Origin of the sequence: Nocardia pneumoniae NBRC 100136, assembly GCF_000308755.1 — a bacterium.
GTDB classification, from domain to species: domain Bacteria; phylum Actinomycetota; class Actinomycetes; order Mycobacteriales; family Mycobacteriaceae; genus Nocardia; species Nocardia pneumoniae.
On record NZ_BAGF01000040.1, the window covers coordinates 113,166 to 169,513 of the forward strand.

General features: G+C 67.9%; 56 protein-coding genes (2 of these 56 cut by a window edge). 30 read left to right on the plus strand and 26 right to left on the minus strand.

Annotated features, from left to right (window positions below; genetic code table 11):
* A protein-coding gene (locus tag ON34_RS11365; protein ID WP_040778074.1) for a DUF4190 domain-containing protein crosses the window boundary here: on the plus strand, positions 1 to 434 show its 3' portion. The gene continues 325 nt to the left of window position 1, outside the view; the window shows 434 of its 759 coding nt (coding positions 326–759); its start codon lies off the left edge, out of view; the stop codon is at positions 432 to 434.
* A gap of 9 nt (positions 435 to 443) precedes the next feature.
* Here the strand turns inward: ON34_RS11365 and ligD are convergent, their stop codons facing one another.
* The 5 genes from ligD to ON34_RS11390 all read right to left on the minus strand — a co-directional run bounded on the left by ligD (position 444) and on the right by ON34_RS11390 (position 4,486).
* On the minus strand, positions 444 to 1,445 hold the full coding sequence (ligD, locus tag ON34_RS11370; RefSeq protein ID WP_040778077.1) for a non-homologous end-joining DNA ligase: 1,002 nt from the start codon (positions 1,443 to 1,445) through the stop codon (positions 444 to 446).
* Positions 1,442 to 2,575: an ATP-dependent DNA ligase gene (locus ON34_RS11375; protein ID WP_218003868.1), complete on the minus strand. Its 1,134-nt coding sequence runs from the start codon at positions 2,573 to 2,575 to the stop codon at positions 1,442 to 1,444. Before ON34_RS11375 ends, ligD begins: the two co-directional genes overlap by 4 nt.
* A gap of 123 nt (positions 2,576 to 2,698) precedes the next feature.
* Complete coding sequence (locus tag ON34_RS11380) at positions 2,699 to 3,100, minus strand: cold-shock protein (RefSeq protein WP_051022382.1); 402 nt, start codon at positions 3,098 to 3,100, stop codon at positions 2,699 to 2,701.
* Between the two features lie 32 nt (positions 3,101 to 3,132).
* Entirely contained in the window at positions 3,133 to 4,233 is a 1,101-nt protein-coding gene (locus ON34_RS11385; protein ID WP_040778079.1) for an SPFH domain-containing protein, read from the minus strand.
* 19 nt (positions 4,234 to 4,252) lie between these two features.
* Entirely contained in the window at positions 4,253 to 4,486 is a 234-nt protein-coding gene (locus ON34_RS11390; protein WP_040778081.1) for an NfeD C-terminal domain-containing protein, read from the minus strand.
* Positions 4,487 to 4,607: 121 nt separating this feature from the next.
* On the opposite strand from ON34_RS11390, the gene ON34_RS33495 reads away from it, so the two are divergent.
* Positions 4,608 to 7,634: a tetratricopeptide repeat protein gene (locus ON34_RS33495; RefSeq protein WP_051022383.1), complete on the plus strand. Its 3,027-nt coding sequence runs from the start codon at positions 4,608 to 4,610 to the stop codon at positions 7,632 to 7,634.
* A gap of 5 nt (positions 7,635 to 7,639) precedes the next feature.
* On the opposite strand, the gene ON34_RS11400 is transcribed toward ON34_RS33495, so the two are convergent.
* From ON34_RS11400 to ON34_RS11420, 5 genes are read right to left on the minus strand one after another with little or no spacing between them, the layout of a single operon-like run.
* Complete coding sequence (locus ON34_RS11400; protein ID WP_051022384.1) at positions 7,640 to 8,269, minus strand: TetR/AcrR family transcriptional regulator; 630 nt, start codon at positions 8,267 to 8,269, stop codon at positions 7,640 to 7,642.
* Positions 8,270 to 8,302: 33 nt separating this feature from the next.
* Positions 8,303 to 9,628, minus strand: a complete 1,326-nt coding sequence (locus tag ON34_RS11405; RefSeq protein WP_040778083.1) for a pyridoxal-phosphate dependent enzyme — start codon at positions 9,626 to 9,628, stop codon at positions 8,303 to 8,305.
* Complete coding sequence (locus tag ON34_RS11410; RefSeq protein ID WP_051022385.1) at positions 9,628 to 11,142, minus strand: alanine racemase; 1,515 nt, start codon at positions 11,140 to 11,142, stop codon at positions 9,628 to 9,630. The genes ON34_RS11405 and ON34_RS11410 overlap by 1 nt, the downstream gene beginning before the upstream one ends.
* Positions 11,139 to 12,425, minus strand: a complete 1,287-nt coding sequence (locus ON34_RS11415; protein WP_040778086.1) for a heavy-metal-associated domain-containing protein — start codon at positions 12,423 to 12,425, stop codon at positions 11,139 to 11,141. The genes ON34_RS11410 and ON34_RS11415 overlap by 4 nt, the downstream gene beginning before the upstream one ends.
* The gene (locus ON34_RS11420) at positions 12,422 to 13,711 is read right to left on the minus strand and encodes an aminotransferase class V-fold PLP-dependent enzyme (protein ID WP_245547985.1); all 1,290 of its coding nucleotides are present in this window, start codon (positions 13,709 to 13,711) and stop codon (positions 12,422 to 12,424) included. Before ON34_RS11420 ends, ON34_RS11415 begins: the two co-directional genes overlap by 4 nt.
* 109 nt (positions 13,712 to 13,820) lie before the next feature.
* Here ON34_RS11420 and ON34_RS11425 point away from each other — a divergent pair, with 109 nt between their 5' ends.
* A complete protein-coding gene (locus ON34_RS11425) occupies positions 13,821 to 14,252 on the plus strand; it encodes a pyridoxamine 5'-phosphate oxidase family protein (protein ID WP_040778088.1) in 432 nt (143 codons plus the stop codon).
* Here ON34_RS11425 and ON34_RS11430 read toward each other — a convergent pair.
* From ON34_RS11430 to ON34_RS11445, 4 genes are all read right to left on the minus strand, one after another.
* On the minus strand, positions 14,249 to 14,683 hold the full coding sequence (locus ON34_RS11430) for a CBS domain-containing protein (protein ID WP_040778091.1): 435 nt from the start codon (positions 14,681 to 14,683) through the stop codon (positions 14,249 to 14,251). The two genes, ON34_RS11425 and ON34_RS11430, sit on opposite strands and share 4 nt — an antisense overlap.
* A gap of 102 nt (positions 14,684 to 14,785) precedes the next feature.
* Positions 14,786 to 16,048, minus strand: a complete 1,263-nt coding sequence (locus tag ON34_RS11435; RefSeq protein WP_051022386.1) for a PucR family transcriptional regulator — start codon at positions 16,046 to 16,048, stop codon at positions 14,786 to 14,788.
* Between the two features lie 237 nt (positions 16,049 to 16,285).
* Entirely contained in the window at positions 16,286 to 16,522 is a 237-nt protein-coding gene (locus ON34_RS11440; protein ID WP_040778094.1) for a hypothetical protein, read from the minus strand.
* Positions 16,523 to 16,744: 222 nt separating this feature from the next.
* Complete coding sequence (locus tag ON34_RS11445) at positions 16,745 to 17,542, minus strand: SAM-dependent methyltransferase (RefSeq protein ID WP_040778097.1); 798 nt, start codon at positions 17,540 to 17,542, stop codon at positions 16,745 to 16,747.
* A 319-nt stretch (positions 17,543 to 17,861) separates the two neighbouring features.
* Here ON34_RS11445 and ON34_RS11450 point away from each other — a divergent pair, with 319 nt between their 5' ends.
* Positions 17,862 to 18,083: a DUF397 domain-containing protein gene (locus tag ON34_RS11450; RefSeq protein WP_040778451.1), complete on the plus strand. Its 222-nt coding sequence runs from the start codon at positions 17,862 to 17,864 to the stop codon at positions 18,081 to 18,083.
* A 90-nt stretch (positions 18,084 to 18,173) separates the two neighbouring features.
* Positions 18,174 to 19,061: a Sco1979 family transcriptional regulator gene (locus tag ON34_RS11455; protein WP_085997056.1), complete on the plus strand. Its 888-nt coding sequence runs from the start codon at positions 18,174 to 18,176 to the stop codon at positions 19,059 to 19,061.
* 235 nt (positions 19,062 to 19,296) lie between these two features.
* On the opposite strand, the gene ON34_RS11460 is transcribed toward ON34_RS11455, so the two are convergent.
* From ON34_RS11460 to ON34_RS11475, 4 genes are all read right to left on the minus strand, one after another.
* Positions 19,297 to 19,524 (minus strand): hypothetical protein, encoded by a 228-nt coding sequence (locus ON34_RS11460; protein WP_040778100.1) that lies wholly within the window; start codon positions 19,522 to 19,524, stop codon positions 19,297 to 19,299.
* A gap of 295 nt (positions 19,525 to 19,819) precedes the next feature.
* Positions 19,820 to 20,122, minus strand: coding sequence for a putative quinol monooxygenase (locus ON34_RS11465; protein WP_040778103.1), 303 nt, complete (start codon positions 20,120 to 20,122; stop codon positions 19,820 to 19,822).
* Between the two features lie 48 nt (positions 20,123 to 20,170).
* Complete coding sequence (locus ON34_RS11470; RefSeq protein WP_040778105.1) at positions 20,171 to 20,845, minus strand: SDR family oxidoreductase; 675 nt, start codon at positions 20,843 to 20,845, stop codon at positions 20,171 to 20,173.
* A 33-nt stretch (positions 20,846 to 20,878) separates the two neighbouring features.
* On the minus strand, positions 20,879 to 21,406 hold the full coding sequence (locus ON34_RS11475; protein ID WP_040778107.1) for a DUF2599 domain-containing protein: 528 nt from the start codon (positions 21,404 to 21,406) through the stop codon (positions 20,879 to 20,881).
* A gap of 340 nt (positions 21,407 to 21,746) precedes the next feature.
* Here ON34_RS11475 and ON34_RS11480 point away from each other — a divergent pair, with 340 nt between their 5' ends.
* A complete protein-coding gene (locus ON34_RS11480; RefSeq protein WP_245547986.1) occupies positions 21,747 to 22,856 on the plus strand; it encodes a lipase family protein in 1,110 nt (369 codons plus the stop codon).
* A 10-nt stretch (positions 22,857 to 22,866) separates the two neighbouring features.
* Here the strand turns inward: ON34_RS11480 and ON34_RS11485 are convergent, their stop codons facing one another.
* Positions 22,867 to 23,094: a hypothetical protein gene (locus ON34_RS11485; RefSeq protein ID WP_040778110.1), complete on the minus strand. Its 228-nt coding sequence runs from the start codon at positions 23,092 to 23,094 to the stop codon at positions 22,867 to 22,869.
* Positions 23,095 to 23,441: 347 nt separating this feature from the next.
* On the opposite strand from ON34_RS11485, the gene ON34_RS11490 reads away from it, so the two are divergent.
* The 11 genes from ON34_RS11490 (at position 23,442) to ON34_RS11540 (ending at position 35,133) form a co-directional block, all read left to right on the plus strand.
* Complete coding sequence (locus ON34_RS11490) at positions 23,442 to 24,617, plus strand: lipase family protein (protein WP_040778455.1); 1,176 nt, start codon at positions 23,442 to 23,444, stop codon at positions 24,615 to 24,617.
* Between the two features lie 229 nt (positions 24,618 to 24,846).
* Entirely contained in the window at positions 24,847 to 26,250 is a 1,404-nt protein-coding gene (locus tag ON34_RS11495) for a lipase family protein (protein WP_040778112.1), read from the plus strand.
* Positions 26,251 to 26,330: 80 nt separating this feature from the next.
* Complete coding sequence (locus ON34_RS11500) at positions 26,331 to 27,395, plus strand: fused (3R)-hydroxyacyl-ACP dehydratase subunits HadA/HadB (RefSeq protein WP_040778114.1); 1,065 nt, start codon at positions 26,331 to 26,333, stop codon at positions 27,393 to 27,395.
* Positions 27,396 to 27,708: 313 nt separating this feature from the next.
* Positions 27,709 to 28,653, plus strand: coding sequence for a Sco1979 family transcriptional regulator (locus ON34_RS11505; RefSeq protein WP_040778457.1), 945 nt, complete (start codon positions 27,709 to 27,711; stop codon positions 28,651 to 28,653).
* 87 nt (positions 28,654 to 28,740) lie between these two features.
* On the plus strand, positions 28,741 to 29,688 hold the full coding sequence (locus tag ON34_RS11510) for a Sco1979 family transcriptional regulator (protein WP_051022387.1): 948 nt from the start codon (positions 28,741 to 28,743) through the stop codon (positions 29,686 to 29,688).
* Positions 29,689 to 29,797: 109 nt separating this feature from the next.
* Positions 29,798 to 30,457 (plus strand): TetR/AcrR family transcriptional regulator, encoded by a 660-nt coding sequence (locus ON34_RS11515; protein WP_051022388.1) that lies wholly within the window; start codon positions 29,798 to 29,800, stop codon positions 30,455 to 30,457.
* Positions 30,439 to 31,020, plus strand: coding sequence for an Rv1733c family protein (locus tag ON34_RS11520; protein ID WP_157172261.1), 582 nt, complete (start codon positions 30,439 to 30,441; stop codon positions 31,018 to 31,020). The genes ON34_RS11515 and ON34_RS11520 overlap by 19 nt, the downstream gene beginning before the upstream one ends.
* 570 nt (positions 31,021 to 31,590) lie before the next feature.
* The gene (locus tag ON34_RS11525) at positions 31,591 to 32,505 is read left to right on the plus strand and encodes an RsbRD N-terminal domain-containing protein (protein ID WP_245547987.1); all 915 of its coding nucleotides are present in this window, start codon (positions 31,591 to 31,593) and stop codon (positions 32,503 to 32,505) included.
* Positions 32,506 to 32,563: 58 nt separating this feature from the next.
* Positions 32,564 to 32,998 carry an acyl-ACP desaturase gene (locus ON34_RS11530; protein ID WP_051022389.1) on the plus strand — a complete coding sequence of 145 codons (435 nt, stop codon included), beginning with the start codon at positions 32,564 to 32,566 and terminating at the stop codon, positions 32,996 to 32,998.
* 2 nt (positions 32,999 to 33,000) lie between these two features.
* Positions 33,001 to 34,038, plus strand: a complete 1,038-nt coding sequence (locus ON34_RS11535) for an alpha/beta hydrolase (RefSeq protein WP_245547988.1) — start codon at positions 33,001 to 33,003, stop codon at positions 34,036 to 34,038.
* Positions 34,039 to 34,080: 42 nt separating this feature from the next.
* On the plus strand, positions 34,081 to 35,133 hold the full coding sequence (locus ON34_RS11540) for an LLM class flavin-dependent oxidoreductase (RefSeq protein WP_051022390.1): 1,053 nt from the start codon (positions 34,081 to 34,083) through the stop codon (positions 35,131 to 35,133).
* On the opposite strand, the gene ON34_RS11545 is transcribed toward ON34_RS11540, so the two are convergent.
* Positions 35,134 to 36,189: a fused (3R)-hydroxyacyl-ACP dehydratase subunits HadA/HadB gene (locus ON34_RS11545; protein WP_040778121.1), complete on the minus strand. Its 1,056-nt coding sequence runs from the start codon at positions 36,187 to 36,189 to the stop codon at positions 35,134 to 35,136.
* 505 nt (positions 36,190 to 36,694) lie between these two features.
* On the opposite strand from ON34_RS11545, the gene ON34_RS11550 reads away from it, so the two are divergent.
* The 5 genes from ON34_RS11550 to ON34_RS11570 all read left to right on the plus strand — a co-directional run bounded on the left by ON34_RS11550 (position 36,695) and on the right by ON34_RS11570 (position 40,831).
* The gene (locus tag ON34_RS11550) at positions 36,695 to 37,900 is read left to right on the plus strand and encodes an esterase/lipase family protein (protein ID WP_040778124.1); all 1,206 of its coding nucleotides are present in this window, start codon (positions 36,695 to 36,697) and stop codon (positions 37,898 to 37,900) included.
* Positions 37,901 to 38,267: 367 nt separating this feature from the next.
* Positions 38,268 to 39,029, plus strand: a complete 762-nt coding sequence (locus ON34_RS11555) for an SDR family NAD(P)-dependent oxidoreductase (RefSeq protein ID WP_040778127.1) — start codon at positions 38,268 to 38,270, stop codon at positions 39,027 to 39,029.
* A gap of 102 nt (positions 39,030 to 39,131) precedes the next feature.
* The gene (locus tag ON34_RS11560; protein ID WP_157172262.1) at positions 39,132 to 39,479 is read left to right on the plus strand and encodes a DUF4345 family protein; all 348 of its coding nucleotides are present in this window, start codon (positions 39,132 to 39,134) and stop codon (positions 39,477 to 39,479) included.
* 59 nt (positions 39,480 to 39,538) lie between these two features.
* Complete coding sequence (locus ON34_RS11565; protein WP_040778132.1) at positions 39,539 to 40,441, plus strand: AraC family transcriptional regulator; 903 nt, start codon at positions 39,539 to 39,541, stop codon at positions 40,439 to 40,441.
* Between the two features lie 9 nt (positions 40,442 to 40,450).
* Complete coding sequence (locus ON34_RS11570; protein WP_040778135.1) at positions 40,451 to 40,831, plus strand: PPOX class F420-dependent oxidoreductase; 381 nt, start codon at positions 40,451 to 40,453, stop codon at positions 40,829 to 40,831.
* On the opposite strand, the gene ON34_RS11575 is transcribed toward ON34_RS11570, so the two are convergent.
* Positions 40,818 to 41,105, minus strand: coding sequence for a hypothetical protein (locus tag ON34_RS11575; protein ID WP_040778138.1), 288 nt, complete (start codon positions 41,103 to 41,105; stop codon positions 40,818 to 40,820). The two genes, ON34_RS11570 and ON34_RS11575, sit on opposite strands and share 14 nt — an antisense overlap.
* A 106-nt stretch (positions 41,106 to 41,211) precedes the next feature.
* Between ON34_RS11575 and ON34_RS11580 the strand changes: the two genes are divergently transcribed.
* Both ON34_RS11580 and ON34_RS11585 read left to right on the plus strand, forming a co-directional pair.
* Positions 41,212 to 41,598 carry an effector-associated constant component EACC1 gene (locus tag ON34_RS11580; RefSeq protein WP_051022391.1) on the plus strand — a complete coding sequence of 129 codons (387 nt, stop codon included), beginning with the start codon at positions 41,212 to 41,214 and terminating at the stop codon, positions 41,596 to 41,598.
* A complete protein-coding gene (locus tag ON34_RS11585; protein WP_040778141.1) occupies positions 41,595 to 46,094 on the plus strand; it encodes a caspase, EACC1-associated type in 4,500 nt (1,499 codons plus the stop codon). Before ON34_RS11580 ends, ON34_RS11585 begins: the two co-directional genes overlap by 4 nt.
* 334 nt (positions 46,095 to 46,428) lie before the next feature.
* Here ON34_RS11585 and ON34_RS11590 read toward each other — a convergent pair whose 3' ends face one another.
* The 4 genes from ON34_RS11590 to ON34_RS11605 all read right to left on the minus strand — a co-directional run bounded on the left by ON34_RS11590 (position 46,429) and on the right by ON34_RS11605 (position 51,317).
* Complete coding sequence (locus ON34_RS11590) at positions 46,429 to 46,902, minus strand: hypothetical protein (RefSeq protein WP_157172264.1); 474 nt, start codon at positions 46,900 to 46,902, stop codon at positions 46,429 to 46,431.
* 98 nt (positions 46,903 to 47,000) lie between these two features.
* A complete protein-coding gene (locus ON34_RS11595) occupies positions 47,001 to 47,768 on the minus strand; it encodes a 2-phosphosulfolactate phosphatase (RefSeq protein ID WP_040778147.1) in 768 nt (255 codons plus the stop codon).
* Between the two features lie 166 nt (positions 47,769 to 47,934).
* Entirely contained in the window at positions 47,935 to 48,792 is an 858-nt protein-coding gene (locus ON34_RS38065; protein WP_306303640.1) for a phosphotransferase, read from the minus strand.
* A gap of 236 nt (positions 48,793 to 49,028) precedes the next feature.
* Entirely contained in the window at positions 49,029 to 51,317 is a 2,289-nt protein-coding gene (locus ON34_RS11605) for a GAF domain-containing protein (protein WP_245547990.1), read from the minus strand.
* Positions 51,318 to 51,516: 199 nt separating this feature from the next.
* Between ON34_RS11605 and ON34_RS11610 the strand changes: the two genes are divergently transcribed.
* Positions 51,517 to 51,891, plus strand: a complete 375-nt coding sequence (locus ON34_RS11610) for a response regulator (RefSeq protein WP_040778150.1) — start codon at positions 51,517 to 51,519, stop codon at positions 51,889 to 51,891.
* Here ON34_RS11610 and ON34_RS11615 read toward each other — a convergent pair whose 3' ends face one another.
* Complete coding sequence (locus ON34_RS11615; RefSeq protein ID WP_040778154.1) at positions 51,892 to 52,548, minus strand: response regulator; 657 nt, start codon at positions 52,546 to 52,548, stop codon at positions 51,892 to 51,894.
* Positions 52,549 to 52,788: 240 nt separating this feature from the next.
* On the opposite strand from ON34_RS11615, the gene ON34_RS11620 reads away from it, so the two are divergent.
* The 5 genes in view from ON34_RS11620 to ON34_RS11640 are tightly spaced (at most 57 nt apart) and all read left to right on the plus strand, a layout consistent with a single transcriptional unit that may run on beyond the window.
* Positions 52,789 to 53,523 (plus strand): SDR family oxidoreductase, encoded by a 735-nt coding sequence (locus tag ON34_RS11620; protein WP_040778157.1) that lies wholly within the window; start codon positions 52,789 to 52,791, stop codon positions 53,521 to 53,523.
* A 57-nt stretch (positions 53,524 to 53,580) separates the two neighbouring features.
* Positions 53,581 to 54,483 carry an SDR family oxidoreductase gene (locus tag ON34_RS11625; RefSeq protein ID WP_040778160.1) on the plus strand — a complete coding sequence of 301 codons (903 nt, stop codon included), beginning with the start codon at positions 53,581 to 53,583 and terminating at the stop codon, positions 54,481 to 54,483.
* A gap of 30 nt (positions 54,484 to 54,513) precedes the next feature.
* Positions 54,514 to 55,335, plus strand: a complete 822-nt coding sequence (locus tag ON34_RS11630) for an alpha/beta fold hydrolase (protein WP_040778163.1) — start codon at positions 54,514 to 54,516, stop codon at positions 55,333 to 55,335.
* A gap of 17 nt (positions 55,336 to 55,352) precedes the next feature.
* The gene (locus ON34_RS11635) at positions 55,353 to 56,117 is read left to right on the plus strand and encodes an SDR family oxidoreductase (RefSeq protein ID WP_040778166.1); all 765 of its coding nucleotides are present in this window, start codon (positions 55,353 to 55,355) and stop codon (positions 56,115 to 56,117) included.
* Positions 56,118 to 56,148: 31 nt separating this feature from the next.
* Positions 56,149 to 56,348: the beginning of a DUF4331 family protein gene (locus tag ON34_RS11640; protein ID WP_040778169.1), read on the plus strand. 835 nt of this gene lie beyond the right edge of the window; 200 of the gene's 1,035 nt are visible here — the first part of the coding sequence; the start codon lies at positions 56,149 to 56,151; the stop codon falls past the right edge of the window.

Below are 56,348 nucleotides of genomic sequence, written 5' to 3' on the forward strand. Positions count from 1 at the left end.
TGGCCGGATTCGTGCTGCTGTCGAGTAACTGGCTACCGGATGTGATGAACCGCACGTCCGCCGTCGGGCCGACGCCCGTCGCCTCGACGCCCACGGCCGTCGAGCGTCCCGTGGCGACGACCACACCCGCCGCGCCGAGCCCGGCCCTCACCACGCCGCCGAGCACCGCCCAGGGACCCGTTACGAAGGGCTCCGTGTGCACCGAGGCCCAACTCGGCCAGATCGGCACCGGCGCCGACGGCAGCACGCTGATCTGCCTCACCACCGCGGGCGGCTATCACTGGTCCGGCCCGCACGTCGTGGCGACCGCTGTCCAACAGGCCGGATCCAAGTGCGACGCGTCGGGGGCGAAGACCGGCCGCACCGCGGACGGCCGCGCCTTGGTGTGCGAGGTCAGCGGCCGCAGCGGCACCTGGGTGCTGTGGACCGAATAGCGGCCGCGGCTATTCGGCTTTCTTCGCGCGGCTCGGCTGCACGCGAGGCGGCTCGTTGGGCATCTTCGGATACTGCGGTGGCCACGGAGCGTCCATGAGCCCCGCCTTCATGTCCCGCTCGGACATCTCCAGCAGCGGGGCGATCGACTGCGGCGTCCGGTCGGCCCACGGGTCGCCGAACTCGGCGTAGCGGGCGGGCACCGTGGCGATGGTCAGCTCGTCGGGGACCACCGAATCCAGATCGGACCAGCTGATCGGCGTCGACACCTGCGCACCCACCTTGGGCCGGACGCACCACGCGCCGAAAACCGTCTTGTGCGGCGCGTTCTGATTGAAATCGATGAACACCCGGTTCCCGCGCTCCTCTTTCCACCACTGCGCGGTGATCTCCTCCGGATATCTGCGCTCCAATTCACGCGCCAGCGCGACCGCGGCGGCCCGCACCTGATAACCGTCCCACTTCGGTTCCAAGGCGACGTAAATGTGTAATCCGCGCGAACCGGAGGTCTTGATCCGCGATTCGATGCCGACTTCGGCGAACAAGTCCCTGGTCCGGACCGCGGCCTGTTTGAGATCGGCGAACGCGATGCCGGGGGAGGGATCGAGGTCGATGCGCAACTCGTCGGCGATCTCCAGATTATCGGCGCGGTTGGGCCAGACATGGAATCCGAGACAGCCCTGATTCACCGCCCACAGAATATGGGCGAGATCGTGCGCGACAAGCGCGTCGCTGGTGGTGCCGTTGGGTGTGGAGACTTCCACGGTGCGCAGCCACTCCGGCGCGGATTTCGGCACCCGCTTCTGGAACCAGGATTTGCCCGATGCCCCGTCGGGATAACGCTCCAGCAACAACGGCCGTCCGCCGACCACGTTCAGGAACGGTTCGGCGACCGCCTGGTAGTACCGCACCAGATCGAGTTTCGTTTCGCCGCGCTTGGTGAAATACACCTTGCCCGGGTTGCTGATCGTGACGGTCCTGCCGTCGACCTCGATATCGACCGACTCACTCATGACCGCGCCTCACCGGCGCTCGGCCGCGCCACGAGCGAATGCTCCGCCCGCGCCGCGCCGTCGCCGAACAAGGCGCTCAATTCCGCCGGCGCGACCTCGTCCAGCTGCGCGTAGGTGCATGATTCGGGGGTGCGGTCGGCGCGGAAACGCACCAGCCTGCCGCCGTGGCGCAGCCGACCGGATTGGACGTGTTCGTAGCGGACCTCGGCGACCAGTTCCGGTCGCAGCGCTTCCCAGGACAGATCCTTGCCGCCGGTCCAGCGACTGATCCCACCGGGCATCTTGCCCTCGGCCGCGGCCTGGGCCGCGGCGTCGGCCCAGTCCCGCCACGGGTGGTTTTCCAGCGCGTTCTCCCGCAGCGGCGCCAGCTCCTCGACCAGCTCTTTGCGCCGCGCCGCGGTGAAGCTGCTGGCCACGCCGACGTGATGCAGGCGGCCCTCGTCGTCGAACAGGCCGAGCAGCAGCGAGCCGACCCCGGCGCCGTCTTTGTGCCAGCGGAAGCCCGCCACCACGCAATCGGCGGTGCGCTCGTGCTTGACCTTCAGCATCACCCGCTTGTCCTGCAGGTAGGCCAGCTCGTCGGACTTGACCATGACGCCGTCGAACCCGGCGCCCTCGAACCGGGTGAACCAGTCCTCGGCGACATCGGGGTCGTGGGTGATCGGAGTGAGGTGCACGCGGGCGAGCGCGGTGTCCAGGATCGTCTCCAGCAGCCGCCTGCGTTCGGCGAACGGCTCCCCGGTGAGGTCCTTGTCGCCGAGGGCGAGCAGGTCGAACGCGACGAAACTGGCGGGCGTCTCCGCGGCGAGCTTGGCGACTCTGGACGCGGCCGGGTGCAGCCGGTTCTGCAAGGTGTCGAAGTCCAGGCCGTGCTCGGTGACCACCACGATCTCGCCGTCGACCACGCACCGATCCGGCAGCGCCTGTCGCAGCAGCTCGGCCACCTCGGGAAAATACCTGGTCAGCGGGCGGTCGTTGCGGGAGCCGAGTTCCACCTCGGCGCCGTCGCGGAACACGATGCAGCGGAAGCCGTCCCACTTGGGCTCGTAGCTCAGGCCCGGCTCGCGCGGCACCGCGGCCGCGGATTTGGCCAGCATCGGCCGGACGGGTGGCATCACCGGTAGGTCCACGCGATCCTCCTCGGGTTCGGTCCTCACCCATACCGACGTCGCGCCCGCGACAAACTCATCGGTATGTGGCCGCCTCGGCTCGATCGTAGGTGGCCGCACCGACACCGGCGTGGACGTCGCCGTTCAGTTCTCCAGCCACCCGTGCTGGTCGGCGAACGCGGTGAGCCGGTCGCGGATGGTCAGGATCTCGCCCGCGGTGAGGGCGGGGCTTGCGTCCAGCAGCAACTCGGTGATCAGCCGTTTGTGTTCGGCGACGCTGAGCTGTCCCGAACCCGGTCGGTCTTTTCCCTTGTGCCGGGCAGGTGGGGCGGACGATCCGCCGACGACGCTGAGATTGACCGCCTTCGGCCCGCGGTCGCCTTCGGTCACCTCGAATTCGAACACCCGGCCCTGACGCAACTCGTCCTCGTCCAGACCGATGTCGTTGACATGGACGAACACGTCCGGTCCACCGTCTTCCGGCCGAATGAAACCGAATCCCCGAGAGCTGTCGAACGACACCAATTTCCCGATGGACACCAACACCCGCTCCTCGTCGCCGTCGCTACTCGGTCACTTTAGCCCGCGTTTTCGCCGTCGTCGGAGGAAAGCGCCTTTTGCAACGAATGGAAAACGGTCAGTCCCTGACCGACCATTCCGTTCACGAGTTCGCCGACCCCATCGGGTCCGTTGAGCACGGTGAGATTCGCGTTCGCCAACCCGTTCGACGCCTGCTTGACGATTTCCGGAAGTTGTTCGATCAACAACTGGTCCAGCGCGATCCGGTTGTTCGACGCGGCCGCCGCGGCTTGGATCCGGGTGCGGTCGGCCTCCGCCTCGGCCAGGATGCGCACCCGTTCGGCTTCGGCCTGCGCCGGTTTCACGACCTCGGCCTGCAACTGTTGTTCCCGCAGCTCCGCCTCTTTGCGCGCCTGCTCGGCCTGAGCGGTGAGCACCTCTTGCAGTGCCATCGCCTCGGCGAGCGGCCCGGCCTGCGCCGCCTCGGCGTTCGCCTTGTCGATATCGCGCTGATACTGCGCGCGCAGGATCGCCGTCTCGCGCTGATATTCCGCCTGCCTGCGCTGGGATTCCTGTTCGGCCTGCGCCGCCGCCTGCGCGGCCTGCGACTGCGCGATCTGCGCGTCCCGCTGCACCGCGGCATTGTGCGGCGCGGCCAGCGCGGCGATATAGCCGAGGTTGCCGTCGTCGATCGACTGGATCTGGAAGGAATCGACCCACAGGCCGATATTGCTCATTTCCACTTTCGAGGCGACGAGCACTTCGTCGGCCAGCTTCTGCCGCTCCCGGATGATCTCCTCGACCGTCATCGACCCCACGATCGAGCGCAGATGCCCGGAGAAGATCCGTCCGGTCAGCACCGACATCTCCCGCTCCTGCTCGGAGAGGAACCGCTGCGCGGCGTTGACGATGGACTGGGTGTCGTTGGCGACCTTGAACGCGATCACCGCGCGGACGTCGAGCTGGATCGCCTGCTTGGTGACGCAGCGCTCCTTGATCTCGGATTCGAACATCGCCAGCGACAGATACCGCACCTTGCGGAACAGCGGAACCACCCAGGCGCCGCGTCCGATGATCACTTTGAACGGCGCGTTGTCCCGGCTCTTGGCGCCGCTGACCAGCATCGCCTCGTCCGGGTCCGGTACGTGGTAGCCCAGCACGTCTGTCTCCCTTACTGTTTCAGGTTCCTTCCGCCGGATCCGGGCCGAGCGGAATCCACGGGACGACGTCGACGACGCGTCCCGGATGGACCGCGATGACCAGCACGGCCGAACCGGCCGAGATCGGCTCGGTGGCTTGTGCGATGTACAGCTCGGTTCCCCCTCGAATCGCGACCAGGACCTCGCCCAGCGTCCCGGCGCCCCGGATCGGCGATGTGAGCGTACCCGTCAAACCCACCACCGGGTCGGTCATCCCACGATCTCCTTTTTCTGTCGCTCGCACCGTCACCCTACGTCTCGCGCAGCGCCTTTCGATATCGCGTTGGCACGATGCCAGCTCGGATCAGCCGCGGTCGCGCAGGTATGTTTTTCGCATGGGAGGGCGTCTCGCGCTGGTGGTGGGTTCGGAATGTGCGGCACTGGGGGAACTGGGGTTCACCGAGGAACTGGCCACCGGGCTGTACACGAGCCTGACCGGGGCGGGCGGTTGGCGGTCGGCGACCGAGCTCGACGGGCCGGTCCTGAATCCCACTGCGGCCCAACTGTTCGCGGCGGTGGACGCCGCGTTCGCGGCGGCGTCGGAGCGCCAGGCCACACTGCTGCTCGGTTTCATCGGGCACGGGGTGTCGACCAACGCGGAGGACTTCTACCTGCTCGGGCATGATTCGCCGTCGGCGCCCAACTCGCACAACGCGTTTCACCTGACCCAGGAGATCAGGGAGCGGCTCGATCGCGCGGCGCTCGACGGGCTGGTCATGCTCGTCGACGCGTGCGAGGCCGGGCAGGGCGTGCAGGGCGCGGCGCGCCGGTGGACCGATCTGCTGGCGCAGGCGGGCGGGCGGATGGAGTTGCTGGTCGCCTCGGGCGACGGCCCCGCGTTCTCCGGATGCTTCACCAGGACCATGCTGGCCACCTTCGACACCGGGCTGCCGCTGCGCGGGGAGAACCTGCTGCCCTCGGACCTCGTGGACCCGGTCGCGGTGCACTGTACCCAGCAACAGCCGCAACATCTTTCGTTCAATTCCGGCGCGGTGTCGACAGAGCAGGGCGTCGACCCGGGGTTGTGGCTGGTACCGAACACCGCGCGACACCGGGACGCGGTGAGCGGCCGCTCCGCCGCCGGCTTCGTCGACCAGCTGACCAGGAGGCTGCTGCTGACCCCCGACGTGCGCGAGCGCCTCGCCGCGATCGTCGACGCGGGCAGTTATCGGCTGCGGGCGGTACTGGGGCCAGCGGGGGTGGGCAAATCGACGCTGCTGGCCCTGCTGATCCGCCCCAGCCTGGTCGACGGGCTCGCCGTGACCCCCGAATACATCACCGCCGCGGTGTTCCTGACGGTGAACAGCTCGGTGGAGTCGGTCGCCGCGGAGCTGGCCGCGCAGCTCGGCGCGCGCGTGCCCGGCTTCGCGGAGGCGTCCCGGGCGGCGCGCAGCCATCGGACCAGGGACGAGTCCGACATCTTCGACACCATGGTCCGCCATCCGCTGACGCGACTATCCACCGCGGGCCGCCGCGTCACGCTGGTGTTCGACGGGCTCAACCAGCCACAGGAGGGGACCAGGCGACTGCTCGTCGCCGCGATCGCCGATCTGACCCGGCGCGAGGATCTGCGGCATGTCCGCGTGATCGTCGGCATCCGGCCCGGCACCGGCGTCGAGTACGACCCGGCGCTGGCGCACATGTACCGGATCGAGGTCGCCGAACCGGGCGCCGACGACATCGCCGCGGTGGTGGAGACGGCGCGCGGGACGGCGCCGATCGGCCCGGTCGATTGGATCGGCTGGATCCAGCGACTGCTGGCCGAGACGCCGACGGACAAGCGCGGTTCGCGCGTCGTGTCGGGCGGTTGGTTGCTGGCGCGGCTGCTGCTCGAGGTGGCCGGGCGGTTGACCGACGGCGCCGTCGCCGCCGGGATCGGCCTGGATCGGGTCGTCGCGCTGCGGTTGGAGACGGCGATGCGGCCGCTGGCGTCCGAAACCGCCCAGGCCACCGGCGCTCTGCTCGGCGTGCTGGTGGCGGCGGGGGTGGGCCCGGTGTTGCCGCTGGAACTGCTGGACGCGGCACTGGCGTCGTTGGGTGTCGACCTCAACACCGCCCGCATCCGCGACATCGCCGTGAATCTCGGAGCACTGATCATCCGCAGTCATCCCGGTACCGTCCGCGAGTCGCTCGGCGTGAGCCACGGCGCGTTCCTGCCCGCCTTGGACCAGGAATGCCGCAGGCTGGGCGTATCGCTCACGGACGCGCACCGCGCCCTCGTCGCGGCGATCCAGTCCACCCCCAGCGACCGCGCCGCCGACTACGCGCGCGGCGCGGCGGTGCGCCACTGCCTGGCCTACGGCGATTCCGCCTTGGCCATCGACTTCCTGGTGAAGCTGGAAACCGGGCGATCGGCCGACGATCGCGACCTGTGGGCCGCGTGGCTGCCCGACTTCGTCGAGGCGCTCGGCCCCGACCATCCCGACACCTTCATCACCCGCCACCGGAGTGCCTACCACCGGGCCGAGAGCGGCGATCTGGTCGGCGCCATCACCGATTTCGAGCTGCTGCTCGCCGACCGGCTGCGCGTGTTCGGCCCCGACGACCTGAACACGCTGAACACCCGGGACCGGCTGGCCAGCTACCGCGCCCACTGCGGCGACCACTCCGGCGCGGGCGCGGAGTTCGAGCGGCTGCTCGCCGACCAGCTGCGCCTGCTCGGGCCCGACGATCCCGAAACCCTGCGCACCAGAACCAATCTCGCGTCCAATCGGGGTGACATCGGCGATTTCGCCGGAGCGATCACCCTCTTCGAGCAGCTGCGCGCCGACCGCGCCCGGGTCCAGGGACCGGACCATCCTGACACCCTGCGTACCCGCAACAGCCTGGCGTACTGGCGTGCCGACAGCGGCGATCTCGCCGGGGCCCGCACGGAATTCGAACAGCTGGTGGCCGACTATCTGCGCGTCCTCGGTGCCGATCACCCCGAGACGCTCGGCGCCCGCAACAACCTCGCGGCGTTCCGTGCCCGCAGCGGCGACCTGGCCGGGGCGCGGGCCGAATTCACCCGCCTGCTCGCCGACCGCCTGCGCGTGCTGGGGCACGAGCACCCCGACACCCTGCTGACCCGCGGGCGGCTGGCCACCTATCGCGCCGACAGCGGGGACCTCGCTGGCGCGATCGCCGACCTGGAGAAACTTCTCGCCGACCGGCTGCGTGTGCTCGGACCCGAACATCCGGACACCCTGGATACCCGCAACGATCTCGCCGCCTGTCGCGCCCGCGACGGCGATCTCGCGCGGGCCATCGCCGAACTCGAGGTGCTGCTGGTCGCGGAACTGCGCGCCCTGGGGCCCAATCACACCTCGACCGTCCGCACCAAGGACACCCTGGCCTACTGGCGTGGCCGGTCCGGCGATTAGAACCGTCAGGAGCGGTACAGCGAGCGGTACGCGGTGAGCGTCGCGACGCAGTGCTCGATGATCTGCTCCCGGGAAGCGCGCAACGACCCGTTGAGCCACGCGGAGAACATGCCCGCGTTGCCGCTGGCCATCGTCACCGCCGCCAGCCTGCGCTGGACCGGGTCATCGATGTGGGCGAACAGATGGTCCTGCATGATCCGGGTGAACACCGGCATCACCGCAAAGGTGGTCTGGCCGAGGCCGGTGCTCGAATAGGGCTCGACCAGGAACAGCCGTGACTTGCGCGGATCGGCCAGCACCTTGTCCACCAGGATTTCCGACAGCACGCGATCACGGGACGGGTCGTCGGTGGCGGCGAAGGCCGTCATCGGCTCCAGGAATTCGTCGGCGACCTGGCGGTAGAGCACGTCGAGCAACTCGTCGCGGCTGGCGAAGCTCTCGTAGAAATAGCGGTCGGTGAGGCCCGCCTTGCGGCACACCGCGCGCATGGTGACGCCGCTCGCGCCCGACTCGCCGATCAGATCGAGCGCGGCCTCCAGCAGCGCCGCCCGGCGCGCCTCTCTGCGCTCGGTGAGCGTCGTTCCACCCCAGATCCGTGGGCCGGCGTCTCCGTCTGATTCCTGACCTGTCTGCACGGCCCAACGATAGTGCCCTGGCGGCGTACCTGGTCAGCCGCGCTCCAGGGGCAGTCCCGCGTCGCGCCATGCGACGACGCCGCCCGCCAGGCTGGCGGCGTCGTATCCGGCCTGCCGGGCCCGCGCGGCGAACCGCAGGGACAGTTCGCCGACGGGACAGACGAAGACCACCGTACGCGACCGCGGAAACGGGATGCCGTGAGCGAACATGTCATCGAGCTGGTCGTCCCTTATGTTGAGCGCGCCGGGCACATGGCCGATGCGGTAGGCCATCGCGCCGCGGGTGTCCACGATGGTCGGGCGGCCGGTCCGGTCCAGCTCGGCGAGCTGCTCCGGCGTCAGGACGGGTGTCGCGGCCAGCTCCCGCGCGGTCGGCTCCGCTTCGCGTTCGGTGCGGCCGAACAGCTCCGGCCTGCGCTTCTTGATATACGACAGATATGGTTCGAGCCGGTCGCAGACGATGAACACCGCGACGATCGGGTCATTCCGGTCTACCGACGAAAGATCCACCGCGGCAAGCGTGTCCAGCGCGGCGGCGTAGCTCGCGCCGCTGGTCGGCCCGGCCAGCACGCCGTACCCGGTCGCCAGCCGCAGGGTCGCGTCCACGGCGTCGCCCGCCGCCACGGTGACGATCGAGTCGTAGAACTCGGGCTGGAACAGCCCGACATCCCACATCTCGCTCTCCGATCGGATTCCGGGAATGAAGTCCGATCGCTCGGAGACCACGGCGACGGTTCGCAATTCGGGATTGTGCTTGCGCAGGTAGGTGGCGGTGCCGCGGGTGGATCCGGTGGTGCCGAGCCCGCCGATCAGATAGTCGATCCTGGTGATGCCGTCGGCCGCGAGGTCTTCGTGGATCTCCCGTCCGGTGCCGTGATAGTGCGCCTCGACGTTCTTCTCGTTGGTGTACTGCGACAGGTGGTGGTACGCGCCGGGCCGCTGCGCCATGGTGGACTCGATCACCGAGTAGACGTCGTTCGGCGTGGTCGGGTCCGGACATTCGGACAGTCCGGGCAGTTCGACGATCTCGGTGCCGAACAGCTCGAGGAGTTCGCGGACCTCGGCCACCTTGATCCGGTTGGTCACCGCGCGCAGGCCGATGCCGTACACCGCCCCGAGAACGCGCAGCGCTTTGGCCGTGTTGCCGCTGGAGGCCTCGATGAGCGTCTGTCCGCTCGCGCGGATCTCGTCCAGGTCGTCGCGGATCATCGCCCAGGCCACTCGATCCTTGACCGAGCCGAACGGGTTGTGCGACTCCAGCTTCGCGTAGAGCTCGACGTTCGCCAGCCCGTGCACCGCGGGATCGAGCCGGAGCAAGGGCGTGTTGCCGATGAGTTCGGTGATGTGGTCGTAGCGCATCAGGAAGCCTCGACGGATCGGACCGGCCTGGCGGGGCGGTGTTCGGCGGATGACGCGGCACGGTTGGGCCGCGGTGGTGCGACGCGCACGTCGGGTTCGTAGTCCGCGTCGGGGACGACCTGGAAGTCGTCGGCGCTCCGGGTGACGGCGAGCTTGACGGGCAGCAGATGCATCGAGGCCGTGGCCGCGGACAGATCCATGTGGTAGGCGGCCGTATTCGGGAACACCACAGCATCGCCGGGCCGGGGCTCGGCCCGCAGCCACACCTTGTGATTGGTGATCAGATCTCGTTCCAAGCACAGCCGTCCGGCGAAGTACACGCCGACCGGTCCGGGGCGGAGATCCGCGGTCCGGGCGGCATCGGTGGGCAGGAGAATCGGATCGACCATCACCTCTTGGTCGGCGGGCGTGACCGAATCACGACTGAGATCGACGTGCACCAAGACGCTGCCGTCGGCGGCCTCCTTGACGAACTCGACCGTGGCCACCGTGATGCCCGCGTGGTCGACCAGCGCCTTGCCCGGCTCCAGCCACACCTCCAGCAGGTTCTCGCCCGCCACCTGCGCCACCGTGCGCCCTGCGTGCCGCTCCAACGGCGCGGCCAGCAGGTCTTCGAGCATGCGCGCCGCGGGGACGGTGTTGGCGTACTTGTGGAACACCGGGATCCCGTGCACGGCGCCGCCCGCGACGTGATAGCCGAAGGTATTGCTGCCCCAGCTCATCGGCTCGCCGCGCCCGAGCAGCGATTCGCGCAGCGCCAGCACGTAGGCGTCGAACCGCTCGGCGTCGGCGGTGAACACCTGCCGGAATCCGCCGCCGATGTCCAGCACCGACGGCGCCAGCCCGCGATCGTAGGCCTGCTCGATCGCCCGCAGGCAGGCGTCGATCGCACGAACCCGCTCACCGAGATCGCCGGAGTCGAGGTGGAACGCGAAGCCGAGGAACGTAAGACGTCCGCGATGCGCTTGGAGGAGATCGAACGCCTGCCCCAGGTGCGCGAGCGGCACGCCGAACCGGCTCACCTGTCCGGCATCGAATCCGGAGAGACGAAGCAGCACCGGCACTTTCGCGGATGCTGCGGCGAGCTCGGCGATCCGGCGCAGTTCCCACAGGTTGTCCACATTGACGGTCACCCCGCGGCCGACGACATCCCGCAGGAAGGATTCGCCCTTCGGACCGGTGACCTCGATGCGCGCCGGATCGAACCCGGCGTCGAGTGCGGCGGCGAGTTCGAACGGTGAGGCGACGTCGATGGCGATGCCCGCGCACTCGGCGGTGCGGACGAACGCACGCGACTGATTCACCTTGTGCGCGTAGCAGATTCGATTCCGGGGTAATCCTCGCTCCAGCACGGCGCGCAGGTCGGCCAGATTGTCGGAGTAGACCTGCGGGAACACGAGGTGCGCCGGAGAACCGAACCGCGCCAGCGTCTCGGTCACGGCGCCTGGCGCGTCGAGGAAGGCGCGTACCAGCGGATGCAGCTTCGCCGGTAGCGCCGGAGGCCATGCCGTCATACCGCGGCTTCCGAGGGTTCGGCGGCCGCCGCCCGCGCCGCGGCGTCCGGCCGCTGCGCGACGGGGTTGTAGCCGCCGTCCCGGATCGCCTCGAAGGCCCTGGCCCGGTTGCGCGGACTGCGGAACTCCGCGACCACCCGCTTGCTGTCCAGATCGATGTCGAGCACGCGGATGTCCATCGACTCCAGCACTCCGCCGATGGTGCGGACGCAATGCTTGCAGGTCATGTCGGGTACGTAGAACACCTGGTCCTCGGCGGTGGCGGCGCGGTCGGCGGTCGCCTCGTCGAGTTCGGCGCTCACCTCGACGACCTCGCAGCGATCGACGATCTCGGTGAACACGGTGACGAACCGGTCGACCAGCTCGGGGAGAATGCTGTAGTGCCCGCTGTCGAGCTGATGCGGCATGGCCGCCAGGCAGGCGGGGTGGCTCCCGGCGGGCAGCAGCGCGTACTGCCGGGAGATCAGATCGAGATCGTCGTGGTACTTGGCGATCGCCTCCGCGACCGTGAGGCCCTCGGCGGTGGTGGCGCGGTGCATGACGGCGTGCGCGTCGGCGATGGTGGCCTCTTTCATCGCGCGCAGCGTCGCCACCGTCTCCGCCGAATAGCGGACGGTGCCGTCGGTCTGCGCGACGAGGCTGACCGGAATCATGCCGCGCCGATAGGTCGACGCCTGCAATTCCCAGAACCAGCGGGTGGCGACCGCGGAGAACAGTCCCGAATCCCTTATCCCTCTCGCGAATTCGGCGGCGTCGCGGTACCGGGTCTGCCCGGCCAGCAGCGCGTGCTGGGCCAGCGTGCGCCCGGCGGCTTCGATGCCGACCCGGAAGATGTCGCGCGGATCGTGATCGGTGGTCGTGCCAGTCAGCACCGCATGTTCTCGCGGCCCGAGCGTCGAGACGCGTTCGGCGAAAGCGGGATTCGCGTCCAGCGCGTGCCACAGCGCCAGCACGGTCTCGCGCGTCGCGATGGGCACCGAGGGGCCGAGACCGTCGGCGCGGAAATGGCCCGTATTCGGGATGCCGTCGCTGTCGGTCCAGGCGATTCGGTGCGTGGCGCTGGTCACCTGGTCGGCGCGGCACGGCCGCATGAATCGTTCCAGATACAGCCGCTGCGAATACGTGAGATGGCTCCCGGCCTCCGGACGTAACGCGACGCAGGTCAATTCGAAACGACGCGGCGTGGGAGGCGCAGGCGCGGTGGTGAACAACCCCGGCTGCGCCAACTCGGCCAGCACCCGGGACGCGGCCCGCCGGTCGTAGCTCGGGGTGTCGATGTTCACGTGACCTCCTCGGCGACGGACTGCACGCACGCGACGAACCGGTCGATCTCGTCGGGCGTGTTGTAGACGTGCGTGCTGACCCGCACCGAGCCCGCGCCGTCGTCCACGGCGGGGACGCAGTGCGCGCCGGTGCGCACCAGGAAACCCAGCTCGCTCAACACGAATCCCAGATCGGACGCCGAGATCCCGTCCAGCGTGAACGAGACGATCCCGTAGCCCACCGCGCATGCCGCATGCGCGGGGCCGGGCAGGAACTCCACGCCGCGGACCTGTCGCAAGCCATCGATCAGGCGCAGCGTCAGGGTGCGGTTGTGCACCGCGATGGCGCCGACACCGAACGATTCCAGCACTTCCAGCGCGCTGCCCAGCGCCAGGATGCCGGGGATATTGGGGGTGCCGCCCTCCAGCAGGCCGGGCATCGTCCCCGCGGCCAGCCCGGTCGCGTCCGGCCGCACCCCGGAGTTGCCGCCGGGCAGGAACGGCAGGAGACGGTCGTGCACGCGCCTGCGGCAGTAGAGGATTCCGGTGCCCGGCGCGCCGAACATCTTGTGCGCGGCGAAGATCGCGAAATCCGCGGCGATCGCGGTCACGTCGACCGGGAGATGCCCGCCGCTCTGCGAGCAGTCGAAGCACAGCAGGATGGCGGGGTCGATGCGCCCGCGCAGCTCCTCCAACGTGCTCAGCCCGCCGAAAACGTGGTGCAGATGGCTGGTCGTGATCAGCCGGGTCCGCGGTGTGATCTTGGCCAGGATGTCGTCGGTGTCCGCCTCACCGGCGCCGGTCACCCGGTAGGGGATCAACCGGATGCGGCGCCCGAACCGGGCGAGCAGCCCGCGCAGATGCAGCCACGGGTAGACGTTCGAGGCGTGATCGCTGGGGTTGTAGAGGATTTCGTCGCCGTCGGCGAGCGCGGCCAGGCCCCAGGACAGCGCCACGGCGTTCACCGCCGCGGTGGCGCCGCCGGTGAAGACCACCTCGTCCGGATGCTCGGCGCCGATGAAGGCGGCGGCCCGCTCCCGGACGCGAGCGATCCGCGCGGTGAGGCCGGTGGCCCACGGGTAGGTGCCGCGTCCCACGTTGGCGGTGCCGCCGCTGTGATAGCGCTGGATCGTCTCGATGACCGGCAGCGGTTTCTGCGTTGTCGCGGCGCTGTCGAGGTAGATCTCGGTAGCGTCGGCGAGCGCGGGGAACAGCGCCCGTACGGTGGCCGGGGCGAGCGCGGGCGGTGCCGACGGCCGGGGAGCCTCCGCCCGCGTGATCGGCGATCTCGAGGCCGGGGACCGCAACGTGACGCTCCCTTCATCGGCTGCTCGGACGCCACCTACGATACGCATTTTTGGTACGGACTACGAAGATTTCTCGTGGACAATGACTTTCAGGACTAGCCTGGACGACATGCCGCTGACCCTGGAAGAGCGTCAAGAGTTTCTCGCGCAGCCGCACATCGCGGCGTTCTCGGTGTCCACGGGCGCCGGTCGTGGCCCGCTGACCGTCCCGATCTGGTACCAGTACCGTCCCGGCGCGGAGGTGTGGGTGCTGACCGGCCCGGAGTCGCAGAAGATGCGCCACATCCGGGAAGCCGGCCGGTTCAGCCTGATGGTGCAGCAGCTGGAGCCGACCGTCCGGTATGTGAGCGTCGAGGGCCCGGTCACCCGGATCACCCCGATGACCGACGAGATGCACCGCGAGATGGCCGCGCGGTACCTGCCCGCCGAATCGGTCGACGGCTATCTGAAGGCGGCCGAGGCCTTCGGTGCGCAGGTCGCGGTCCATCTGCGGCCGGAGCACTGGCTCTCGGCCGATCTGGGTGACCTCAGCCAGTACTAGTACCGGCCCTGCAGGTACTCGACGAGGTGCTCGCGTTCGGTCGCCAGTTCGGAGATCGCGCTCTTCACCACGTCGCCGATGCTGACGATGCCGACCAGCCTGCCCTCGTGCACCACGGGCAGGTGCCGGATGCGGTGCTCGGTCATGATGCGGCGCAGGCCGTCGACCCGGTCGTCGAGGGCGCAGGTGCGCACGTCGGAGGTCATGATCTCCGAGACGGGCGTGTCCAGCAGGTCCGCACCGCGGGCGTGCAGACTGCGCACCACGTCGCGCTCGGAGACGATGCCCGCGATCGCGTTGCCGTCGGGTGAGACGACTACCGCGCCGATATTCCGCTCGGCCAGCGCGGCGAGCAGGGTGCGCACCGTCGTGTCGGGTGCGACCGTGGCTACGTCGCTGCCCTTCCTGCGCAGGATCTCCGAAATTCGCATATTTCACCATCCAGACGTCGCGGCACTACCAGGATCGCAAGTTCGCGGTTCGGTGACCAGCACGAATCCGTTACAGGCCACGATTCGGTCACGGCGCGGGCGTCACAGGCGCCGGGCGACGCTGCGGTCGAGGTCGCGCGCCAGCAGCGCGATCGCCGCCTGCGAGATGCCCGCCGAGGTCGCCAGATCGATAGAGGTCAGCTGGGTGATGCGCCGCAGCCGGTAGTCGACGGTGTTCGGGTGCACGTAGAGCTGGCGTGCGGTGAGCTGGCGGTTCATGTCGTTGCCGAGGTAGGCGCGCATGGTGTCGAACAGTTCGGGATGGGCGTCGAGCGGATCGAGGATGGTCGCGATCCGCCGGGTCGCCGGGCCGCCGCGGGTGAGCTGGTATTCGACGGCCAGGTCCGACATCTGGTAGAGACCGGGCGGTCTTTCGCCGACGCGGACCAGATTGAGCAGCTCGTGGGCCTGATCGGCGGACTCGGGTATCCGATCGGTCTCGCTGGCCACCACGGTCGCGGTGAGCGGGACATCGGCCGCGACGGTCAACAGGTCGAGCGTCGCGTCGGTGAGGGCGCTCTCGGCGTCGTCGCCGAGCGGGATGAGTAGGGTGCCGCCTTTGATGCTGAGCAGCGCGAGCGCACGGGAGGCGAACACGGTGGCCAGCTCCGACTGGAGCCTGCGTAGCTTGCGGCGCGCGGCGACGTTCCCGTCGACGCGCGGATCGCGCTCGTCCGGATGTTCCGGAATCGACAGCGCGACAACCTGATAGGACTCCGCGATCGGAATGCCGGTCTGCCGTGCCAATGCCGAGCTGCCGCGACCGCTGAGCAGCGCCGAGGCGAGCGTCTGCGCGGCCGTCTGGTGCTCCTTGGCGACCAAGTGCTGCTCCTCGACGTAGGCGTCCGACACAGCGGCGGTGATCGCCTCGAGCAGCTCGAGGATGAGGTCGGTGGCGACCAGCACCTCGCCCACGTCATCCGCCTCGGCCCGCGCGGTGACCAGACCGAGCGCGATCCGCAGCCCCTCGTGGTAGGCGCGCAGGATGGTGCTGAGCGGTACGCCCTCGCGGGCCCAGCGGGTCGCGGCCGCGCGCACCGCGCCGAGCTGTTCGTCGTCCGGCACGGCGCGCCGGTCGAGCATCTCGGCGGCCAGGCTCAGGCAGCTACGGGTGAGTTTGGTGACGTCTCCGCGCAATTGCTCGCCGGGTAGCGTCCGGCAGGGGGCCATGCGGTTCTCGAAATATCCGACCATGCGTGAGGCGACGCGGTCGGTGTTCTGGAGCGGCACCGAAGCCGGCTGTCCGCCGATCTCCAGCGCCGAGTCGGACGAACCAGCGGACAGGTCCAACGCGGAGTAGGTCATGACGAGTTCGCTCCAAATGCCACATCGGGCGTGCGAGAAAGGACGCCCGAGTCCGATCGGATCACTATACGAAACGGTCGTGTCCGCGGGGAGTGATCGGTGAGATCGATGGCCGGTCCAGTGCATTGCGTGATGGGCTGCCGGATGACTCGACATCTTTCGCGGCCGGTACGTCACGGTTCTGCGGGAGCAGTGCAGCGGTATGCCAAAGTGTTTGCATGCCAACCCTTTAGCGACTTACTCGTCGTCCAACCCGGCGGATAGGTAGGCGGCGGCGGCCAGCCACTGCCTGCATTGCGGGCCGTGTACCTCATGGGCGGTGAGGATGTCGCGGGCCTGCCGGTAGGTGAGGCCGCCCGGCTCCACCGCGCAGTCGGACATGGAGAAATCCGCTGCCGGGTACTGACGCAACGGCTCGGCACCGGCGCCATCGATGACGGCGACCGGATGGGGAGTTCGGAATGGCTGGATCATTCGACTGCCCCTTGCGTCCGACGTGCGATGGGAGGCTGGCGCGATGGCGACGCGGGATCGAACTCCCTGCGTACCTCCCGGATTTCATATCCGAGTCTATGCCTCCGTCACTTACAGATGCAAGTACATCTGCACGATCGGTCGGAGAAAAAACGGCGGCGGTCGGCCGGTCCGGAACCGGCGACCGCCGCTGTGCCGCTTGCGGTTTGGCGTTCAGGGGCCTTACGGCTTGCGGGCGACCGCGCCGTAGGCCGAGATGGGACGAATCTCGCCCACCTGGGTCTCGGACGGGCGCCACTGGGTGATGGACACGAAACCCGGCTCGACCAACTCCAGGCCGTCGAAGACAGCCTTGATCTGAGCCTGGGGGCGGGGAACGTAAGGAGTGCCTCCGGTGCCGGTGTAGTTCTCGCACAGCGTGACATACGCCTTGCTGTCGTCGGTGCCGTCCCACATCACCAGATAGCTGCCGGAGGGCACCGAGTCGAGCACCGTCCGGACGATCCGCAGGAGGTCGTCATAGGTCTTCGCGTGGCCGAGCACGCCCATGAACATCACGCCGATCGGCTCGTTGAAGTTCAGGACGTTCTTGGCATCGGCGATGATTCGCTCGGGGTCGTGGTAGTCGGCGTCGATGTAGGTGGTCACGCCTTCGGGCGTCGTGCTGGTGAGCAGCGCCCGCGCGTGCGTGAGCACCAGAGGGTCGTTGTCCACGTAGACGATCCGCGACTCGGGCGCGACGCTCTGGGCGACCTCGTGGGTGTTCTGCATGGTGGGCAGGCCGGTCCCGATATCGAGGAACTGGCGGATGCCCTGCTCGCCCGCGAGATAGCGCACCGCGCGGATGAGGAACTGGCGAGACTGCACCGCCATGGTGGTGATGTCGGGGTCGACCTCGATGCCCGCGTCGCCGGCGATGCGATCGATCTCGTAGTAGTCCTTTCCGCCCATCCAGTAGTTCCAGATCCGCGCGGAGTGCGGGATGTCGGTCCGGATGAGGGGGGTGTGGTCTTCGGGCATGAGGGACTCCTGGCGAAACGGGTCTGCGGCACTGCCGTGCGGGTGGGCGCTGCGGGTGTCGCGAATGACTGGTACATCCGATGTGCACTGTGACACTACAAGATTGGCGTGACCTCGTCCGGTGGGATCGGCCAGCTGATCACGGTGTTCTCGGGCGACGCGATCGTGTTTCACAATCTGGTCCGGATGGCCCGATTTCGCAGGGGCACAAGGGGCGAACTTCGTGCTATCGTCCCGTGTTGGTGCAAATGCAAGAACGTTTGAACGTGCATCTGCACGAACCGATTCGCCGAACTGCGGTAACGGAGGAGTGGGCAAGATGTCGGATACATCCACCAACAAGGTCGTCGGAACTTGGCGTAAGAGTTCCTTCAGCAATCCGAGCGGCAATTGCGTCGAGCTGGCCGAAGCGTCCAATGGCCAGGTCGCGGTCCGCAACTCGCGGGATCCGGAAGGCGGTGTGCTGTTCTATACGCGTCCGGAGATCGATGCGTTCGTTCGCGGCGCGAAGGCCGGAGAGTTCGACTATTTGACTAGCTGAGCGGTAGCATTAGCGGTCGGTGCGGTGTGTCTTGGCGACCGGTGGTTGTGACACACTGTGGGCAACCCCGGAGTATCGGAGACGAACTCGATGATCGCTGAACCCGATGACGATGGCCACGTGCAATCCATTGTCGCAGAACGTGGTCCGACCGTGCTACGCATCGCGTTGGGTGGCCAATTGCGCAAGCTCCGGGAGAAGAAGGGCATCACCCGCGAGGCAGCGGGTGATGCGATCCGGGGTTCGCACGCCAAGATCAGTCGTCTCGAGTTGGGCCGTACCGGTTTCAAGGAACGCGATATCCGCGACCTGCTGACCCTCTACGGCGTCCACGATCCCGAGGAGCGGGAATCGTTCCTCGAATTGGCCAGGCAGGCCAACGAGCCCGGGTGGTGGCATCGCTACAACGATCTGCTGCCCCAGTGGTTCGGCACCTATCTCGGTCTGGAGCAGGCCGCGAGCAAGATTCGCACGTACGAGGCGCATCTTGTGCCCGGCCTGCTGCAAACCCCCGAATACGCCAGGGCGGTCGTGGCGCTCGGATATGACGACGCCGACACGGATCGGCGGGTCGCGGTGCGGCAACGCAGGCAGGAGATCCTGTTCCGGCCGGACCCGCCGGTGGTCTGGGCGGTGATCGACGAGGCCGCTCTGCACCGGCCGGTCGGTGGCGCGCAGGTGCACCGGGAGCAGATGCGGCATCTGATCACGCTGGCCGACCTGCCGAACGTGACGATCCAGGTGCTGCCGTATTCCGCGGGCGAGCACGCCGCGGCGGGCAGCTCGTTCAGCATTCTGCGCTTCGCGGAAGCGGAACTCCCCGACATCGTGTATCTCGAACACCTGACGAGTGCGCTGTATCTGGAACGGCGCCAAGATCTGGCGCTCTACCTGTCGGTCATGGACCGGCTGAGCGTCCAGGCCGAACGCCCGGACAAATCGATCGAGATCATCGAGAAGTACGCCGCCGGTCGCTGAGCACGCGCGGCGGCAGGTCGAACGGCCGAACTGCCTGAGAAGTCCACCCCGGCATCGGGGTGGACTTCGTCATGTCCGCACTTCGTCACCAGAGGTCGCACTGACGGCAGCCATGGGTGAAGCCCGGCGCCACCGGCAGCTGGCTGTCCGCGCGGGGCGTCGGGCGTGCTCGACGCAAGTGCTCGTGACACAGGGATATTCGGCACCACCGGGCATCGGACGGCGGCACCGTCGTCTACTGCTTGATGAAGCTGGAGGCGATTCGCCAGAACGTCGCGGGCTGTAATGCGTCGAGATCCCAATCGTCGGCCATGGCGTGCGCGGTGGTGACGATTCGCTCGATATCGAAGTCGTGCCGTGTTGCCGCACCGGTGGATTCGACGGCATCGATGACATACGCCACGGCGGTTTCCCGGGAGAACGTGGTGGTCGCGTGGCCGCTGCGGGCCGAGGATGTGCTCATATTTCTGTCACTCGCTGGCTTGTCGGCCAGTGCGGCGTCGGCTGATCCGAGCCTGCCGCCGGTAAGTGGTTGTTTCATTCGAATGCCCCTGCTGTTCGGCGGCGGCGAACCCGCGGCGACTTCGGCCTTCGGTTCGCCAACACGGCCTCCCCTTGTGGTCCCCTGTAAAGCGTTGCGGCACTGAGTTTATGTCGCTGTGCCTTTCAGATGCAAGCACATCTGCACGATCGATTGCACGTGCGCAGTGCGCATTTCGGCTGCTCGGGTTTGCGGACGCGGTGCTCGCGAGAATGATTCACTCGCGGCCGAACAGGACGTCCGTGCTGTAATCGATCTGTGTACCCGGCTCGACGAATTGATCGGCCGCCTCCCGCCAAGCGAGGAAATGCTCCGTGAAACGGTGTGCCTCGGCCGCCTCGTCATCGGTGTAGAGCTGGTAGAGGAAGAAGCGGTGGGGGTCCACCCGATCTGCGCAGATGTCGAAGCGCAGACAGCCGGGCTCGGTCCGCACGGAGGCGTCCGCGCTGCGGGATATGGCCGCCAGGAACTCGGCGCGGGAGCCGGGGCGGATCTTCATCGAGACGATACGACTGAACACGGTTGTTCTCCCATCGTGACCGTTTGGGTCGATCGGCAAGGGCTGCGGCTAGCTTCGTCCGGCTCGGTCGGCCAGTTGCGCAATCGCTTGGCTAATCGGAGTGTCGCCGGAAACGAGGTCGAGCGTCCTGCCGAAGGTGTGCGTGGCGGGCAGGAGCCCGGCCAGAACGGCCGCCACATCGGCGCGCGGGACGCTCGCGCGCCCGACCGGCGGCGGGGCGAGGGTCACCAGTCCGGTGCCCGGCGCATCGATCAGCACGCCGGGACGCAGGATGGTCCAATCCAGATCCCGTCCCCGCACATCGTCTTCGGCTCGGGTCTTGGCATCGACATAGGCCGCCCACACCTCGTCGGTGCCGGGCGCGGGTGGCCGACCGGCGCCCATCGTGGAGATCTGCAGGAAGCGGCGCACCCCGGTCCGCTCGGCCGTCTCGGCCAGCCGGACGGAACCGCCCAGATCCACGGTGTACTTGCGTTCCACGCTGCTGCCCGGACCGGCGCCGGCGGCGAAAATCGCTGCGTCACCGCCTTTTACGACGTCTGCCAGGTCGTCGCTGCCGACCTTCTCCAGGTCGCACACCACCGGATCGGCGCCTGCGGCGCGCACCTCGGCGGCGTGTTCGGGATTGCGGACGAGCGCGGCGACCTCGTGGCCGTCCGCGGTGAGCAAGGGGGCGAGCAGCAACGCGATCTTCCCATGTCCGCCTGCGATGACGACGCGCATGGATCGCTCCTTTCCGTGTAGGCGGCACCCGCGCTAGCGCTCGGGGCCGCCGGGATTGCAGCGTGCTTCGACGGTGGCCGGATACCCGACCGCCGGACGCCAGGGTTCCAAATTCCAGCTCGGCTTGGCCGGTTGCACCAGCCGCGCCCACGCCCAGTGGCAGAGGAACTGGTCGCGCATACCCGGCGCGTCGGCGTCCGCGGAGAGGGTCAGCACCTCCTGCCACGCCCGCTCGTCCGAGCCGGGGAAGGTGGTCTGCCGTCCGGCCTGGGTCGGAAAGACGAGCAGCCGGGGGCCGTCGATCGTTTCGGTCCAGGTGACGTGGTCCACCAGCGGCTGTCCCGCGTAGGGGTCGACGGTCGGCGCGGCGCCCAGCGGGGTCGGCGCCGGGGATGCCGGTGGGCTCGGGGTGGCGGTCGTCGCGTCGGCGGTCGTCGTCGTGGTCGTCGCGATCGTGGGCTCGTCGGCACCGCAAGCCGCCGTCACCGACAGCAGGCCGACCGACAACAGCGCGGCGACCCGGCGCCGGCGGAGGAGGCGATGCGGGTACCGCTGCGCCACGATCGAACCTCCTGTGTTCTCCTCGGCACCGTCGGGCGTGCTCCCTCGAGCTTAATGGGCGCGGCGGGACGAGGTCCGTCGCGTGCGGACCGGGCGGACCGAAGACCGGGATGGCCGCATGAAAGGCGTTCCTGATGCAGTCCGCGCCCCGCAGCGTGCGGGAGGTGCGAAACCCGAACCGACTGAACGGAGGGCGTAGCCGGGCCAAGTCCGTCCGTCGCCCGCGCCGAGCGGAGGCCGGTGGAGCCCGACGAGGTAGGTGAAGGTCGGGCCACCGATTGTGGTGGCTTGCCGGTGCGGCGCGGGCTGGAGATAGTCGGTCATGCGTTGTGGACGGATCATGGCGGGGGTGGCGGGCGTCGTGGTCTCGATGACGGTCGCGCTGGGCGGGCGCGCCGACGCGCGGGTGGGTGACGCGCCAGGGACCGTGACGGATCTGGTGGAACTGGCCGGGCGATTGCATGTGCGGGGAGCCGTGACGGCCGAGCGCTTCACCTATTGGTCGCGAGGTCCGCGCGGGCCGATGCAGAGTACGGGCGTGCTGTATCTGCCCGAAGGCAGCCCGCCGCACGACGGGTGGCCGATCGTCGCCTACGCGCACGGCACGTCGGGCATCGCCGATCAGTGCGCGTTCACGCTGCAACCGCGGGACTACTACCTGACGTCGGTGTACCCGGATCTGCTGCGCGCGGGGTACGCGGTCGTGGTCTCCGATTACGTCGGACTCGGCACGCCCGGCGTCCATCCCTACCTGGACGGACCGGCGCAGGCGCGGAGCATCATCGACGGCGTGCGCGCCGCGCGCGCGGTCGCCCCCTCCCTCGGCACGCGCTGGGCGGTGTTCGGTCAGTCCCAAGGCGGGCATGCGGCGCTGTTCACCGCCCAGCTCGCGCCCGGTGACGCGCCGGAGCTCGAGTTACGCGGCGCGGCCGCCACCGGGGCGCCGTCGAATCTGGATCTGGTGGTTCCGCTCGCCGGGCCGTGGCTGCCGCGGCTGCCGCTGCAGAAGACCACCGCCTACTTCGGCATGCTGCTGGCCGGGCTGAGCTCCAGCGCACCGGAACTCGATATCGACGGGTATCTGACGCCGGTGGGCCGTGACGTGCTGCGGATCGTGGAATCGGAGTGTGCGGTCGAGGCCGACGCGAAGGTGTCCGGAATCGGCATCGGGGCCATGCTGTCGCGGCCGCTGGAGGATCCGGCACTGCTCGCCGCACTGCGCGCGATGCTGCGGGTGCCGACGAGCGGTTACTCGGTGCCGCTGTTTCTCGGCCAGGGACTGACGGACCTGGAGGTGCCCGCGCCGCTGACGCTGGAACTGATCGCGCAATTGCATTCTGCTGGAACCGATCTGCGTGTGGGCTGGTACCCCGGCGATCATCTGGGTGCGGCCCGCGAAGCGTTTCCCGACGCGCTCGCATTCCTGCGCGCGGTGCTGGATCGGCGCTGAGTTCGCGTACTCAGCGCCAGAGCGAGCGGCAGGGTAGCCTGCGCAGGTCGGGTCGAACATCGCCGTCAACGGTGACGGTGAGCCCGGCGTGCACGGCGGCCGAGGTGAACTCCCACGCCTCGGTCCGGGTCGCCGCGTATTCGAGGACCAACGCGTCCTCGGGGGTGCGTCCGTCGAAGTAGACAGTGATCCGCCGGGTCGGCGTCTCCTGGGTGTCGTCGCACGAGGTGCCGTCCATGCCACCGTCTCCTTCCGGTACGGCGCGGCAGCCGCGCCGTACCGACTGACGGTAGAGGGCCGCCAATGCTGAGAACATGTACCAGGTTATCGGCTGGAAATGTCACAGATCGGGCACCCGGCGGTGGGGTACAGTCACGAGCCGGGGAGTGTCGCGGCTACCGGCTGTACGCCCCAAACTTGTGAACTGTCAACATGTTCGCGGTGCAAGGGTGCCTTACGCGGGTCATGTTGTCGAGGATGATCACAGCGTTGGACGATTCAGGAGGCACACGTTCGATGAGTCAGGACCCACGTTCGCTGGGTAGGGGAGTGGGGCGACGACGTCTCGCACGTGCGATCGGCGCGATGGCCGCGGGCCTGGCGCTGGTGGTGAGCATGGCCGGTGCGGCAACCAGCGCGCCGTTGTACCCGGATCCGGATCCGGATCCCTTCTACCAGACACCCGCGGACATCGCCGACCGCAAGCCGGGCGATGTCATCGCGACCAGGGTGATGCCACCGTTGGCGATCTTCCCGGAGACCACCGTGACCGTGGTGCGGTTCCGGTCGACCAGCTCGGAGGGGAAGCCGATCGCCGCGACCACCACGGTGCTCACCCCCAAGTCGCACCGTACCGACGGCCCGCTGCTGTCGTTCCAGCACATCATCAACGGGCTCGGCTCGGAGTGCTCGGTCTCGCGTGTCCTCTACACCGGTGACCCGAACCTGATCGTGCGGGAAGCGCCGGGCTGGAACGTGCTGCTCGCCAGGGGCTGGAGCGTCGCGCTGCCCGACCACCTCGGGCCGAACTTCGCTTACGGCGCGGCCAAACTCGGTGGCCAGATCACTCTCGACGGCATCCGCGCCGTGAAGCAGGTCGCCGAGCTCGGGGTGCAGCGCAGCCCCGTGTCCATGGTCGGATACTCCGGCGGCGGTATGGCGACCGCGTGGGCGGCGGCTCTGCAACCGAAATACGCGCCCGAGCTGGACATCGCCGGCGCGGCCATGGGCGGTGTGCCGATGAACCTGGTGAAGATGCTCGAGGGACTGGGGCTGAACGCGCATCCGGTGTTCGGGCTCGCGCTGGCCGCGGGCTTCGGGCTGGAACGGGAATATCCGCAGCGCTTCCCGCTCAGCGACCAGCTGAACGAGCGGGGCTTGGCCGCTCGCGCGCAGATCGCCAACAGCTGCACCAACGACATCCTGGCCGCGGGCGCGGGCCGCGGTGCGCTGGACTTCGCCAAGACGACATCGATGATGAACGACAACACCGCGCGCGCGGTCGTCGAGGAGAACAGCCTCGAGCTCTACGACGGTGTCCCCAAGACGCCGGTGTTCGAATGGCACTCGCCGATCGACGGTCTGATCCCGATCGACGCGGTGGTCAACACCGACAAGCGGTGGTGCGCCGCCGGTGTCAAGGTGCAATCCGAGCAGATCCCGGTGCCCGACCACCTGACGGCAGCGGTGCTCGGCATTCCGGCGGCACTGGGTTGGCTGGACGCCCGTTTCCGAGGGGAGCCCGCACCGAGCAACTGCTGATCGACCGAACGCGACGACCGAGCCGGACCCGTTGTCTCCACACGGGTCTGGCTCCGGTTGTTGCGATATGGATACGCGACAACACAACTCGAGGCATTCCCGCCTCGAGTTGCGGGTACTGACGTAGCCTGACGTCCTGGCTCCCGGTCCGACAGGGGAGATGCGGGGGTCGAAAGCCGTAACGCCCGGGTGCCAGAGGAATTAGTCGTCGCACCCAAAGGCGTGTGCCATGAGATATCTGCCTGCCGTTGCGGTCGCATTGCTCGTCGCCGGTTCGGTCCTGGCGGGCCCTGCCGCCGCGGAGCCTACGCCCGCGCCGCCGCTGCCCGACGTGTCCGGCGTGTACCCGCCGCCCGGTGGGCTGCTGCCCGAGTTGCAGCAGTTCATCGATCGGGTGATCCCACCACCGCCGATCGCGCCGCTGCCGGAGCCGAGTTCGCCTACGCAGCAGGCCACCACATTGACGCCGTCCCTGGCGGCGCTGCGCATGGCCACTATGCCCGCGCCCGTCGGTGACCCGATGTTCGATCTGCGTCCCGCGAACCTCGACGAGCTGATCGAAGGGCAGGTCATCGATGTCCGCGATGTCAGCGCGACGACCGCGCCGCTGATGCTGCTGCCGATCCAGCGGGCCTTGCTGGTGAAGTACCGCACGACCGATGCGCACGGCGCGCCGTCGTACGCCACGGCCACGCTGGTCGTCCCCGCGGCGGCCTGGCCGGGCCCGGGCCCGCGGCCGGTGGTGGTGAACAACTTGCCGATCGACGCACTCGGCCGTGTCTGCACCCCGGGATACACCCTCGCCCATGGGCTGCACCCGGACACCAGCGTCACCGACTTCGTGCCGCCCACGACGCACGTGGCGGCGCTGCGCGGATACGCCGTGCTGATCCCCGACCACGAGGGTCCGTCGATGGCCTACGCCGAGCCGATCGTGGCCGGTCACGCGGTGCTCGACGCGATCAGGGCGGTCCGTGGACTGCTGCCGGAGGAGTTCGGCGCCAGCAAGTTCGGCATGGCGGGCTATTCCGGCGGAGCCATCGCCACACACGGGGCGGTGAAGCTGATCGCCGGTTACGCACCGGAATTGGCGGAGGTGATCGTTGGCGCCGCGCTGGGCGGGGTGCCCGCCGACTACGAGATCCTGGCCCGCAGCATGAACGGGAATCTCGCCTCGGCGGTGTTCATGGGCGCGGTGTTCGGGATCGGCCGCGAGCGACCGGAAATCCTGGCCAGGATGAACAATCTCGCCCAGTGGGTGGCGACCTCGCCGGTGAAGGACATGTGCGGCAGCAGTTACGGACTGGCGGGCCTGCTGATGCTGCCGATCGATGTCGCGGCGAACTACCCGGACCCGCTGCACTCGGCGCTCGCCGCGGACGTCTATCGGGTGACCAGGATGGAAGGCGTGAAATCGGCGGCTCCGCTCTATATCTATAACGGGGAGCAGGAGTTCTGGATCCCGGCCGAGGGCGCACGCAACCTGTACTGGGAACAGTGCCGCCTCGGCGTGCCAGCTGTGTACCGTAGTGTTCTCGGTGAGCACATCATCGCGGGGGCGCTCGGTTACCCGGAGGCCATGGTCTGGTTGGACGATCGGCTGCGCGGGGTCGAGGCTCCCGACGAGTGCTGACCGTGTGACGGCACCGGGGGAGTTATCCGGTAACGCGGTGGACCGGACCGGGGGGTGAAGCAGATTTCGCGAGAGGGCACATGAACGACAGCACGACCACCGCGTCCGAGCAGGCAATGGCATTGGTGGGTCGGCATTACCGCTTGACCGACCACTACGAGGTGGGCCGAGAGAAGATCCGTGAGTTCGCGCGAGCGCTGCAGGACGGCCATCCGGCGCACTGGTATGAAGACGCCGCCGCGGAACTGGGCTTCGACGGGTTGATCGCGCCGCCGACCTTCTCCTCGATCATCCTGCTGCTGATGCAGCGCAAGATGTTCGAGACCGTGCTCACCGGCTACGACCTCGGCCAGGTCTTGCAGACCGAGCAGTCCATCCAGGTGCACCGCCCGATCATGGCAGGCGACCAGCTGCGATGCGACTCCTACATCGAGTCGTTCCGGCAATTCGGTGACAAGGACTTCATGGTCACCAAGAACGTGCTCACCAACCAGCACAAGGACGTGTTGCAGACCGCCTACAGCACCGCGGTGGCGCAGACCGGCGTGGATCTCGCCCCCGATCTGCGCGCCACGGTCGACGGTGTGATCATGACCGGGCAGTCCACGGCCGACCGGTCGGCCGCGGCGGCCACCCGGGCGATCGATGAGGACGCCGGTCTGGTCGAGTGCTTCGACGAACCGGCACAACCGGATTCGTCCGACCAGCCGCGGACACCGCGGTCGATCGTTCCTTTCGAGGAGTTGTCCGTCGGCATGACGCTCGCCCCCCGAACGACACGGCTCACCCGCGGGGATCTGGTGAATTATGCTGGTGTAACGGGTGATTCGAATCCGATCCATTTCAGCGACCCGGTGGCGCGCAGCGCGGGCCTGCCCGACGTGGTCTCGCACGGACTGCTCACGATGGGGCTCGGCGCCGGGTATCTCACGTCGTGGCTCGGTGATCCAGCCGCCGTGGCGAAGTATGCGGTTCGGTTCGCGTCGTTCGCACCGGTACCGGCGACCACGGCGAGTGCGATCGAATTCAGCGGCCGGGTCAAGGAATTGGATCCCGACAGCCGCAGCGCCACCATCGCGCTGACCGCCACGTCCGAGGGGCGCAAGCTGTTCGGGCGCGCGACGGCGACGGTGCTGTTGCGCTGACCGCTCCCAGCGGCAGCTCGTCCAGGCGGGCGGCAGGCGCCGGTTCCCCTTCGCTGTGATGTCCCGAAGACCACGGGTTGGGATGGGTGATGTGGGCCCCGGTGCCCCAGCCGATCGCTCGATCGAGCGACCGGTGTAGACCAGTGCGGAATCGATCAGGTACTACGTCGACTGCGGGTGTATTCGATTGCATCCCAGCATGCCTCAGTATTGCCGTCCGATGATCTTGCGGATGTGCTTGCACCTGCGAATACGCGCCGATTCGACCGGGTTGGTGCTGGAGTGTGGCGAACGCACATGGGAGACTCGAAACATGCGTGCTTCGGTAGTGCGGCCTCGAACTGAAAACATCACTCGCGCAACGGCTCCGGCCGTCGAAGGTGGACCGACCGTTCTGCGGATGATTCTGGGCGGCCGGATGCGACGGCTGCGCGAGGCTCGCGGCATTTCGCTCGAGGAGGCGGGCGAGGCGATTCGCGGTTCGCATTCCAAGATCAGTCGCCTCGAGCTGGGCCGGACCGGGTTCCGGGAACGCGACCTGGTCGATCTGCTGCACCTGTACGGGGTCACCGACGAGGAGGAGCGCGCCGAGTTCAAGCGACTCGCCGCGCAGGCCAACACCTCGGGGTGGTGGCAGAGCGACTCCGATTGGCTGCCGAAGTGGTTCGACACCTATCTCGGGCTGGAGCAGGGAGCGCAGCTGATTCGCTGCTACGAGCCGCGGGTGATACCCGAGCTGTTGCAGACTCCCGACTACGCGCGCGCCCTGCTCGTGCTAGCCCATCCCCATGAGGACGAGGAGGCGATCGAGCGGCGTGTGGCCTTGCGCATGCGCCGCCAGGAAATCCTGAGCAGACCCAACCCGCCGCAGCTGTGGCTGATCCTCGAGGAGGCGGCGCTGCGGCGCAGGATCGGCGGATCGCAGGTGTGGCTGGCCCAGCTCGACCATGTGCTACGGGCCGCGGACGCGCCGAACATCACCGTGCAAGTGCTTGCCGATCACGTCGGCGGCCCCGCGCTCGCCGACGGGGCCTTCACCATGTTGCGCTTCGCCGAGGCGGATCTGCCCGACATCGTCTACCTCCAGCAGCTCACGGGTGCGCTGTATCTGGACAAGCAGGCCGATCTCGCCGCCTATCGCGCGGTGGCGAACCTGCTTTCGGTCCACGCCGCGCCACCGGAATACACCAGAGAGCTCGTCGCGGCACTGCGCGAGCGCCAACCGGAGACCATGGATCAACCGTCGGGCGCCGCCTGACCGGATGCTCCGGCGCACCAGGAATATTCGCGGGTACAAGGCCTTTCGGCCATAGCTGAGGACCGGCGCCCGTGGCACACTCGGGAGATGCCTCCTTCGAAGGTGCGACAGGCTACGGATTTCGGCTCCGGTGACCATCCCGGGGCCGGCGGCGGGCCCACGGTCCTCCGGATGATGCTGGGTGGTCGTCTGCGCCGCCTACGCGAGGACCGCGGCCTGACTCGCGAAGCCGCGGGCGAAGCCATTCGCGGGTCGCATTCGAAGATCAGCAGGCTGGAACTCGGCCGCACCGGCTGCCGCGAGCGTGACCTGGTGGACCTGCTCGACCTCTATCGGGTGACCGACCCCGACGAGCGGGAGCGGTACCTGGAGCTGGCCAGGCAAGCCAACGCCTCGGGCTGGTGGGCGCGCGACAACGACTGGTTGCCGAAGTGGTTCGACACCTACCTGGGTTTGGAGCAGGCGGCGCGGTTGATCCGGGGCTACGAGCCGCGAGCGGTGCCCGAACTGCTGCAGACGCCGGCGTATGCCCGCGCGGTGCTCGGCCTGGCCCATGCGAGTGAGTCGGCGGCGTCGATCGAGCGTCGCGTCGCACTGCGTATGCGCCGCCAGGAGATCCTGTCCGGGCCGGAGCCCCCGCAGCTGTGGATGATCATCGAGGAAGCCGCGCTGCGCCGCAGGATCGGCGGCTCCACCGTCTGGCGTGCCCAGATCGAGCACCTGCTGCGGGCGGAGGCGCGGCCGAACATCACCATCCAGATCCTGGCCGACCACGTGGGTGGGCCCGCACTGGCCGATGGCGCCTTCACCGTGTTGCGTTTCGCCGAGGCGGACCTGCCCGACATCGTCTACCTCCAGCAGTTGACCGGCGCGCTCTATCTGGACAAGGTCGCCGATCTGGACGCGTATTACGCCGTGCTGAACCAGCTTTCCGTACTCGCGCCGCCGCCGGAACACTCCCGACGACTACTGGAAGCGATGCGTGACGGCGCCCCGCCGACCGTCGACGAACCAGGAATCCGCGCGCAAGCCTGACAGCGTCCGTCCATGGCGACACGGCGCGGCAGTGCGTGCTCGTGCGGGGAGTGGGCCAGGCCACAGCAAAGTATTGTCCCAATGGGACAATAAGGGGTAGGCTGAATTCATGAGCGACGACGGAGTCGGTCTGGACGGTCGTCGGCTGCGCACTCGCCGCAGTCGCGAGGCGCTGTCGCGCGCGGCGTTCGATCTGCTCACCGAGCGGGGGCTCGACGCGGTCGCGGTCGAGGACATCGCGGTGCGGGCCGGTGTCACCCGACGCACCTTCAGCAGGCATTTCGCCTCCATCGAGGAGGCCATTCTCGGCGATGTCGATCAGGACGTGCACCTGTTCAACGAGGCGCTGTGCCGTCGACCGCCGTCCGAGCCGCCCTTGGTCGCCTATCGCAACGCCGTCCACGACTGGCTCGCCACCGAGTACGGGGGCGCCCGCGCCGCGCTGTTGGCGCGGCGCTGGGCACTGTTCCAGCGTTTCGAGGACGAGCCCGAGCTGTTCGCCGGTTACCAGCGCATCCGCATCGACGGACAGCGCGAATCGGTCCGGATCATCGCGGCGAGGCTGGGGGTGGATCCGCAGACGGATCCACGCCCGGCCGCCGCCGTCGCCGCCGGTGCGGGCATGTTGCTCGCGGCGTTGCAGAGCTGGGCGGCGGGCCCGGACCCGATGGGCCTGCCCGGCCTCGTCGAAGAGTTCTTCGACACCCTCCTCACCCTCACTGCCGAATTCCGTTCCGAGGAGTCACCGTCATGTCTACCGGGTCGGTGAGCATCTACCGCCGGACGTGCCGACGCGTCGGGCTGGACCGAAATCCCCTGCGCCGCAGGGAAGACCGCCTGCAAACCGGGCTGGCCGCCGTGCTTGTCCTGGTGTTCTTGATCGTCGTTCCCGTGCTGGCGGTCACCGTCGGCGGCACGATCTACCGCGTGGAAACGGCAGCGGTGCAAGCCGAGACGGTCCGGCTGCACCAGGTCGACGCCACCGTGATCGAGGTCGGAAAAGCCCCGCTGTACGCGCCGGTCGTGCCCGCGCGAGTGTCCTGGAAGGACGCCGAAGGCGTGACACACACGGCCGACTATCAGTCGACCACGGTCGTGGAGCCCGGTTCCACCGTGTCGATCTGGTTGAACGAAGGCGGGGTCATCGTGGAGCCGCCGTCCTCGACCCAGGCCGCCAGCAAAGCGGTTCTGCTCACCGCGGGCGCGCTGTGCGGTGTCTCGGCCGTGCTCGGGGGTAGCTACTGGCTGGTGCGCCGCGGCCTGGACCGGCGGCGCCTGCGGCGGTGGGAATCCGAATGGGTGGCCGCGGATCTCACCTGGGGGCATGGCTGAGCCCGAGTGCGGCGTGCCCGCCGAGCGAGGGTAGGGACCCGCGCAGCGGGCACGTCGCGTGCCGGGCCACAACGCGGCGAACGAGGGGTCCGGCACTGCTGCGACGGTAAGGCATGGGTGAGCGGGTTCGCCCGTTGCGGCGCCCATCATCGGAGATCCCACTAATGTCGCCTGGTTACGTTGTGAGACAACCTAACCCGGCTGCCCGCGAACGCCGGATGAGGGCGCCGCGCCGCGGCTTGTGTGATGTCCCAATCGCGGTGATGGGTGCCGATGAACCCTCCCGAGGGCGTGCACGGGCACTTCTCAGGGCGGTCGAGACGGCTCTAGGGTGACCACGACGCAGCGCCGGAATGCGCGGTCGGCGCTGCGTCGCATACCCCGACCACCCGAGGGCCGCGACGTAGATCGCCATATTTCCGAATGGCTCGAGTGCTTGTGATCCCGCCCAACACGTAGGGCGGTCCCTGATGAGTTACCTGATTCGAACCCGCATATCTCGATTTCATCACGATCGGTCGCTAACCTTCGGTAGGCATGACGGGCAGGCAGCCGAGAACGAGTACCGAGATGTTGACATCGAAACTCGTCGCACATCTGGCCGAGCACTCCGGCCACGACGCGTCCGGCGATGTGGCGACCGCCGCGCGGAACTGTTTGGCTACGGCCGTCGAACTCCTGGCTCCACGCACGTCGACGACGGAAACGCGGCCTCCCGAGATCGCCGGATTCGCGGCACGCTGGGCGCGCGAGGGTATCGCGCTGGAAACGGTGCTGGGCGCATACCACGACGAAATCAGAAACGGACTGGAATTCCTCGCCGACCAGGTCGCGGACGAGCGGGCGGATTATTTTCTCGCCGGCGCGCGGCTGGCGGTCCGCGTGCTGGAAATGGTGACCCTGGCCGCGTCGACCGCCTACGTCGACGAGCATCGCGCGGTCGCCCGGGAACATCAGACCGCCGCTCAGACGCTGGTCTCGGCGTTGCTCGGGGGGCAGGCCGTCGGCGAGCTCGCCCGCGAGACCGGCATTTCGATCGCGCGGTCCTACCAGGTGGTGGCCTTGGGCATTCCGCCGCACCCGGACGAGCGAAGACCCGGCGCGGGCGCGCTCGCCGCCCGCCGCAAGCTCCGCCGCGTCCAGGCCGCGCTGGCCGGTCCGCTGGGCTCCCGTGCGCTGTCGGTGCTGTCCGCCGCGGGCGGCACGGTGCTGGTGCCCCTGGATGACCCGCTCGCCCGCACCGGACCCTTCAGCATGACCGACGAGGTACTGGCCATGGTCGGCGACGCCGCCGAGGTGCCGTTGACCGCCGCGGTCGCGACCGGCCGGACCGCGCGCATCCCCGAACTCGCCGGTCGCGCGCACGATCTCCTGGACCGGCTGCGCGCGGCGGGTGGACCACCGGGGTTGTACCGGGTGGCCGAACCGGACGATATGAACATCGTCACCGCGCCCAGCGATCACGTAATTGGACGCTCGGCATGACTATTCGTCCGCTATTGTCGACTGTGCCCTGTTGTCGAGGGTGAGCTAAGGAGTGCGAGTGACCACCGCGTTGTCCGATCGCCATATTCCGCGCGAACTCGAGCCCGCCGCCGAACACACATTCACCGACCACCCCGAGACCTGGAATCCGCACGATTACGTGCCGTGGGATGATTGCCGCGAATTCACTGTGGCGGGTCGCGTTGATCAGGGGCTCGGTCGATCCGCACTTCCGGACGCACCGCAGAGCGCGATTATCACGAATCTGTGCCTGGAAGACGGTCCGGCGTCCTATCACCGGGAGATCTCGGAGTACTTCGCCCTCGGCAGTGTGTGCGCTGCTCAGGTCGATCAGTGGAGCACCGAGGAGAACCGCAACACGGACGCGGTGGCGCGGCTCACCTGGCCGATCGCGGAGCGCACCGACTTCTCCGGCGAGGGCGCCCGCGCCCGCGTGGAATCGCAGGCGGAATGGGCCGCCGCGGCGCGATGAGGATGCGCGGACCGATCACCGCGGCGATGGCGGTCATCGCCGCGGTGGCCGCCGCGCCTGTGCTCGCCGATCCGGTGACGCCGACCCCGCCGACCCCGGCGGTACCGCCCCCCGCCGTCGACCCTGGGATGACCCGGACCGGCTTGATCTCGATCGAGAAGATCGCGCCGCGGCGCGAACGCCTGGCGATCGCGTCGTCGGCAATGCGCCGGATCATCACCGTCGACGTGCTGCGCGGCAGTGGCACGGGGCCACGGCCGGTGCTGTATCTGCTCGACGGGGTCGACGGCGACGCCACCTCCGCTTGGCTGACCAAGGGCGACGCCGCGGAGTTCTTCGCGGACAAGCCGGTCGACGTCGTGCTGACCGGCGGCGGCACCGGCAGCATGTACAGCGACTGGATTCGCCAGGACACCGCGCTCGGCCTCAATCGCTGGGAGACCTTCCTCACCACCGAGCTTCCGCCCATCGTGGAATCGCTGCTGCGCACCGACGGCCGCCGCGCGATCGCGGGGGTGTCGATGGGAGCGCAGGCGGCGATGATGCTGGCGCAGCGTCATCCCGGCTGGTATCGGGCTGTTGCCGGGATGAGCGGCTGCTACTCGACGTCCGACCCGCTCGGCCACGCCGTCACCACCATCACGGTGGCCTCGCGCGGCGGCAACGTAGACAACCTCTGGGGGCCGCCGACCTCACCGGAATGGGCCGCGCACGACAGCCTGCTGCACGCGGAAGGGCTGCGCGGCACCGGGATCTACCTGTCGGCCGCCACCGGCCTGCCCACCGGCGCCGACCTCGTGGCGGTCGCCAACTCGCCGACGATCGCGGAGGCACTGCGCACCGCGGGTGGTGGCGCGGCGCTGGAGGCGGGCGCCCGAGCGTGCACCGAGCGGTTCGCCGCGCGGCTGGCCGAACTGGAGATCCCGGTCACCGTCGAGTACTCTGCCGCCGGAATGCATACCTGGCCCGATTTCCAGGCTCAGCTGCCGAAGATGTGGCAGGTGCTCGCGCCCGCGCTCGAGGTTCCCGAGTCCTCGTGAGGACGCGCGGAATCTCCGCCGTGCGGCGGCGTTGACTTCGGTATGACATCGGCCCTGTCCTCGGTTCGATTCTCCGTGCTCGACCGCTCGCGTGTCCGGCGCGGCCAGAGCCATCCGGCCGCGCTGCGCGAGACCGTCGAGTTCGCCCGGCTCGTCGAGCAGTGGGGGTATCACCGCTTCTGGGTGTCCGAGCACCACAGCGTGCCCGGCGTGGCCGGTTCGGCGCCGACGGTGCTCGCGGCCGCCGCGGCCGCCGCGACTTCCCGGATCCGGATCGGCACCGGCGGCGTGATGCTGCCCAATCATCAGCCTCTGGTCGTGGCCGAGCAATTCGGTGTGCTGGAGTCGCTGTATCCGGGACGTATCGATATGGGCCTGGGCCGGTCGGTGGGTTTCACCGACGGCGTGCGGCGGGCACTCGGGCACGACAAGCGCGATGCCGAGGACTTCGACGCCCAGCTCGCCGAGCTGCTGGCGTACTTCGCCGAGGGCAGCCGGGGCGTGCATGCCTGGCCCGCGCAGGGACTGAGCGTTCCCGCCTTCCTGCTGGCGACCGGGTCCGGCGCCGCGCGTGCGGCCCGGTTCGGGCTGCCGCTCGTGATCGCCGCGGCGGGCGGCGAGGACCGCATGATCGAGGCCATCGAGCGTTATCGCGCGGATTTCCGTCCCGGAGTGGCGGGTGCGGAACCCTACGTGGTGGTCTCGGGATCGATCGTCATCGCCGACACCACGGCACAGGCACATCGTCTGCTGCTGCCGGAGGCATGGTCCGCCGCGTACGCGCGCACCCGCGGCGAGTTCCCGCCTCTGATCCCGCCATCGGACATCGAGACGCGCACCATGACCGATCGGGAACGCGCGATCTTCGACGAGGGGCTGCGCGGGCATCTGTACGGCACCGAGGACGAGGTGGCCGAACAACTGGAGCGGCTGGTGACCAGGACCGGTGCCGACGAGATCCTGGTGCATACCAGTACCTATGACCGCGCCGCCCGCTTGGCATCGCACCGCAGGCTGGCGCTGCTCACCGGCATGCTGCGTGATCCCGCCCGGGTCGACGGGCCGGGTGTGGGCCGGGCCGACGCGGCGGCATGATCAGATGGTGGCCCGAATCGCTTGTGGAAAGCGCACTTCGGCCGCTGCATAGCCGAACATCCTGCGACCTTCGGCCCGTGCGTCCACCGCGATGGTCGCCCGCCGCCTGCGCGGATCAATGGAGGTGACCCGGCCGCGGAACTCGACCGTCCCGGTCGCCAAGGGGGGAACGCGCAAGTAGTGCGTGTTGTGCGCGAACTGCGCGCGGAAACGGGTGAGCGCCGTGGGGTCGCCGAGCCAGGCACTCACAAACGAAGCGGCCAATCCCAGCTTCAGCATGCCGGGTGCGACCACGGTCGGCAGACCGCTGGCAACGGCGATTCGTTCGTCGAAGAGTACCGGATTGGCGTCTCCGGTCACCCCGGCGTAGTTGACCAGGTCGCCACGAGACAAGCGCACGGTTCGCGGCGGCAGTTCCGTGCCCACCGCGAGGTCGGCGAAATCGACTCCCGGCTGCGGTATCCGGCGTGTGGGCGCTGGTGCGAGACAGTCGGCCGCGTGCGGGACGACCGCCTCGGTTCGGCCCTGCCGGGTCGGGGCAGAGGACATCGCGACAGTGCGTAGCGCCTCGGCCAGCCTCGGATCACGACCGCCGACGCGTGCCAGCAAGGCGCTGGAGCCGGTCTGCACCACCATGCCGTCCTGGTCGACGAGCACGCTCTTGATCGCGAGCACGTCGTAGTCGCCGAAGTGCCGGAACGATTCGAAGTAGACGTCACAGGTCAGGCGGTCCCCGGCGACCAGCGGTCTGCCGAAGTCGAATACCTGGTCCGCGTGCAGAATCCGAGTCGGCTCGTACCCGGTGATCAGCGAATCCATGATTTCCCGATGCACTCTGGTGAGAATTATCGAGCTGAACGTCGCCGGCGCGACGAGTCCGGGAAATCCCAGCTCGGCCGCGGCGGCCTCGCTCCAATGCGCCGGGTGGTAATCCTGGACGGCGCGGGCGAATTCCCGGATCTTTTCCCGTTCCACCTGGTAGGGGACGGCGGAACGATAACGATGGTCGACGAGTGCCCTCGCCTGATCAGCCGGATTCACGGCGGTCTCGTTCATGGTTGCTCCTGTATTGCGAAACGGTGCTGGTCGGCAGGCTCCGGTCCGGCGAGGGGGTCGTGAAAGAAGCCATCCCGCGGTCGATATGGTCGGTGGCGACCGGCACGGCGTCGCGCGAGCGCCGACGCGCGTGTTGCGAATCATGCTGGCGGACATGAGATCTCCAAGTGGTTAGCCATCGGATGGCCACCGACGGCGAAGTGCGAGTTTATCCATGATGCCTCCGCGCGCCGATGCGGAACCGTGATCGCTTGGTGATTTGGAGGATTCACCGTTTCGCCGCGGTGTTTTTGTGCTGGCTTCCCTATCGCCCCCAATACCGGGAATTGTCGTCGCATTGTGGCGTATCCCTAGGCCCCGAAAAGGCATTCGTGAGGTCTCCAGATCCGATCGTTCCGCGTAGGCGGTCGCGTTGGGCGGTTCTAGCGTTGGCGCAGTTTCGGTGCCGTCGACCCGCAAGAACGGCACCGTCCCTCGAACATCGTGGTTTGCAGGAAGGCATGTAATGAAACGAAGTACCTACGGGCGCTCGTCTCTCGCGGCGGTGCTGCTGAGCGTGTCGGTGCTCGCTGTCGGCTCGACCGGCGTCGGTGCGAACGCGGCGCCGCAGGAGCGGCCGACCGAGCAGACGCTCGCGGACTACATCGCGGCCGGTCGCAAGGCCGCGCCGGTCGCCGACTCGGGCAGCGCGGGCACCGGCTCGGCGTGCACCTCGGGCAGCGGCGCGGGATCCGGCAACGGTTCCGGAGACTGCTACGGCGGGTCCGGCAGCAGCTCCGGGTCCTCCGGCGGATACGCCAGTGACACCGTGGGTTATGGCCCGCCGATGACGTCGTGGCTGGCCGCGTTCGGTTACGGGCTGACGCATCCGGACGTCGCCCCGCCCGGCGCCAACGACTGGAACTGCAAGCCGACGGCCGAGCATCCGCGCCCCGTGGTCATGGTGCACGGCACCTGGATGAACGCCTACAACGGCTTCGCGTACATGGGCCAGCCGATCAAGGACGCGGGCTTCTGCACGTTCACGTTCAACTACGGCCGGTCCGATCTCCTCGAAGGAGGCGGTCTCGGCTCGGTGCTCCCCGGCGTGATGGGCACCGGCTATATCCAGGATTCGGCCAAGCAGCTGGCCACGTTCGTCGACCGGGTGCTGGCCGCGACCGGCGCGTCCGAAGTGGACATCGTCGCCCATTCCCAGGGTGGTTCGATGTCGAACTGGTACACCAAGTTCGAGGGTGGCGCCGCCAAGGTGAAGAACCTGGTCACCTACGGCGCCACCCACCACGGCACCAGCCTGATCGGGATCGGCGCGCTGGGCCGGGCGATCAACAACTTCGGTATCGACATCCTCGGCTTCATCGAGATCTTCGTCGGCCACGCGGGCATCCAGCAGACGGTCGGCTCGGACTTCGTCAACAAGCTCAACGAGAACGGCGACACCATTCCCGGTGTCGACTACACCATTGTCGGCACCCGCTACGACGAGATCACCAACCCCTACGACCTGACCTTCCTGAAGGCGGCGCCTGGCGTGTCGGTGCAGAACATCACCCTGCAGGACGGATGCGACCAGGACGTGTCCGACCACCTCACCATGATGTACTCGCCGCGCGCGCTGTCCATCGCGCTGCGCGCGCTGGATCCGGCTGGTCACCCGAACCTGGAGTGCACCTTCAACCCGTGGCTGATCGGCGGTGGCGGCTCGCTCTGATCACCCGATAGAGCTGCCTTTGTCGCGCGGCGCGCATGTGCCCGACTTCGCGCCCGCTCGACGGAGGCACGGCCGCCTCGCGCTCGCTGCTCGCCGGACAGGATCCCCTCGAACCCGCCCCTGTCCCGGCGCGCACATCCCGGCGCGCGGCGGTGAGCCCACCGAGCGGACCTTCGCACCCACCGCTCGGTGGGCACCGGGATGTCGACCCCGTCAACGCGGCCGAACCTGCCCGGTCACCTCCTGACGTCGATGGGAGGATCGTGCAAGCGCACGCGAGCATTGTTCTATCGTTTCCGCAGGTCAGGGTGCTTGAATCAATCGTCCGTAGCCACTACACCCGATTGATTCGAAAGGGCGTTGAATCATGACCCGCCGTCTGCACCGAACTGTCGCACTGGTCACCGGAGCTTCCAGCGGTATCGGTCGTGCGACCGCGTTGGAGCTTGCCCGCCACGGTGCGGCGGTGGCCGTGGTCGGCAGGCGGGAGGACCGGCTGGCCGATCTGGCCGCGGAGATCACCGGCGCGGGTGGCCGTGCCTTGGTCGTGCCCGCTGACGTCACCGATCCGACTGCCGCCGCGGAGGCGGTCGACAAGACGGTCGCGGGCCTGGGCCAGTTGGACATCCTGGTCAACAACGCTGGCCTCATGCTGCTCGGACCCGCCCCGGGCGCGGATCTGGAGGACTGGCGGCGCATGGTCGACATCAATCTCATGGGCCTGATGTATTGCACCCACGCTGCTGTTCCGTACTTGGTCGAGGCCGCTGCTCAGGAACCGCGTCGGGTCGCCGACATCGTCAACATCGGCTCGCTCGCCGGTCGTGGCGCGTTCGCCATGTCGGCGGTGTACTGCGCCACCAAGTTCGGGGTCGGCGCGTTCAGCGAGGCGCTGCGCCAGGAACTGGCACGCCAGCACGTACGCGTGTCCGTGGTAGAGCCCGGAAGCGTCGACACCGAACTGCGCGACCACAACGATCCCGCCGTTCAACAGCAGATCGCCGCCGCCTTCGGCAGCATCGACCGGCTCCAGAGCCAGGACATCGCCGATACCGTCGGCTATATAGTCACCCGCCCTCGACACGTGGCCGTCGGCGAGCTGCTCGTACGTCCCACCGAGCAGATCTGAATACCACCAACCGACTCCGCCGCGAGAGGATCAATGATGAATCAGCATGGGTTCACGCTGGCTGCTGCCGACACATCGTTCACTGCGTCCAACATCACCGTCATGGTGTGTCTGCTGCTGACGGCGGCCATAATCGTCGCCGGAGCCGGTCTGCAGCTGGTACAGGGAGCCAGCGGGGGCGATGCGACCGCAGACCACATCCACCGCTTCATGGCAGGGGTCTACATCGGCTGGGCACCCATGTTCCTCTGGGCGGGGATCACCATCCGCGATCACGAAAACGGTCCGCTGATCTATCTGTTGGCCGTGCCGATCTTTCTCGGGTTCGCCGGGCGGGTGCTCTCCCTGGCCCGGAAAGGCCTTCCCATCCGGCCGGCGGAATTCCTCTCCTTCGCCGCCCTGGAATTTGTCCTCGGATGCGTCATCGTCATCGCACACGCGCTGGGATGAGCGAGGGGCAACGCGCTCTACCTGGGAATTGTTCATCCCGGCGCACTAAACTCCGGCTCATGCTGCTCGACGAGCTCTGCGTGTTGCTGGCCCGCCACGCACGAGACGACGGGGCAACGACTATCCAGGACCTGCTGGTCGGGCGGGAGGAGTCGGTACTGCCCGCACCACCGTCCATGGCCGGTACACGCATGACGCTGATCGCCCAGGGCGCGAAACGCCTCGCGTACGGCGAGCAGGTGTACGACCACCGTGCCGGGCAGTACCTGGTGGCCTCCACCGCCGTACCGCTCGAGTGTCGTTTCCTCGAAGCCACCCCGGAACGGCCGGTGTTGGGACTGTGCCTGTTGCTGCAGCCCTCGCAGGTCGCCGAGATGCTCTTGCAGGCAGGCGCAGGCACCTTGCCGGACAACGACACCGCGGCTCCCGCTGTCGCCTTCAGCGTCGCGTCGCAGGAACTGCTCGACGCCGCCGTGCGACTGGTCCGCCTGCTCGACCAGCCGCGTGATCGGGACGTGCTCGCACCGCTGATCAAGCGGGAGATTGTGTGGCGATTGCTCACCAGCGAGCACGGCGCGGTCGTCCGCCGGATCGGCCTGTCCGACCCCAGACTCTCGCCGATCGCCAAAGCCGTGCAATGGATCCGGGAAAACTATCGAGAGCCGTTCCAGGTGCAGGACCTGGCCCAGCTCACCGGCATGAGCTCCTCCGCCTTCCACCGGAATTTCCAGGCCGTCACCCGCACGACGCCCATCCAGTACCAGAAAAAGATCAGACTCAACCAGGCCCGGCTTCTCCTGGCGGCAAACCCCAAAGACGTCGCCAATATCGGATACCTCGTCGGATACGACAGCCCGTCGCAGTTCAGCCGAGAATACCGCCGCCTTTTCGGCGCACCCCCCAGCCAGGACGCGATCATCTTCGCCACACGCAGCGCCGACGAAAACCCCCTCACCGGATAGGTCACGGATATGGACAACCCCTTCGGCCCGGTAGGCGCAGCACGCTACGTACTGCTGACCAGTTTCAAAAAGGACGGGTCACCGGTCGCGAGCCCTGTGTGGGCCGCACTCGGCGACGGCAAGCTGTACGTCGCGTCCAACGCCGACTCCTGGAAGATAAAACGCATCCGCCGCAACCCAGCTGTCACCTTGCAACCGTGCAGCCTCCGAGGCAAAGCGCACGGCGAAATCGTCAACGCCACCGCCGTCGTGCTCGACCAAGCCAGCAGCGACGCGGCACGCCGTCTGATCCGGCGACGCTACGGGATTCAGGGCTGGATCGCCACGCTCGGCAGCTGGTTGCGGCGCGGCCGCAGCGACACCATCGGCATCGAGATCACCGCAGCCTGACCCCGCGCAGTTTCTTGTGCCGCGTCCCCAGCAGGACCGGGTCGATTCGTGAGGTGCCCAGTGCCCAGACCCATCGAACCAGGAAGGTGCGCGTCTTCCGCTTGGGAGTGTCGGGTGAGTTGCCGGTGGAAGCCGGGCTGACACAGTGCAATACGGCCCCTTCCGCGATCCGGTGCCCACGCGGCTGGGCGCGCGCTGAAGCGTTGCGCACTCGGCGTTGCATCAGCAGAGCGGCGCGGCCGAGTGGACAGGTGAGCCGCTGCCGCATGTCCATCGAACAGCGGATACTCCCGGCGATATCGCTGAACCGCGTTTACTTCCCCCGGGTTCATGGATGATGATCCCGATGGGTCGACGGCGGCTGGAATGTCGAGGCTGGTATGGAACTGATCATCGCGGTGACATCGGACGATATCGATGAATTGCGTTCTCTGGAAGAGGAATTGGTCGATGTCGACGAACTGCGCGGTGCAGTTCGGCGTCAGGCGGCCCCGCTCGGTGAAGGTGAACTCGGCGCGGTGGAGGAGGTGCTCATCGTCGCATTGGGCCAAGGTGGTGCGGCAGCTGTCGCCGGCGCATTGGTCACCGCGGTCGTCGCTTGGATACGCACGCGACCCGCATCGGTGGTGGTGAAGATGACCGGTGCGGACGGATCCGCTCTGGAGGTGGACGCCCGGAACATGAGGGGGCTGTCGCCAGAGCAGGTGATGCAGCTTTCCAGCGACTTGGCAACGCGATTGGATCCTGGTCGCGACCCTGGCCGATGACCGACCCGCGCGGACTCGCGGCTGAGGGTGCCCGTGTCCTGCTGGTGGGCACCGGGCACCACTCGGGAACCGAATTGCCCTCGATTCCTGCGATACCGAGGTCGGTAGACGCGTTGGCAGCTGCGCTTGTCGATCGGTGCGGCGCGAATCCGGATGCGATTCGCGTTCTTCATGATCCCGCCGACCCGACAGAATTCGGCTCCGCTGTCACCGAGGCGGCAAGAGAGGCGACCAGCGTGCTGTTCGTCTACTTCACCGGGCACGGTCTGATCGGTCCGGATCGAGAGCTGTACCTCGCGACCACGAGCACCATCAGCCTGGTCGACGAACTCACCTATCGAGCACTGTCCTACGCGACTGTGCGCGAGGAGGTGAGGAGGTCGAAGGCTCCGACAACGGTGGTCGTACTGGATTGCTGCTTCGCGGGGCGAGCGAGTGGTGCCCCCAGTGCGACCGCCGCTGATCCATTCATCGCGACCGCGGTGCGCGGCGCCTACGTGATGTCCGCGGCGGCGCGCAGCGAGGCCGCCTTGGCGAAGCCCGGCGACACGTACACGGGATTCACGGGAGAACTGTTACGGCTGCTCGAGACCGGAGATCCGACGCGTCGACCATGGTTGAGCCTGGCCGACGTCTACGAATGCCTCGATCGGCGGCTGCCGCAGCGCGGATATCCGCGCCCGCGACAGTTCGCCAGCGACTCGTCGGCTCAGTTGATCCTCGCACCGAACGTCGGTCTTGCGTCCGGCGCCGGAAAGGGCGGTGACAAGCCGCCACCTGTGGTGGCGGATGACGGCACGATCTGCCCCTATCGCGGATTGGAGCCGTACGAATCCGGCGACGCACGCTATTTCTTCGGACGTTCCGATGCGATCGACGAGGTAGTCGAGTCCATCGGCCGAAAAGTCGACGAGGGCGGCCCGCTGATGGTGCTCGGTCCCTCCGGGTCCGGAAAGTCCTCTCTGCTGCGCGCCGGCGTCGTCCCGAGGCTCGGGAAGGGGGTGCTGCCAGGATCGAGCGGCTGGCGGGTGCGGCTGTTCACACCGGATGAGCAGCCCCTGGCGCAGTTGGCCGCAGCGCTGGGGCTCGACGGAAACACTGAGCCACCCAGCGTTGCCGATCTGGTAGCCGCGGCACGAAATAGCCGTGGCCACGACAGCCGCACCATGTTGATCGTCGATCAGTTCGAAGAACTCTTCACCACCTCGAAGGAAGGCGAACGACGGGACTTCATCGTTGCGCTGTGCTCGGCGGCCGCGAAAGAAGGTGCCGGCGACAATGCGGTGGTCGTCCTCGTGTTGCGCGCCGACTTCTACAATCACTGCCTGGGGTATCCAGGACTGGTCACCGCTCTCCGTACGAGCACCAGCCTGGTGGTACCGATGACCGATGCCGAGCTGACCGAGGCGATCGAAAAGCCTGCCGAGGCCGAGGGTTTGATGGTGCAGCCCGAGCTGGTCGGCGTAGTGCTGCGTGAGTTGCGCGCCAACGACACCGAGCTGAACCCCGCCGGTGCCCTGCCCTTGCTGTCTTACGCGCTGATGCTGACGTGGGGCCGCCGCAGCGGGAAGAAGCTGACTGTGGCCGGATACGACGCCGAGGGCGGCATCCGGACGGCGATCAGCCGGCGGGCCGAGGAGATCTACGAAGCGCTGGATCCGGAAGCGCGCGAAGTCGCCCGGCGAGTGCTTCCTCTCATGGTCAATGTAGGTACCTCCGCCGACCACACCAGGGCCAAAGTGCCGCTGACCAGGTTCCAGCAAGGCGGCCCGGCCCGTGCTGTGCTGGACGCCTTCGCTCGAGCGCGGTTGGTGACCATAGACGCCGACAATGCCACGCTCGCTCATGAGGCGTTGCTGCGGGCATGGCCCCGATTGGGCAAATGGATCGACAGCGATCGAATGGACCTTGTTCGCGGGCAGCAGATCCGAGACGCGAGCCTGCGATGGGAGTTGCTGGACTTCGATCCGGGAGCGCTGTACCGGGGCCGAGCCCTGACAGAGGCGCAGCTCTGGCGCGACGCTGACACACGCGGCCGAGAAATGACCGAGCTGGAGCGACGGTTTCTCGATGCCAGCTCCGCCGACGAGCATGAGCAGGCGCGCCGGAAGCGCGCGCAACGGGAGCGCGAACGCCTGCAGAACCGCAGACTGCGACGGTCGAACCGCTGGTTGAAAGTAGCGGCGGCGGTGCTGGTGATCGTTTCGATGGTCGCCGCGAGCGCCGGGGGAATCGCGGTCGATCGGACACAGGAATCACAGGCGTACGCAACCGAACTCCAGGAGCAGCTGCGAGTCGCAGCAACGCGGTTGCTCGTCTCGCAGGCCGATTCGGTACGTGCCACCGATCCGCGGCGGGCGCTTCAGCTCGGAATTGCCGCCTACCGCATCGAGAGTGATGCGGTAACTCGTGCGAGCCTGGCCGACGCGATCATGACCACATCGCTCATGGGAGCCATGCTCGGGCGGCCGATCGGGTTCTCCGGCGACGGCACCCGAGCGCTCACTGTCTGGAGCGGCATGAGCGGTGACGACAGAAACAGGGTCATGTCTTGGCCGCTCGGCGGTCCGGCACCGGCACACGCGGACGGCGAATGGGAACTCGTCGGGACCGAGCAACTTACCGAAACAGCACTCAGTTCAGATGGCCGTGTTCTCGTCACCGCAGAGGCGCACGGCGGGTTGCGGATATGGGATCTCACCGACCCCAGGCACGGCCGCCCGATCGGTCCGGAGTTCGGCGACGATGAACCGACCGAGGCGGCCGCACTGAGTTCGGACGGTTCGCGCCTGGTGACCGGGACCAGGAAGGGGATGGTGAGCTACTGGGATCTCAGCGACCCCACCAGGCCGCGGCGGCTCGGCGATCCGGTGCCGGTCGACGCGCCTGTGCAACACCTGACCCTGCGCTCCGACGACCGCCTGCTGCTGGTCGGGGTAGGCAACGATCCGCCGCGGGTGTTCCAGGTCCCGACGGTGGGGCGGCTACAGATGTTGACCACTATCCCGCTGTCGCTGCAGCGCCCGTACAACGACCTTCTCGATCCGAACCAGGTCACCGGCATCGACATCAGCGCTGACGGTCGGCTCGCGGCGATATGCGCGACAGGGGGCTGTCAACCGTGGGATATATCCGATCCTGCGCGCCCGGCGCCGCTCGGTGGCCCGCTTGCCGGAGCATCCGCTGCGACCTTCAGCCCGGACAGTTCGATTTTGGCTGTGCACGCCGGTAAGGGCGCTGTCGAACTATGGGACGTAACAGGAACGGTACTGAAGCGAACGGGGACCACTCCCGCCGGAAGCGAAGTCGGGGACCTGCTATTCGCGCCGGATGGACAGCGACTGGTAGTCCGAGAAACGTGGCAGCGCTCGACGCTGTGGACGATGCGACCACTGCAATGGGCGGTGGCGCGACAGGCTGAGTCGGCTGTGGGAGCGTCAGGCAAGGCATTGGCTTCGGCCGGGCTCTGGGTGGCGACCAACGGACCTGCGAATCAGGTCCTTCTGTGGACCACAACCGGAGAACCGCTCGCAACGTTGAACACCGGCGCCGAGGACGGAGTTACTGCGCTCGCAGCCGACGAAAGCGGCACACTGCTGGCCATCGGCGGAGGGCGCCCACCTGACAGTGCGGTGATCGAGATTTGGAATGTCGCAGACCCGCGGCATCCGTCGCGTCTGGCGACACCACGTGGCGGAACCCTCCGGAGGATCACCGGTCTGACGTTCACGACCGACGGCGCCCGACTGCTGGTGTCCGACCCCGAGTATGTCGTGGAATGGGACATCAGCACAGCCGAACTCGCCATTACGATGGGCAACCCTTGGCCGTACTACCACCGTCCGATCGCTGTCAGCCTGCCGGCACGCGCGATGGCGCGCATCAAAGCAACAGACCTGGTAGGCGAGAGTCCCATCGGGGGCCAGATCGAGTTGTGGCCTGCGGACGGGGTCGGCCCGATCGCAGGCAGCGGCGCCTACGAACTATCTGGTCCTGGTTCCGAAGGGTCAGTTGTCGCGTTCGACCCGGCAGGTCGAACCCTGGCCGTCGGAGGAATGGATGGCACATTGACCCTGTGGGAACCGCTACGCGACGATAAATACCGGCGCTACGCGCACAGGCGCAGCCTGCCGATGCCCGCGCACACATCTCCCGTGTCAGCGATCGGCTTCGACCCCGATGGCCGGATCGCGATGACTGCCGGATTCGACGGCACGCTGTCGGCGTGGTTCATCAGCGACAACGGACCGCTTCGGCTGGGCGGCTCGATCCAAGCTCACAACGGTGAGATCACACGCCTCGCGTTCAGCGCGGATAGCCGGACGCTGTACACCATCGGCGCAGACAGCACCCTCCAGCGCTGGGATCTCAGCCGCCTTGTCGACCTGCTCGACAACCCGACTTCTCTCGCATGTCAGCTGGCAGGTGGAGGAATGGATCGCGAAACGTGGAACACGTTCGTGGTCAACCAGCCATACCGTGAGACCTGTAACTGAACAGTTCGAAGCCGCCAACCCGCGGCGTGGGACGTCGCGCTCACAGCGGCCGCGTGCGTGCCGCGCGGGCGGTGCGCCAGTCACGGCGCGGCAAGACGACGCCCGGACACGATTTCTGAGGCATACTGCCAAGTTTTGTGTCCCGAGGGGGCACATGCGCTAACCACAGAGATCGACCTGCGGAAACCCGGCCACGGTGACATCCTGCGCGAGCAGATCGGGGCCGATGGCGGTGTCCCTGCGGCCCGGTCACTGCCCGATCGTCCGAATCCTCAGGTGCAGGTGGGTGTTCGGTAAACGACCATCCGCCGAACGCGGGCGCGGGAGCGCCTGGCTAGGTCGCGGCGTTCGCGAGCTGCCGATAGAGCCGCGCCAGCTTCGCGGCGTCTTTGCGGTCGAATCCGATTCCCTCGTCGATCTCGCGGGACAGGAGCTCGATCCAATCCGCGATCGCCGCGTGCTGTGCGGGGCGCAGGCCGCGCAGGGTCGTCTCGTCGTCTCGTCGCGCACTGCCGAGAAAGCTGCTGAGATGGATCCAGAGTTCGAAGTCGTACGGTTCGATCAGCATCAGCTTCAGCACCGCCGGGAGATAGTACTCGACGGCCTGCGCGGTCATGTATGTGAAGTCTTCCATGTGCAGGCCGGGCAGAAAGCTCGAGCGGTCGATGTCCGCCCGCGAGCGGCCGTGAAAATGCGCGATGACGTACGGTGCGTCGATGCTCGGCGGTGCAAGTTCGTCCTCGGCGAGCGGCAGCGAGCCAGCGAACACCTGATCGATTCGGCGCGTGACCTCATCGCGACTGCTCATGGCCGCCACAGGCTACCGCACCATTACTAGCAGGCCGGTTCGGAAAAGGGTCGTCTGCCGACCGTGCGAGGAATGGCAAAGCAGGGCGGCGGCCGTAGTCACGACGCGTTGACGAAGCACCCATCGACCAAGACCGGCACGGCCTGACTGGTCTCTAGCTCGGTCGCGACAGCGACGTCAGCGCCGAACCCGCCCGCAGCCAGTTCACGGCCGGAAGCGCAGTCACTCACCACTGCGCGAGCATCATCCACGGCGCCGTACCCCGCCGCAGCTGCCGATGCCTCCGGCGACAGCGCCCCGGCGCCGTGTTCGGCGAGCGCGGCGATCACTGCGGCGGCGCCGAGCCAGTCCTCGACCGCAGGCCGCAGCACGTCTCGACCCGGCCAGTGTTCGCCAGCGGCGATCACCGCGACGGGTTGCTCGACGGTTCCCCAGCCTTGCCCGGCAATCCAGCCCGCAACGGCGGAGGCGTTACGAAGGCATGCGGCGATCACCGGAATCCTGGTGACAGCAGCGGAAATAGCCGATCCATTCGGTGACGGCAGCACAAGCCGCGCCGGCGCGGGCGCGCGTCTGAGCGCGGCAGGAGACAGCGACCACGGCTGCTGCTCCGACACGGCCCGGCGGCCGACGGCCAGCTTCGCGTCGTGCTCGGCAGCGAATCCCACGGCGCTCCCGTCGCGCCACGGATACGGCAGAACTCGTGTTCCGGCCTCGACCGCCACCGAAACCGCTGTGGTGAACGACAAGACATCGACCACGACCAGCGCCGCGCACCGCGGACCGAGCGCCCGCGCGCCCGCCAACCCCCAATCGAATCGGACACCGGCCGGCGACTGCGTAGACCATTCCGGAAATTCCGACACCTGTGCATCCCCTCTCTGCGCATCCGCTGCGGTCGCGGCCACGGCAGAACCAACATGCCAGAGACCAGGCGAGCACACACACTCGCTGCGGAATCCGGAGGGCAGCCCTGACGCCGTCCTGCTGGAACTCCTCACGGTCTTCTGAAGCGTTGGGGAAGACGATTGATCAGCGATGGGTCGCGATGAGGCGTCGCAGTGCGGCGTGGGCGGGTGGACCCCATGTCGGCTTGCCACCGGGGCGGCCGTGGACCCCGGCGTCTGCGATGAAGATGCCGGCGAAGGCGCGCAGTACCGTGTATCCGCGGGCGCGCCGCAGGGTCGCCGCGTCCGGGGCCGGCTGGTAGGCGTCATGGAAGCGGTCGGCGGCACCGTCGGGCAGCAGAATCCACGCGGCAGCGAGATCGAAAGCCGGATCGCCCGCGGAGAGGTCACCGAAGTCGATCACGCCGCAGATCGCACCATTCGCGGTGAGGACATGGGCCGGATGCAGGTCGCCGTGCAGCCACAGCGCCGGGCCAGCCCAATCGGGCGCGGCGATGGCGTCCTCCAAGACCGCGCGGACGGCATCGGGATCGGGGATCAGCCCCAGCTCGGTGGCCACCGCCAGCTGCTCGGCGAACCTCTCGGAACAGCCAGCCAGCGGCCCTCCGCGGCCCCGGCCGATGGGCGCCTGCTCGGGGGCGGGTTGGTGCAGTGCCGTCAGGGAAGGCGGCCAAGGTGGTGGCAGCCTCCGCCGCCTGGGTGACGGGAGCTCGGTCGGCAGGCTCGCCTGGCACCCAGGTGGTGACGATCCACCGTCCCCACTTCCGGCCCCGGACCAGGCGAAGTCAACGTCACTCCCGGTCCTGCGGTCACCACGGACTGCCCGGCGGAAACCCTGCACCCAGGCACCCCCTTCCACTGTGCAGAGGCCTGGCGTGACGCCTACGGCAAAGTCGTGGTGGCACGGACAGGACGCTCCGACTCCGCCGCGACTCCTGGTCACGGCGCATTCGGATGGATGCACGCACTCATCTACCACCACCTGGACTTCGACGCCATCGGAAAAATCGTCAACGTCTCGGTGAAAACCCCGATCGCCGGGCGTTTCGAGTACCAAGCGCTTTCAAGGTCAACGTCCAGCCCTACATCCGGGCCTTCGTACGGTGTTCGGCGCGTTCGATGCCGGTGGTGCTCATCGGTGGTAGCGCCGGGGCATGCCGCGTTCGGGTCAGCAGGTCGAGAAATCGGGCTGAACAGTCGGCCGGGGCAGAGCGGCGGTCACACTTTGCCGCGTTCCGGCGGTGTTGGCTCGGCGGTCTGTGGGAGGTCCGCTACTGGGATCCGTGCGCTGATGGTCGTCCCTGTGCCTGTGGTGCTGAGGACCTCTAGGGTTCCGTCGAGCGCTTCGACCCGGTCTTTGAGTCCGATCAGGCCCGAGCCCGCGCCCATTGTGGCGCCGCCGATTCCGTTGTCCGTGATGCCGAGTTCGAGGTGGCTGTCGGTGAGGCCGGCGTGTAAGTGGATTTCCGTGGCGCGGGCGTACTTGGTGGTGTTGGTGAGGGCTTCGGCGACGACGTAATAGGCTGCTACTTCGACCGATTCGGGGAGACGGCGGGCCAGAGCGACATCGAGGCGTACGGGGGTTTGGGAGCGGCGGGCCAGGGCCTTGAGCGCGGGTGCGAGGCCACCGCGGGAGAGGATGGCGGGGTGGATGCCGCGGGACAGTTCTTGCAGATCGGTGTAGAGCTGGGAGAGGCCGTCGACCAGCTGGCCGAGTTGCCGGCGTAGGTCGGGGTTGTCGGGCGGGACCGCGGCTTCCGCGGCGCGTAGTTCGAGGCCCAGGGAGACGATGCGTTGCTGGGCTCCGTCGTGGAGATCGCGTTCGATGCCGCGGCGGGCCTGGTCGGCGGCAGCGACGATGCGGGCGCGGGAGGCGGTAAGTGCCGCGCGGGTTTCGCTGTTGTAGATCGCGGTCGCGATCAGATCGGCGAAATCAGTTGCCCGAATGCGATTTTCGGCGTTGACGGGCTCCGGCCGGGTGGCGGCGATGACGAGCGCGCCCCAGAGGCGGTTGTCCACCTCGATCGGGACGCCAAGACCGGATCGCAGGCCGAGCCTGCGCAACCGGTCGGCTATCGGGCCTTCCGGGTCGTCGTAGTCCTCGACCTCGGCGGGTCGGCCGGTCTCGAAGACGCGCGTCGATACGTTGTTGCCGCCGAGCCGCAGTCGTTCGCCGACGGTCAGTTTGTCGCCGACCTCGTTGTGGTCGTACGCCGCGACGACGAGGCAGGAGTGTGGTGGTTCGTAGCGCACCACCGAGACGTGTTCGATGTCGAGGCTGTTCGCCAGCTCGGTGACCACGAGCGGGCACACATCCGCCGGATCGGCGCGCCGCGCGACCACCGTCGCCACGCGCCGCAGCGCCGTCTGCTGCCGTGCCAGTGCACTGGCCTTCGCGTGGCTGTGTTCCAGTTGCCGCTGGGCCTCTTGGAGCCGGTTCTGCTCCTGGCGACGCTCGGTCACATCTCGGGCGGTAGCGAACAGCGTGCCCTGGTCGCCCACGATGCTCCATTCCAGCCAACGCTCGGTGCCGTCGGCGCGCAGGCACCGAGCCTCCCATTGGGCGGTTGCGTCGTTGGCCAGGACGTCGGCGAGGACGCCTCGTGTCCTTGCGCGGTCGTCGGCATGGATGAGGTCCGTCAGCGGCAAGTGCCGCAGCTGGTCGTCGTTGTAGCCGAGGACGTGCGTGAAGGCCGGATTGACCCTGCTGAATCCGGTGCCGTCGCCGATGCCCAGCAACTCCGAGGTCAGCGCGAAGAATCGCTCCAGTTCCTTGCGGCTGGATCGCAGTGCCAGGCTGAGCCGGTCGTGATCGCGCGCCGCGGACAGCAGAGCCTCAAGCGACGGCACCATCCGCTGGACTCGTCGAATGCGCGCGGCCGACAGGGTCCGGGGGATCAGCAACGCCCCGACTGCTACCGCGCTGTCCCGCAACGGGACGACTTGATGCCGGTCGCTGTGCGTGTGCTCAGGGCATTCGGTGGTCAAGACCACACCCGGCGGCGGTAGCTCGAGCACCTGGGTGATCCGTTCGCTTGCGGCCGCCAGCGCGCCTGGCAGGTCTACGGCACGCAGCACCAGGCGGGCCAGCTCCGCGGCCAGATCGGCTTCCCGGCGGCGCTGCTCGGATTCCCGGGCTCGCAGGCGCGCCTGCCCGACGAGCACATTGGTCACCACGCTGAGAATCAGGAACACCACGACCGCGGGCACCATCGCGCCACCGTCCTGCGCGCTGTGGAAATACACATACGCCACGGCGCTGGCCAGCGAGGCGCACAGCGCCAGCGGGAATCCCCAGCTGGCCGACACCACCATGACGCCGAACAGGAAGATCGCGCCGAACGCCATATCGGGTGCCACGCGGCGAAGCTGTTGCACCACGATGATCTCCAGGGCGATGAGCGCCGCGGCCGTCAGCAGTCCCCATAACGCAGGTGGCGCGGTGGGGCGCAGGACCAGTGCCAGTAGCCGTTCATGGGGCGGCGGCCGGCGATCGTCGGACCCCACCGGCGACCGGTGGTGGGACCTCACCATGCTTCCCGTGAGAGCGGGAACATTCCGGCCGTACTGCACTGCATGGTCCGATAGTAGCGGTGTCTTTGCCTGGTCACGGCCCCGTTCATGCGGGGAAGTTCCAGGTAGCACCAATGCCCTGGCCGGCATGGATCTGCCATGCTCGAGGTATGAGCAGCTGGGATGTGGTGTTGTGCGCTGTCTGATCGTCGACGACAGCGCCGATTTCCGCCGTGCCGCGCGGGACATGCTCGAACGCGGCGGATTCACCGTGGCCGCCGAGGCGTCCAACGGCGCGGACGCGCTGCGCCACTGCCGGTCCACGCGGCCGGAGCTGGCCCTGGTGGATATCGATCTCGGCGGCGAAAGCGGCTTCGACGTCGCCGAACAGCTGCGTCGGACGGCGGAAGCGCCACCGGCGGTGATACTCATCTCCACGCACGCCGAACAGGATTTCGACGACATGATCGCCGAGAGTTCCGCGGTGGGTTTCCTGCCGAAGTTCGCGTTGTCCATCGAGGCGATCCAGCGCCTGCTCGGCCACGACGGCGAGTCCGCCGGACGGTGATCACGCGCAGGCGTCGAGGTACATGATCACCGCCCGCACCCGGCGGTGATCATCCGCGGTGTCGGGCAGCTCGAGTTTGGTCAGGATGCTGCGCACATGCTTTTCCACGGTGCCCTCCGTGATCCACAGCTGCCGCGCGATCCCTGCGTTCGACAGACCCTGAGCCATCAGGGTCAGCACTTCCCGTTCCCGGCTGCTCAATGCCGCCAGCGGGTCCTCCCGTCGCCGGGCGGCAACGAGTTCCTGGACCAGCGCGGGGTCGATGACCGACGCGCCGTGGGCGATGCGCTCCACCGTGTCGATGAACTCGGCGACATCGGTGACGCGGCTCTTGAGCAGGTAACCAATGCCGCGACCACCGTTGAGCAGCTCGAGGGCATGATCGACATCGACGTGCGCGGACAGCAGCAGGATCGCGGTCTCGGGAGCCTCCGCTCGGATCGTGCGGGCCGCGTCCAGCCCCTCGCCGGTGTGCGTCGGCGGCATCCTGATATCGATGACAGCCAGTGCGGGCCGGTGCGACCGGACGACGGCCAGCAACTCCTCCGGATCCCCGGCTTGGCCGACGACCTCGAAACCCGACCGCGCCAGCAGACTGGCCAGCCCTTCGCGCAGCAGAACGTCGTCGTCTGCCACTACCACCTGCACCGCTGTCATCCGTTCCTCCCGGCGCCCGCATCGGGCCCTGCCACGATATTGCACCTGCCTCCTGGTCGGCCAGGTGATCCCGCATTGCAGCTAGCCGGTAGTGGCACCGCCGGAAAAGCCACCCCGAAGATGGCCGTCAGCGGTGACGACTCGCGCGCCCGGATCGGCGAGAGTTCTCTCATGCCGGAACAACCGAACCAAGTTGCCCGGCAATCGACTACGGCACGCATCGCACCGGAGGAAACCACAATGGCAACTGTCGGACGAGTCGCACTGGTCACCGGCGGGACGGGCGGTATCGGCGCACAGATCGTGTCCCGCCTGGCGCGGGACGGCTACTGGGTCGCGATCCACTACGCCGGGCAGCCGGCCCGCGCGGAGGAAGCGGCGGCGGCGATCCGGGCCGCAGGCGGCCGTGCCATCGCGGTGGGCGGCGACATCGCCGACGAGGTACGGATGGCCGCGCTGTTCGACGAGGTGGCCGCCGAGTTCTCCGGCATCGACGTCGTGATCAACACCGCCGGGATCATGCTGCTCAGCCCGTTGGCCGAGCTCGACTTGGCCGATCTGGACCGCATGCACCGCGTCAATATCCGCGGGACGTTCGTGGTGTCGCAGCTGGCGGCTCGCACGCTGCGGCGCGGTGGTGCGCTCATCAACTTCTCCACCTCGGTCACCCGCTTGCAATTCCCGAACTATTCGGCGTACGCCGCCAGCAAGGGCGCAGTCGAGGCCATGACGCTGGTGCTGGCCCGCGAACTGCGCGGCCGTGACATCACCGTGAACGCCGTCGCGCCCGGCCCCACGGCCACCCCGCTGTTCCTGGCCGGGAAGTCCGACGACGAGATCGCCGCATTGGCGCACGTGGCGCCGCTGGAGCGGATCGGCACTCCCGACGACATCGCCGAGGCCGTGGCGTTTCTGGCCGGACCGGCGCGCTGGATCAACGGGCAGACGATCTTCACCAACGGCGGGGCCGCCTGACCTCGCCCGCTCCCTCTTGCTCAGCACCTCCCATCCCCGAGAAAAAGGAAGAACATCATGTCGGAAACACGAGTCGTCCTGGTCACCGGCGCATCGAGCGGATTCGGTGCGCTGGCAGCCCGCACGCTGGCCGGAAACGGTCACGCGGTGTACGCGGGTATGCGGGAGACCGCGGGCCGCAACGCGTCCAAGGTCGCGGAGTTGAAGGAATGGTCGGCCGAGCACGGCTTGGACATCCAGGGCATCGAAATGGATGTGCAGGACCAGCAGTCGGTCGATCACGCCGTCGCGGAGATCATCGCGACGCGCAAGACCATCGACGTGGTGGTGCACAACGCGGGGCACATGGTGCTCGGCCCGACCGAGGCGTTCACTGTCGAGCAACTCGCCGAACTGTACGACGTGAATGTGCTCAGCACCCAGCGGGTGAACCGCGCGGTCCTCCCGCACCTGCGTCGGCAGCGTTCGGGGCTGCTGGTGTGGGTGGCCAGTTCCAGCACCCGGGGCGGTCACCCGCCGTTCCTGGCGCCCTACTTCGCTGCCAAGGCAGGGATGGACGCGCTGGCGGAAAGCTATGCGGCCGAACTGATCCGGTTCGGCATCGACACCGCCATCGTGGTCCCCGGCGCCTACACCTCCGGCACGAACCACTTCGCGCACGCGACGATGCCCGCCGACAAGGCCCGCGAGGCTGAGTACGACGAGTTGTACGGCGAGACCCGCGTCGCGCTCGACCGGCGGCTGGCCGAGATCGTGCCGCCGGGCAGCGATCCGCAGGCGGTGGCCGACGAGATCGCCCGGGTGATCGACCTTCCGTTCGGCGAGCGCCCGTTCCGCACGCACATCGACCCCAGCCGCGACGGCAGCGAGGTCGTCACCGCCGTCGCCAACCGGATCCGGCATGAGTTCTACCACCGAGTCGGCATCGCGGACCTGCTGACCCACAACGACTCGCTGTAACCCGACCCTTTCGCACGAACGGCGAAAACCATGCCCTACACCACTGTTCCCGATGGAACCTCCCTCTACTACACCGACCAGGGCACCGGCCGCCCGGTGCTGCTCAGCCACGGCTGGCCGTTGTCCTCGGACGCCTGGCAGCTCGAACTGAAGGTGTTCGCCGACGCCGGATACCGCGTCATCGCCCACGACCGCCGCGGTCACGGGCGATCCGAGCACACGTACACCGGCAACGACATGGATACCTACGCCGCCGATCTCGCGGCCCTGGCTGACCACCTCGACCTGTCCGACCTCGTCGTGATCGGCCACTCCACCGGGGGCGGTGAAGTGGTGCGTTACGCGGCGCGCCACGGCGCCGGCCGCGTCGCCAAGGTCGTCACCATCGGAGCGGTCACGCCGATCATGCTGCGGTCGGCGGACAATCCGGCGGGCACACCGATCGAGGACCTCGACGCCATCCGGGAAGGCGTCCTGCGCGACAGATCCCAGTTCTACCACGATCTTTCGGAACCGTTCTACGGCACCAACCGAGAGGGTTCGACGGCCTCGCAGGGCCTGCGCGACGACTTCTGGCGCCAAGGCATGGCCGTAGGACTGGCGGCCGCATACGACTGCGTGAAAGCGTTCTCGGAGACAGACCTCAGCGCGGATCTGAAGGCGTTGACCGTCCCGGTTCTCATCGCGCATGGTGACGATGACCAGATCGTGCCGATCGACGCCACGGCACGACGGGCGATCGACCTGGTCGCGGACGGGCGGCTGCGGGTGTATCCCGGTGCGCCGCATGGGATTCACGGCGCCTATCAAGCCGCGCTGCACCGCGACATCCTCGCGTTCATCAGCGAATAGCCGGACGGAGCAACGTCATGAAGATCGACGGCAACACCATATTCATCCCCGGCGCGACGAGCGGAATCGGCCTGGCGCTGGCGGTGCGCCTACAGGCGAGAGGGAATACGGTCATCGTCGGCGGGCGACGGCAGCAACTGCTGGACCGGATCGCCGACGAACACCCGGGAATCGGCACGGTCCGGATCGATACCACCAGCGTCGCGAGCATCGACGCGGCGGCTCGTGCCGTGCTGACCGCGCATCCCGACCTGAATGTCCTGATCGCCATGTCCGGTATCTCCCGGGTCGAGGACTGGCATCAGCCCGATTCGTTCCTCGGATCCGCCGAAGCCGTGATCACCACGAACCTGCTGGGGCCGATCCGGCTGCTCGGCGCGTTCATCGAACACCTCCGAACCCAGCCGCAGGCAACCGTTGTCACGGTGTCCTCCGGTCTGGCGTTCGCGCCGCTGGCGGCCACACCCAGCTACAACGCGTCGAAGGCCGCCATCCACATGCTGACCGAATCGGTCCGGCTGCAACTGGCCGACACCAGCGTCGAGTTCCTGGAGCTGGTGCCGCCCTCGGTGCGCACGGATCTGCTTCCGGGACAGGCGGAAAGCGACTGGGCGATGCCACTCGAGGAGTTCGTCTCCGAGGTGATGCACATTCTCGCGACGCAGCCCGACGCCCACGAGATCCAGGTCGAACGTGTGAAGTTCCTCCGGTACGGCGAGCGGCGCGGCGACTACGACCACGTGGTCGCCACCCTCAATGCCGCTGACCCGCACGGCAAATAGCACCTTCCCCACTCGTGAAAGCGAGCACACGATGTCTCATCATCTCGATTCCCCTCTGGCTCGCCAGGACGTCCGCCTCGATATCACCGACCTCTACGTCTTCCGGGGCGACGTCGGCACGGTCCTGGTGATCAATGTCTGTCACTCCCTCGCCGGGGACATTCCCGTCCCGGGCTACCACCCGGAGGGCATGTACGAATTCAAGATCGATCTCCACGGCGACGCCGTGGA

What these genes read in the sequence shown, in the direction of transcription:
- ligD (WP_040778077.1), bottom strand. Translation starts at nt 1,445, where the DNA reads ATGAGTGAGTCGGTCGATATCGAGGTCGACGGCAGGACCGTCACGATC.
- ON34_RS11390 (WP_040778081.1), bottom strand. Translation starts at nt 4,486, where the DNA reads ATGACCGACCCGGTGGTGGGTTTGACGGGTACGCTCACATCGCCGATC.
- ON34_RS33495 (WP_051022383.1), top strand. Translation starts at nt 4,608, where the DNA reads ATGGGAGGGCGTCTCGCGCTGGTGGTGGGTTCGGAATGTGCGGCACTG.
- ON34_RS11405 (WP_040778083.1), bottom strand. Translation starts at nt 9,628, where the DNA reads ATGCGCTACGACCACATCACCGAACTCATCGGCAACACGCCCTTGCTC.
- ON34_RS11410 (WP_051022385.1), bottom strand. Translation starts at nt 11,142, where the DNA reads ATGACGGCATGGCCTCCGGCGCTACCGGCGAAGCTGCATCCGCTGGTA.
- ON34_RS11425 (WP_040778088.1), top strand. Translation starts at nt 13,821, where the DNA reads ATGCCGCTGACCCTGGAAGAGCGTCAAGAGTTTCTCGCGCAGCCGCAC.
- ON34_RS11430 (WP_040778091.1), bottom strand. Translation starts at nt 14,683, where the DNA reads ATGCGAATTTCGGAGATCCTGCGCAGGAAGGGCAGCGACGTAGCCACG.
- ON34_RS11435 (WP_051022386.1), bottom strand. Translation starts at nt 16,048, where the DNA reads ATGACCTACTCCGCGTTGGACCTGTCCGCTGGTTCGTCCGACTCGGCG.
- ON34_RS11440 (WP_040778094.1), bottom strand. Translation starts at nt 16,522, where the DNA reads ATGATCCAGCCATTCCGAACTCCCCATCCGGTCGCCGTCATCGATGGC.
- ON34_RS11445 (WP_040778097.1), bottom strand. Translation starts at nt 17,542, where the DNA reads ATGCCCGAAGACCACACCCCCCTCATCCGGACCGACATCCCGCACTCC.
- ON34_RS11450 (WP_040778451.1), top strand. Translation starts at nt 17,862, where the DNA reads ATGTCGGATACATCCACCAACAAGGTCGTCGGAACTTGGCGTAAGAGT.
- ON34_RS11455 (WP_085997056.1), top strand. Translation starts at nt 18,174, where the DNA reads ATGATCGCTGAACCCGATGACGATGGCCACGTGCAATCCATTGTCGCA.
- ON34_RS11460 (WP_040778100.1), bottom strand. Translation starts at nt 19,524, where the DNA reads ATGAGCACATCCTCGGCCCGCAGCGGCCACGCGACCACCACGTTCTCC.
- ON34_RS11470 (WP_040778105.1), bottom strand. Translation starts at nt 20,845, where the DNA reads ATGCGCGTCGTCATCGCAGGCGGACATGGGAAGATCGCGTTGCTGCTC.
- ON34_RS11480 (WP_245547986.1), top strand. Translation starts at nt 21,747, where the DNA reads ATGGCGGGGGTGGCGGGCGTCGTGGTCTCGATGACGGTCGCGCTGGGC.
- ON34_RS11485 (WP_040778110.1), bottom strand. Translation starts at nt 23,094, where the DNA reads ATGGACGGCACCTCGTGCGACGACACCCAGGAGACGCCGACCCGGCGG.
- ON34_RS11490 (WP_040778455.1), top strand. Translation starts at nt 23,442, where the DNA reads ATGGCCGCGGGCCTGGCGCTGGTGGTGAGCATGGCCGGTGCGGCAACC.
- ON34_RS11495 (WP_040778112.1), top strand. Translation starts at nt 24,847, where the DNA reads ATGAGATATCTGCCTGCCGTTGCGGTCGCATTGCTCGTCGCCGGTTCG.
- ON34_RS11500 (WP_040778114.1), top strand. Translation starts at nt 26,331, where the DNA reads ATGAACGACAGCACGACCACCGCGTCCGAGCAGGCAATGGCATTGGTG.
- ON34_RS11505 (WP_040778457.1), top strand. Translation starts at nt 27,709, where the DNA reads ATGCGTGCTTCGGTAGTGCGGCCTCGAACTGAAAACATCACTCGCGCA.
- ON34_RS11510 (WP_051022387.1), top strand. Translation starts at nt 28,741, where the DNA reads ATGCCTCCTTCGAAGGTGCGACAGGCTACGGATTTCGGCTCCGGTGAC.
- ON34_RS11515 (WP_051022388.1), top strand. Translation starts at nt 29,798, where the DNA reads ATGAGCGACGACGGAGTCGGTCTGGACGGTCGTCGGCTGCGCACTCGC.
- ON34_RS11520 (WP_157172261.1), top strand. Translation starts at nt 30,439, where the DNA reads ATGTCTACCGGGTCGGTGAGCATCTACCGCCGGACGTGCCGACGCGTC.
- ON34_RS11525 (WP_245547987.1), top strand. Translation starts at nt 31,591, where the DNA reads ATGTTGACATCGAAACTCGTCGCACATCTGGCCGAGCACTCCGGCCAC.
- ON34_RS11535 (WP_245547988.1), top strand. Translation starts at nt 33,001, where the DNA reads ATGCGCGGACCGATCACCGCGGCGATGGCGGTCATCGCCGCGGTGGCC.
- ON34_RS11540 (WP_051022390.1), top strand. Translation starts at nt 34,081, where the DNA reads ATGACATCGGCCCTGTCCTCGGTTCGATTCTCCGTGCTCGACCGCTCG.
- ON34_RS11545 (WP_040778121.1), bottom strand. Translation starts at nt 36,189, where the DNA reads ATGAACGAGACCGCCGTGAATCCGGCTGATCAGGCGAGGGCACTCGTC.
- ON34_RS11550 (WP_040778124.1), top strand. Translation starts at nt 36,695, where the DNA reads ATGAAACGAAGTACCTACGGGCGCTCGTCTCTCGCGGCGGTGCTGCTG.
- ON34_RS11555 (WP_040778127.1), top strand. Translation starts at nt 38,268, where the DNA reads ATGACCCGCCGTCTGCACCGAACTGTCGCACTGGTCACCGGAGCTTCC.
- ON34_RS11560 (WP_157172262.1), top strand. Translation starts at nt 39,132, where the DNA reads ATGGTGTGTCTGCTGCTGACGGCGGCCATAATCGTCGCCGGAGCCGGT.
- ON34_RS11565 (WP_040778132.1), top strand. Translation starts at nt 39,539, where the DNA reads ATGCTGCTCGACGAGCTCTGCGTGTTGCTGGCCCGCCACGCACGAGAC.
- ON34_RS11570 (WP_040778135.1), top strand. Translation starts at nt 40,451, where the DNA reads ATGGACAACCCCTTCGGCCCGGTAGGCGCAGCACGCTACGTACTGCTG.
- ON34_RS11575 (WP_040778138.1), bottom strand. Translation starts at nt 41,105, where the DNA reads ATGGACATGCGGCAGCGGCTCACCTGTCCACTCGGCCGCGCCGCTCTG.
- ON34_RS11580 (WP_051022391.1), top strand. Translation starts at nt 41,212, where the DNA reads ATGGAACTGATCATCGCGGTGACATCGGACGATATCGATGAATTGCGT.
- ON34_RS11585 (WP_040778141.1), top strand. Translation starts at nt 41,595, where the DNA reads ATGACCGACCCGCGCGGACTCGCGGCTGAGGGTGCCCGTGTCCTGCTG.
- ON34_RS11590 (WP_157172264.1), bottom strand. Translation starts at nt 46,902, where the DNA reads ATGAGCAGTCGCGATGAGGTCACGCGCCGAATCGATCAGGTGTTCGCT.
- ON34_RS11615 (WP_040778154.1), bottom strand. Translation starts at nt 52,548, where the DNA reads ATGACAGCGGTGCAGGTGGTAGTGGCAGACGACGACGTTCTGCTGCGC.
- ON34_RS11620 (WP_040778157.1), top strand. Translation starts at nt 52,789, where the DNA reads ATGGCAACTGTCGGACGAGTCGCACTGGTCACCGGCGGGACGGGCGGT.
- ON34_RS11625 (WP_040778160.1), top strand. Translation starts at nt 53,581, where the DNA reads ATGTCGGAAACACGAGTCGTCCTGGTCACCGGCGCATCGAGCGGATTC.
- ON34_RS11630 (WP_040778163.1), top strand. Translation starts at nt 54,514, where the DNA reads ATGCCCTACACCACTGTTCCCGATGGAACCTCCCTCTACTACACCGAC.
- ON34_RS11635 (WP_040778166.1), top strand. Translation starts at nt 55,353, where the DNA reads ATGAAGATCGACGGCAACACCATATTCATCCCCGGCGCGACGAGCGGA.